The 56,959-nt window shown below is 60.8% G+C and carries 52 protein-coding genes (2 of these 52 only partly in view); 28 read left to right on the top strand and 24 right to left on the bottom strand.

The window, feature by feature from the left end; all coding sequences use genetic code 11:
- Nucleotides 1–1,656, top strand: partial view of a molybdopterin biosynthesis protein gene (locus tag DESU86_RS02680; RefSeq protein ID WP_179979638.1) — the 3' portion only. 363 nt of this gene lie to the left of the window's left edge; the window shows 1,656 of its 2,019 coding nt (coding positions 364–2,019); its start codon lies beyond the left edge, outside the window; it ends in the stop codon at nt 1,654–1,656.
- A 139-nt stretch (nt 1,657–1,795) separates the two neighbouring features.
- Here the strand turns inward: DESU86_RS02680 and DESU86_RS02685 are convergent, their stop codons facing one another.
- The 4 genes from DESU86_RS02685 to DESU86_RS02700 form a co-directional block, all read right to left on the bottom strand.
- Nucleotides 1,796–2,779, bottom strand: coding sequence for a HesA/MoeB/ThiF family protein (locus DESU86_RS02685; RefSeq protein ID WP_179979639.1), 984 nt, complete (start codon nt 2,777–2,779; stop codon nt 1,796–1,798).
- 12 nt (nt 2,780–2,791) lie between these two features.
- On the bottom strand, nt 2,792–3,031 hold the full coding sequence (locus tag DESU86_RS02690) for a MoaD/ThiS family protein (RefSeq protein WP_179979640.1): 240 nt from the start codon (nt 3,029–3,031) through the stop codon (nt 2,792–2,794).
- A 185-nt stretch (nt 3,032–3,216) separates the two neighbouring features.
- On the bottom strand, nt 3,217–4,959 hold the full coding sequence (locus DESU86_RS02695; protein ID WP_179979641.1) for an aldehyde ferredoxin oxidoreductase C-terminal domain-containing protein: 1,743 nt from the start codon (nt 4,957–4,959) through the stop codon (nt 3,217–3,219).
- A gap of 263 nt (nt 4,960–5,222) precedes the next feature.
- Nucleotides 5,223–6,245: an AraC family transcriptional regulator gene (locus DESU86_RS02700; RefSeq protein WP_232088398.1), complete on the bottom strand. Its 1,023-nt coding sequence runs from the start codon at nt 6,243–6,245 to the stop codon at nt 5,223–5,225.
- 169 nt (nt 6,246–6,414) lie between these two features.
- Between DESU86_RS02700 and DESU86_RS02705 the strand changes: the two genes are divergently transcribed.
- The gene (locus DESU86_RS02705; RefSeq protein WP_179979643.1) at nt 6,415–7,581 is read left to right on the top strand and encodes an iron-containing alcohol dehydrogenase; all 1,167 of its coding nucleotides are present in this window, start codon (nt 6,415–6,417) and stop codon (nt 7,579–7,581) included.
- A gap of 451 nt (nt 7,582–8,032) precedes the next feature.
- Here the strand turns inward: DESU86_RS02705 and DESU86_RS02710 are convergent, their stop codons facing one another.
- The 4 genes from DESU86_RS02710 to DESU86_RS02725 form a co-directional block, all read right to left on the bottom strand.
- On the bottom strand, nt 8,033–8,671 hold the full coding sequence (locus DESU86_RS02710) for an ABC transporter ATP-binding protein (protein WP_179979644.1): 639 nt from the start codon (nt 8,669–8,671) through the stop codon (nt 8,033–8,035).
- Complete coding sequence (locus DESU86_RS02715) at nt 8,668–9,363, bottom strand: ABC transporter permease (protein ID WP_179979645.1); 696 nt, start codon at nt 9,361–9,363, stop codon at nt 8,668–8,670. The genes DESU86_RS02710 and DESU86_RS02715 overlap by 4 nt, the downstream gene beginning before the upstream one ends.
- A gap of 95 nt (nt 9,364–9,458) precedes the next feature.
- Nucleotides 9,459–10,286: a substrate-binding domain-containing protein gene (locus tag DESU86_RS02720; protein WP_442873487.1), complete on the bottom strand. Its 828-nt coding sequence runs from the start codon at nt 10,284–10,286 to the stop codon at nt 9,459–9,461.
- A 488-nt stretch (nt 10,287–10,774) separates the two neighbouring features.
- Nucleotides 10,775–11,776: a TOBE domain-containing protein gene (locus DESU86_RS02725; RefSeq protein ID WP_179979647.1), complete on the bottom strand. Its 1,002-nt coding sequence runs from the start codon at nt 11,774–11,776 to the stop codon at nt 10,775–10,777.
- Between the two features lie 390 nt (nt 11,777–12,166).
- On the opposite strand from DESU86_RS02725, the gene DESU86_RS02730 reads away from it, so the two are divergent.
- Nucleotides 12,167–12,739, top strand: coding sequence for a GNAT family N-acetyltransferase (locus DESU86_RS02730; protein ID WP_179979648.1), 573 nt, complete (start codon nt 12,167–12,169; stop codon nt 12,737–12,739).
- A gap of 283 nt (nt 12,740–13,022) precedes the next feature.
- Here DESU86_RS02730 and DESU86_RS02735 read toward each other — a convergent pair whose 3' ends face one another.
- Nucleotides 13,023–13,712 (bottom strand): translation initiation factor IF-2, encoded by a 690-nt coding sequence (locus tag DESU86_RS02735; RefSeq protein ID WP_179979649.1) that lies wholly within the window; start codon nt 13,710–13,712, stop codon nt 13,023–13,025.
- Between the two features lie 397 nt (nt 13,713–14,109).
- On the opposite strand from DESU86_RS02735, the gene DESU86_RS02740 reads away from it, so the two are divergent.
- Both DESU86_RS02740 and DESU86_RS02745 read left to right on the top strand, forming a co-directional pair.
- Nucleotides 14,110–16,173, top strand: coding sequence for an elongation factor G (locus DESU86_RS02740; protein WP_179979650.1), 2,064 nt, complete (start codon nt 14,110–14,112; stop codon nt 16,171–16,173).
- A 498-nt stretch (nt 16,174–16,671) separates the two neighbouring features.
- Entirely contained in the window at nt 16,672–16,920 is a 249-nt protein-coding gene (locus tag DESU86_RS02745) for a helix-turn-helix domain-containing protein (RefSeq protein WP_179979651.1), read from the top strand.
- A gap of 95 nt (nt 16,921–17,015) precedes the next feature.
- Here DESU86_RS02745 and DESU86_RS02750 read toward each other — a convergent pair whose 3' ends face one another.
- Nucleotides 17,016–17,201 (bottom strand): hypothetical protein, encoded by a 186-nt coding sequence (locus DESU86_RS02750; RefSeq protein ID WP_179979652.1) that lies wholly within the window; start codon nt 17,199–17,201, stop codon nt 17,016–17,018.
- Between the two features lie 177 nt (nt 17,202–17,378).
- Here DESU86_RS02750 and DESU86_RS02755 point away from each other — a divergent pair, with 177 nt between their 5' ends.
- From DESU86_RS02755 to DESU86_RS02810, 12 genes are all read left to right on the top strand, one after another.
- A complete protein-coding gene (locus tag DESU86_RS02755) occupies nt 17,379–20,006 on the top strand; it encodes an ABC transporter permease (RefSeq protein WP_232088236.1) in 2,628 nt (875 codons plus the stop codon).
- A gap of 7 nt (nt 20,007–20,013) precedes the next feature.
- Nucleotides 20,014–21,108: a 4'-phosphopantetheinyl transferase superfamily protein gene (locus tag DESU86_RS02760; protein WP_179979653.1), complete on the top strand. Its 1,095-nt coding sequence runs from the start codon at nt 20,014–20,016 to the stop codon at nt 21,106–21,108.
- Nucleotides 21,109–21,367: 259 nt separating this feature from the next.
- Complete coding sequence (gene trmD / locus DESU86_RS02765) at nt 21,368–22,675, top strand: tRNA (guanosine(37)-N1)-methyltransferase TrmD (protein WP_179979654.1); 1,308 nt, start codon at nt 21,368–21,370, stop codon at nt 22,673–22,675.
- Nucleotides 22,676–22,752: 77 nt separating this feature from the next.
- Nucleotides 22,753–23,100 carry a 50S ribosomal protein L19 gene (gene rplS / locus DESU86_RS02770; RefSeq protein ID WP_179979655.1) on the top strand — a complete coding sequence of 116 codons (348 nt, stop codon included), beginning with the start codon at nt 22,753–22,755 and terminating at the stop codon, nt 23,098–23,100.
- A 159-nt stretch (nt 23,101–23,259) separates the two neighbouring features.
- Nucleotides 23,260–23,934 (top strand): ribonuclease HII, encoded by a 675-nt coding sequence (locus DESU86_RS02775; protein WP_179981692.1) that lies wholly within the window; start codon nt 23,260–23,262, stop codon nt 23,932–23,934.
- On the top strand, nt 23,931–24,437 hold the full coding sequence (locus tag DESU86_RS02780) for a YraN family protein (protein WP_332068184.1): 507 nt from the start codon (nt 23,931–23,933) through the stop codon (nt 24,435–24,437). The genes DESU86_RS02775 and DESU86_RS02780 overlap by 4 nt, the downstream gene beginning before the upstream one ends.
- On the top strand, nt 24,379–25,239 hold the full coding sequence (gene rsmI, locus DESU86_RS02785; RefSeq protein WP_179979656.1) for a 16S rRNA (cytidine(1402)-2'-O)-methyltransferase: 861 nt from the start codon (nt 24,379–24,381) through the stop codon (nt 25,237–25,239). The genes DESU86_RS02780 and rsmI overlap by 59 nt, the downstream gene beginning before the upstream one ends.
- A gap of 120 nt (nt 25,240–25,359) precedes the next feature.
- Nucleotides 25,360–26,109, top strand: a complete 750-nt coding sequence (locus DESU86_RS02790) for a PTS system mannose/fructose/sorbose family transporter subunit IID (RefSeq protein WP_179979657.1) — start codon at nt 25,360–25,362, stop codon at nt 26,107–26,109.
- A gap of 115 nt (nt 26,110–26,224) precedes the next feature.
- Nucleotides 26,225–26,515, top strand: a complete 291-nt coding sequence (locus DESU86_RS02795) for an HPr family phosphocarrier protein (RefSeq protein WP_179979658.1) — start codon at nt 26,225–26,227, stop codon at nt 26,513–26,515.
- Nucleotide 26,516: 1 nt separating this feature from the next.
- Nucleotides 26,517–28,289: a phosphoenolpyruvate--protein phosphotransferase gene (gene ptsP / locus DESU86_RS02800; protein ID WP_179979659.1), complete on the top strand. Its 1,773-nt coding sequence runs from the start codon at nt 26,517–26,519 to the stop codon at nt 28,287–28,289.
- The gene (gene smpB, locus DESU86_RS02805) at nt 28,286–28,741 is read left to right on the top strand and encodes an SsrA-binding protein SmpB (protein WP_179979660.1); all 456 of its coding nucleotides are present in this window, start codon (nt 28,286–28,288) and stop codon (nt 28,739–28,741) included. Before ptsP ends, smpB begins: the two co-directional genes overlap by 4 nt.
- Before the next feature lie 403 nt (nt 28,742–29,144).
- Nucleotides 29,145–31,901, top strand: coding sequence for a ComEC/Rec2 family competence protein (locus DESU86_RS02810; protein ID WP_179979661.1), 2,757 nt, complete (start codon nt 29,145–29,147; stop codon nt 31,899–31,901).
- Nucleotides 31,902–32,178: 277 nt separating this feature from the next.
- On the opposite strand, the gene DESU86_RS02815 is transcribed toward DESU86_RS02810, so the two are convergent.
- Nucleotides 32,179–32,565, bottom strand: coding sequence for a winged helix-turn-helix transcriptional regulator (locus DESU86_RS02815; RefSeq protein WP_179979662.1), 387 nt, complete (start codon nt 32,563–32,565; stop codon nt 32,179–32,181).
- A 198-nt stretch (nt 32,566–32,763) separates the two neighbouring features.
- Between DESU86_RS02815 and DESU86_RS02820 the strand changes: the two genes are divergently transcribed.
- Nucleotides 32,764–33,414 carry a flavodoxin family protein gene (locus DESU86_RS02820; RefSeq protein WP_179979663.1) on the top strand — a complete coding sequence of 217 codons (651 nt, stop codon included), beginning with the start codon at nt 32,764–32,766 and terminating at the stop codon, nt 33,412–33,414.
- A 146-nt stretch (nt 33,415–33,560) separates the two neighbouring features.
- On the opposite strand, the gene DESU86_RS02825 is transcribed toward DESU86_RS02820, so the two are convergent.
- The 5 genes from DESU86_RS02825 to ffh all read right to left on the bottom strand — a co-directional run bounded on the left by DESU86_RS02825 (nt 33,561) and on the right by ffh (nt 38,075).
- Nucleotides 33,561–34,532 (bottom strand): Fpg/Nei family DNA glycosylase, encoded by a 972-nt coding sequence (locus DESU86_RS02825; RefSeq protein ID WP_179979664.1) that lies wholly within the window; start codon nt 34,530–34,532, stop codon nt 33,561–33,563.
- A gap of 699 nt (nt 34,533–35,231) precedes the next feature.
- Entirely contained in the window at nt 35,232–35,780 is a 549-nt protein-coding gene (gene rimM / locus DESU86_RS02830; RefSeq protein ID WP_232088237.1) for a ribosome maturation factor RimM, read from the bottom strand.
- A gap of 11 nt (nt 35,781–35,791) precedes the next feature.
- Entirely contained in the window at nt 35,792–36,022 is a 231-nt protein-coding gene (locus DESU86_RS02835; RefSeq protein WP_012625423.1) for a KH domain-containing protein, read from the bottom strand.
- Between the two features lie 157 nt (nt 36,023–36,179).
- On the bottom strand, nt 36,180–36,419 hold the full coding sequence (rpsP, locus tag DESU86_RS02840) for a 30S ribosomal protein S16 (protein ID WP_179979665.1): 240 nt from the start codon (nt 36,417–36,419) through the stop codon (nt 36,180–36,182).
- A gap of 117 nt (nt 36,420–36,536) precedes the next feature.
- The gene (gene ffh / locus DESU86_RS02845) at nt 36,537–38,075 is read right to left on the bottom strand and encodes a signal recognition particle protein (protein ID WP_179979666.1); all 1,539 of its coding nucleotides are present in this window, start codon (nt 38,073–38,075) and stop codon (nt 36,537–36,539) included.
- Between the two features lie 386 nt (nt 38,076–38,461).
- Here ffh and guaB point away from each other — a divergent pair, with 386 nt between their 5' ends.
- The 10 genes from guaB to DESU86_RS02895 all read left to right on the top strand — a co-directional run bounded on the left by guaB (nt 38,462) and on the right by DESU86_RS02895 (nt 48,010).
- A complete protein-coding gene (guaB, locus tag DESU86_RS02850; RefSeq protein WP_179979667.1) occupies nt 38,462–39,919 on the top strand; it encodes an IMP dehydrogenase in 1,458 nt (485 codons plus the stop codon).
- A 261-nt stretch (nt 39,920–40,180) separates the two neighbouring features.
- Complete coding sequence (guaA, locus tag DESU86_RS02855) at nt 40,181–41,716, top strand: glutamine-hydrolyzing GMP synthase (RefSeq protein WP_179979668.1); 1,536 nt, start codon at nt 40,181–40,183, stop codon at nt 41,714–41,716.
- 9 nt (nt 41,717–41,725) lie between these two features.
- Entirely contained in the window at nt 41,726–42,385 is a 660-nt protein-coding gene (gene tatB, locus DESU86_RS02860) for a Sec-independent protein translocase protein TatB (RefSeq protein ID WP_179979669.1), read from the top strand.
- Nucleotides 42,386–43,056: 671 nt separating this feature from the next.
- Entirely contained in the window at nt 43,057–43,869 is an 813-nt protein-coding gene (gene tatC, locus DESU86_RS14695) for a twin-arginine translocase subunit TatC (protein WP_179981695.1), read from the top strand.
- A complete protein-coding gene (locus DESU86_RS02870) occupies nt 43,866–44,462 on the top strand; it encodes an imidazoleglycerol-phosphate dehydratase (protein ID WP_179979670.1) in 597 nt (198 codons plus the stop codon). The genes tatC and DESU86_RS02870 overlap by 4 nt, the downstream gene beginning before the upstream one ends.
- On the top strand, nt 44,462–45,121 hold the full coding sequence (locus tag DESU86_RS02875) for a hypothetical protein (RefSeq protein WP_179979671.1): 660 nt from the start codon (nt 44,462–44,464) through the stop codon (nt 45,119–45,121). The genes DESU86_RS02870 and DESU86_RS02875 overlap by 1 nt, the downstream gene beginning before the upstream one ends.
- Nucleotides 45,118–45,864 (top strand): 1-(5-phosphoribosyl)-5-[(5-phosphoribosylamino)methylideneamino]imidazole-4-carboxamide isomerase, encoded by a 747-nt coding sequence (hisA, locus tag DESU86_RS02880; RefSeq protein WP_179979672.1) that lies wholly within the window; start codon nt 45,118–45,120, stop codon nt 45,862–45,864. The genes DESU86_RS02875 and hisA overlap by 4 nt, the downstream gene beginning before the upstream one ends.
- A gap of 747 nt (nt 45,865–46,611) precedes the next feature.
- A complete protein-coding gene (locus DESU86_RS02885) occupies nt 46,612–47,094 on the top strand; it encodes a DMT family transporter (protein WP_179979673.1) in 483 nt (160 codons plus the stop codon).
- The gene (locus tag DESU86_RS02890) at nt 47,094–47,432 is read left to right on the top strand and encodes an SMR family transporter (RefSeq protein ID WP_179981696.1); all 339 of its coding nucleotides are present in this window, start codon (nt 47,094–47,096) and stop codon (nt 47,430–47,432) included. Before DESU86_RS02885 ends, DESU86_RS02890 begins: the two co-directional genes overlap by 1 nt.
- Nucleotides 47,433–47,458: 26 nt before the next feature.
- Complete coding sequence (locus DESU86_RS02895; RefSeq protein WP_179979674.1) at nt 47,459–48,010, top strand: hypothetical protein; 552 nt, start codon at nt 47,459–47,461, stop codon at nt 48,008–48,010.
- Between the two features lie 510 nt (nt 48,011–48,520).
- On the opposite strand, the gene DESU86_RS02900 is transcribed toward DESU86_RS02895, so the two are convergent.
- The 8 genes from DESU86_RS02900 to DESU86_RS02935 all read right to left on the bottom strand — a co-directional run.
- Nucleotides 48,521–49,102 (bottom strand): histidine phosphatase family protein, encoded by a 582-nt coding sequence (locus tag DESU86_RS02900; RefSeq protein WP_179979675.1) that lies wholly within the window; start codon nt 49,100–49,102, stop codon nt 48,521–48,523.
- An 88-nt stretch (nt 49,103–49,190) separates the two neighbouring features.
- The gene (locus DESU86_RS14460; protein ID WP_232088239.1) at nt 49,191–50,834 is read right to left on the bottom strand and encodes an NTP transferase domain-containing protein; all 1,644 of its coding nucleotides are present in this window, start codon (nt 50,832–50,834) and stop codon (nt 49,191–49,193) included.
- Complete coding sequence (locus tag DESU86_RS14465; protein ID WP_232088240.1) at nt 50,831–52,234, bottom strand: DVU_1553 family AMP-dependent CoA ligase; 1,404 nt, start codon at nt 52,232–52,234, stop codon at nt 50,831–50,833. Before DESU86_RS14465 ends, DESU86_RS14460 begins: the two co-directional genes overlap by 4 nt.
- Nucleotides 52,231–53,808: a radical SAM protein gene (locus DESU86_RS02915; RefSeq protein WP_179979676.1), complete on the bottom strand. Its 1,578-nt coding sequence runs from the start codon at nt 53,806–53,808 to the stop codon at nt 52,231–52,233. Before DESU86_RS02915 ends, DESU86_RS14465 begins: the two co-directional genes overlap by 4 nt.
- Nucleotides 53,805–54,269 (bottom strand): DVU_1555 family C-GCAxxG-C-C protein, encoded by a 465-nt coding sequence (locus DESU86_RS02920; RefSeq protein ID WP_179979677.1) that lies wholly within the window; start codon nt 54,267–54,269, stop codon nt 53,805–53,807. Before DESU86_RS02920 ends, DESU86_RS02915 begins: the two co-directional genes overlap by 4 nt.
- The gene (gene trsM, locus DESU86_RS02925; protein ID WP_179979678.1) at nt 54,266–55,060 is read right to left on the bottom strand and encodes a DVU_1556 family methyltransferase; all 795 of its coding nucleotides are present in this window, start codon (nt 55,058–55,060) and stop codon (nt 54,266–54,268) included. Before trsM ends, DESU86_RS02920 begins: the two co-directional genes overlap by 4 nt.
- Nucleotides 55,057–55,272, bottom strand: a complete 216-nt coding sequence (locus tag DESU86_RS02930) for a DVU_1557 family redox protein (protein WP_179979679.1) — start codon at nt 55,270–55,272, stop codon at nt 55,057–55,059. Before DESU86_RS02930 ends, trsM begins: the two co-directional genes overlap by 4 nt.
- A protein-coding gene (locus DESU86_RS02935) for a pyridine nucleotide-disulfide oxidoreductase/dicluster-binding protein (RefSeq protein ID WP_232088241.1) crosses the window boundary here: on the bottom strand, nt 55,269–56,959 show its 3' portion. It continues 781 nt past the right edge of the window; 1,691 of the gene's 2,472 nt are visible here — the last part of the coding sequence; the start codon falls outside the window, past its right edge; it ends in the stop codon at nt 55,269–55,271. Before DESU86_RS02935 ends, DESU86_RS02930 begins: the two co-directional genes overlap by 4 nt.

The raw sequence follows: 56,959 nt of genomic DNA on the forward strand, positions 1-56,959 counted from the left end.
TGGGCCGTCATAGAAAAAGCCGCCTTTCCCTGGCAGCATGTGCGCAAGATGGGCGAGGACATGGTGGCCACGGAGATCATCCTGCCGCCCGGAGTGTGCATTGGCCCGTACGATCTGGGCGCTCTGGCTGCGGGCGGCGTGCTTGAAGTGCCGGTGTTCGCGCGCCCGCGCGTCGCCATTGTTCCCAGCGGCTCGGAAATTGTGCCCTTGAGCGAAGCTCGGGAGGAAGACCTGCGCGCCGGACGGGTGCTGCCGGAATTCAATTCGCTGATTTTTTCGGCCATGATTACTGAGGCCGGGGGCCATCCCGTCACCCTGCCCGTGGTTCCCGACGAACCAAAGGCCATTGCCGCCGCCGTCATGGCCGCCCTTGGTGGGACGGGGCCAGAAGCAGGTACGGGGACGGAGTCTGGAGCGTGGTCGGGAGCGGACGCAAGTGCGGGAGCGGGAGCCGACCTTGTCATCCTTAATGCCGGGTCTTCGGCTGGCAGCCACGACTACACGGCCCATGTGCTGGAATCATTGGGCGAGGTGCTGGTGCACGGCGTTTCGGTCATGCCCGGCAAGCCCACGGTGCTGGCCGTGGTGCGCGGCAAGCCCGTTATCGGCGTGCCCGGCTATCCGGTTTCGGCCGGTATCGCCATGGAAGAATTTGTGCTGCCCCTGCTGGCCCTGTGGCAGAAGCGTGTCGCCCCGGAGCGCGAAAAGGCCACGGCCATTCCCTGCAACCCGCTGCCCTCGCGCCCCGGTATGGAAGAACGCCTGCGCGTGAAGCTGGGCCGGGTGGATGGAACCATAATCGCCGTGCCCCTGCCGCGCGGCGCGGGAACCATCACCAGCCTGAGCCGGGCCGACGGCATCATCCGCATCCCCCGCGACAGCGAGGGTTGCGACGCCGGGGAACCCGTGACAGTGGACTTGCTGCGGCCGCAGGCCGCGCTTGATAACGCCCTGCTGGCCATAGGCAGCCACGACAACACGTTGGACCTGCTGGACAGCCTGCTGCGCAAAACCCACCCCCGCTATCGCCTCACCTCGGCCCACGTTGGCTCTCTGGGCGGGCTCATGGCCCTTGGGCGCGGCCAGTGCCATCTGGCGGGCAGCCATTTGCTGGATGCCGCCAGCGGCGTATACAACCGCAAGGCCATTGAAGAAAACCTTGAAGAACCCGTTGTTCTGCTGCGCCTTGTGGACAGGGAACAGGGCATTTTGACAGCGCCGGGCAATCCCCTTGGCATCAGCGGCATTGAGGATCTGGCGCGGCAAGGGCTGCGCTTCGTGAACCGGCAGCGCGGCAGCGGCACCCGTGTGCTGCTGGACTACAGGCTTGCCTGTCTTGGCATTGCGCCCACGCGCATCACCGGCTACCGGGATGAGGAATACACCCATATGAATGTGGCCGCAGCCGTGCTTTCAGGCCGCGCGGACGCGGGCCTTGCCGTGCGCTCCGCCGCCAACGCGCTGGGCCTGCCCTTTGTGCCCGTGGGTGTGGAAGAATACGACCTCGTCATCCCCCGGCGCTTTTATGAAACTCCGGCCATGCAGGCCCTGCTGGACGTCATACGCGGCGCTGACTTCAAGCAGGAAGTAACGGCCCTCGGGGGCTACGGCACGGAAAAGACGGGGCAGATCATCTGGGAATACCCGGGCAGATAGGCCCGGCGGATTGTCAGATCACGACAGACAGCGGAAAGAAGAAAAAAATTGCCCTACCCCGTGGGGGTTGCTACGCCGTACCCCCGCGTCAGTGTGGCTCGGCAGCCACTGATAGCCGCCGCCTGCCCGCGCTGGCGGGTTACTCCCAGAAAAAGCGTTCCAGTTCCGGCACGGACATGTCCAGATGGTAGAGGGGCGAGAGCACCCCAGGGCCATGACCGGCCGGCATATTACCGGCTGGCGAATGCCCGGTTGCCGGGTTTCCCCCGGCCCCGACGGTTTCAGCTCCCGCCTCAGAAGACGGGGCAAGCACCACGCGCAGGCACAGCCTGACCATAAGGCAGGCCACAGCTGCCGGAGCCAGCGTGCCCACGCCTTCACGGCGGGCTTGCGTCAGTTCTTCAACGCTTTGCCCCTGCGGATACAGTTCCGGCAGACGGGGCGTCGGCCCCCCGTTCATGTAGGCAAAGCCCTCGTCCCGCAGGACGGAGCCGTGCACAAAGGGCACCCCCGCCGCAAGACTGGCCTTTTCCAGTGCGGTCTTGGCCGCGATAGTGTCGAGGCAGTCCAGGGCCACGTCCACACCCCGCACAAGATCCGGCAGATTGTGCTCGTCCGCCTCAACCTGCACTGCCTCGGCGTCAAGGTGCGAGGCCACATCGGCAAGGGCCTGCCGCAGCACAAGGGCCTTGGGACGGCCCAGAGCGCTTTCGGTGCAGAAGCGCTGGCGGTTGAGATTGCTCTCGTCAAAAACGTCATTGTCCACAAGGCGCAGAAAGCCCACGCCCATACGCGCCAGCAATTCCGCCGCGTGCCCTCCAAGCCCGCCGCAACCAAGAACAAGAATACGGCTGCGCAACAGACGGGCCATGTCCTCTGAGGAGAACAGGCCATAGTTACGGCGAAAACGCTCGGGCCAAATGTTGAAGGACAGCAGGCGCGCCATGGCCTCACCCTCGGACAGGCCATGCAGTTTAGCCCAGGCCCGCAGGCCCGCGAGACTCACAAAAAGCGTGCTGTCAGGCGTGCCCTGCCCGCAGGAGGCCGTGGCGCTGGCAGAATGTGGGGGGTATTCGGCGCGCAGGTAGGGGATAAAAAAGGCGCGCGTTTCTGGTTTTGTCATGGCCAACGGACGCTAGCCTCCACCGACAGCCGGGAAGAAGGCAATGCGATCTCCGTCGCGCAGGAGATCGTCCACCTTACGCTGGCGTCCGTTGACCATAACAATTTTGATGTCTTGCAGCGGCAGATTCAGATGCCGGGCCAACTGTTCCGCGCTGCTGCCTTCCGGCATGGCAAGGTGCAGGCCCGCTTCCGGATTATAGCCGGACACGTGGTCGCGCAGCGTGGTGCTCAGCTTCACGGTCAGGTGCATGACAAACTCCTTGGCCGCAACGTGGCCAGATCATATATGCCCACGCCGCCGGGCCGCCGTCAAGCTATACGCAAAGCCCATGTCAGCCCTTGCGCAGGTACAGACCTATCTACCGCAACAGCAAGACAAAATTTTCCGCCGCCCCGGTCTTGCCCGACCGGGGCGGCCATGTTTCGTAATGCGAACTAGCCCTTTTCCTCTATCCAGTTGAACACGGTCTTGAGTTCGTCGTGGGTGATGTCAAAAGTGGTGTTGTGCGGGGGAAGCTTTTCATCCGTAAAGAAATCGGGCAGCACGTCCGCGGCCTGGGTGATGCCCGCGCGGCGGTTGAAGTCGATTTCCGTGGACAGGATGCGCTGGCCCAGAGTCACCACGTCATCACCCGTAAGCTGCCAGCCGAACTTGGCGTTGAGCATGTCCACAATGGCGGGCAAAGCGTCCGGCACGTCAAGAATGGCAAAAGCCGTGAACAGGCACAGCCCCACGGAGTCCACCGAGGCCGTAGCCACCTGCAGATTGCGCGAAAGCTCGATCTGGCCTTCCTTTTTCAGCGGATCAACCGTGCCGCCGCTGCTCAGGATGTTGGCGGTAACGGCATACCCGGCCGTGTGGTCAGCGCCCATGGGCGACGTGGCGTAGGTAACGCCCTGGCCCTTGACGGCACGCGGGTCATAGGCGGGCAGGCTCTGCCCCTTGACCGTGGGCACCCGGCGCACGCCGAAAACCCGGCCAGTGGTGGCCGTGCCGCAACCGATGACGCGCCCAAGGGGCGTGCCTTCGCTGATGGCGTGCATGGCGGCCAGCACGGCCTTGGCGTCGCCGTAAGGAATGCCCCCGCCAGCCATGGCAACGCCCATGGCGACACCCACGTCAATGGTGTCCACGCCGATGTCGTCGCACAGATAGTCATACTGCGAGATGGCGTCCAGATCCCCGATGCCGGAGTGGGGGCCAAAGGCCCACAGGGTTTCATATTCCGGCCACTTGCTCTGGAACTTGCCTTTCTTGTCGGGCAAAATGCCGCTGCAACGGATCATGCAGCCGCTCATGCAGCCATGCGCCACCGTGCCGCCGCGTTCCTTGGTAATCTGGTTCAGCAGCTCGCCGGACACGGCCTCATGCTTGTCAAACCGGCCCACGGTAAAGTTGGCCGTGGGCAGGCCGCCCGCTTCATGCAGAATGTTCACAAGCACGGCGGTGCCGTACTCCGCAAGGCCCTTGCTCGTGATGGGATGCTCGGCCAGTGCCTTGGCAAAACGCTTGGATGCGTCGCGGAAAGCCGCTTCGTCCACAAGGGGCTGATTCTTGCCGCCCTCGGGATTCACGATGATGGCCTTGAGTCCTTTAGAGCCCATAACCGCGCCCACGCCGCCGCGACCGGCATGGCGCATGGGGCGCAACTCGCGGTCGGTAAAGGCGATGGAGGCGGCGGTGAGCTTGAACTCGCCCGCGCGACCGATGGTCACATAGCTGCAATCACTGCCGTACTTTTCAATAAGCCTGGCCACGGTATCAAAGTTGTTCAAGCCCGCCGTTTCAGAAGGCACAAGCTTTGCGTGGTCCTTGCTTACTTCAAGCTGCCACCACTGGCCTTCTTCGGCCATGTCTTCAACAATAACGGCAAGAATGGCCAAGCGGGCCAGATGGCCGCCGGGCTGACCGCCCGCGTTGGATTCCTTGATGCCTTCGGTAAGCGGGCTTTTACAGCCCACGGAAATACGGTTGGCGTTGGGGCTGTTGGTGGCGCCCAACAGGCCAGGCGCGAAAACCAGCTTGTTGTGCGGGCCGATGGGCGTGCAGGTGGGCGGAACTTCACGCGCCACAATGGCCGAGGTCAGGGCGCGACCGCCAAGGCCCGCATATTCCTGAGGAATTTCTTCAAACACACAGGTTTTTGTCGCCATATTAACGCGCAAAAAACGAAACATGGGGCCTCCTTACAGCGCTGCCGCGCAGTATATGTTTTCGCAATATCTTTTTACACAGCAAGTCTTTAATCGCTTTCTACGGCAGGATCAGAAAAAACGGCAACTCCCCAAAAAAAACGACACGCTTTCATGCCCAAGCGGCACGAAAGCGGACAAAAGAAGGACAATACGGCAAATGCGCGCCGCGTGCGCCGTGTGCAGGGGCTAGCACGAGTTCATCTCAAGGGCTTTGTGGGGGGGGGAAATGGCCGGAATGGACGCAATCAATCTGCTTGATCACTCCTTCCCTGGGTAAATTTGTGCATGGTTTTGGGGTATTTTTCTGCATCCCGGCCGGGGGGATTGCCAAACATCCTGGAGTACTCACGACTGAATTGCGAAGGACTTTCATACCCTACATGATACGCGGCCTCAGCAGCGCCTTTCTGTTCCGCCGTTATGAAGCGCCTGGCTTCGATCAGGCGAAGCTGCTTTTGGAACTGCATGGGCGTCAGCGTGGTTATCTCTTTAAACCGCTGGTGAAGGCTGGAAATACTCATCTCCGCAATTCCCGCCAACTCGTCTATTCGTAGTGGCTCTCTGAATTTCTGATTGATATGCGCAATGACTCTGCCCACTTTCTGCAAATTGCCTTCGTGCATGGCCAGGTGTGCAATATGACGCCCATGCACGGATTTCAAAAGACGGTAGCATACCTCCCTGATGTACATGGGAGCCAGAAACCCGGCATCCCCGGGAGCGTCAAGAAGTCGGGCCAACCGCAGCAGCGGCTCTCCCAAGTCATCATCCATGGCGTCCACGAACAGTGAACGGGCGGCCAGCTTGGAGCCGCATGGCAGTATGTTCCCAGCCAGAAAAATCTCCCCGGCCATAGCAAGATCAATTTCCACTTGCAGGCATAAGTATGGTTTTTCGGGAGATGCCTTGGTGATCATGCCAATGATGGGCATGGTCACGGGGATGGTCATGTAGTCGCCCACATTGCAGTCGTAAATTTCCTGCCCGTAGGTTATCGCCTTGGCTCCCTGAATCACCAGGCAGATGCAAGGATTGTATATTTCGGGGAGATGCTCGTTGGGGTTGTCAATCCGGATGCAAGTCAAGCCCCCTATCCTGGTCTGATTGAACTCTTCCCCGGGGGCATGGCGCGCGACAATGTCCGCCAGTTCCTTGAGCGCCGCATTCTTCATGTGCAACCTTCTTCTTATTTCATAAAAAATTATTTTTTGTATTATCAGGCAATGATCGCGGAAGATCGTGTATTCACCATAAGCCCGTAAATCCATAATGTCCACCTCAAGCCACACCGAAAGTGCATGAAATATGTCTGGTAATGTAGCGACAGATCGCCAGGAACCCCCTCGCCAGGGAAAAATGCTTCAGATCGTAGCTGCTGCGCAATAAATATAAAATTGCATTTTTCGGCAATATCAAAAACTACTCAAGGAGAAAAACATGGTACGGTTCACTATTCCACGTGAAGTTTATTTCGGTGAAAACGCACTTGACAGACTGGCTTCGGTCAGCGGGACGAAGGCCATGCTGGTGGTCGGTTCAGAGAGATTGAAAAAAGACGGGACGACCGCAAAGATTCAGTCTCGTTTGAAAAAGGCCGGTATTGAATCTGACATTTTTGCTGGAATCGAGGCGGATCCTTCAATTACAACCGTGATGAAGGGCGTTGCCGCCATGAACAGCTATGGCCCTGACTGGATTATCGGCATCGGCGGCGGCTCTCCCATTGACGCCGCCAAAGCCATGTGGATTTTCTATGAACATCCCGACTTCACTTTTGAGGAGGCGGCAAAGCCGTTCAACCTTCCCGAACTTCGCCGCAAGGCGCGGTTCATCGCCATCCCTACCACCAGCGGCACCGGTACGGAGGTCACATCGTTTTCCGTTATTACCGATTATGAAACCGGCATGAAATACCCCATTGCGGATTACAATATCACCCCGGATATTGCCATTCTCGACACGAGCCTCGTGGCCGACATGCCCCTCGCCCTGATTGCGGATACCGGCATGGATGCTCTGACCCATGCCATTGAGGCGTACACATCCACTATGGCAAATCCCATTACTGACGGTCTGGCCATCAAAGCGATTCAGATGATTGTCCGCGATTTGCCAGCTTCTTATGAAGGGGATGTAACTGCCCGCAACAGCGTCCACCTCGCCCAGTGCATGGCGGGAATGGCATTCTCCAACGCCATTCTTGGCGTCGTGCATTCCATGGCCCATAAGACCGGAAGAGTGCTTGACATTGCGCATGGCAGGGCAAACGCCATCTACCTCACATACGCCACGCAGTATAACGCCAGAACTGCTCCTGAAAAATACGCCGAGATCGCCCGCTATCTTGGTTTGGAGGGAAAAACCGATGCTGCATTGGTGACGGCCCTGGTGGATTGCATCAAGAAACTGCGCTCCGACCTGAATATGCCATCCTCTCTCAAGGAGCATGGCACGGACGAAAAGTTTTTTATGAGCCAGGTCAAAGAGATAGCCAAGGAGGCAGTCGGAGATCCGTGCACGGGAACAAATCCGCGTCCTGTTTCGGAAGAAGAAATGACTGGGCTGTTTGAAGCGGTATATTACGGTAAGGACGTCACGTTTTAAGCGTCCCACTCCCTTTTCCCCTGTTTATATAACCGGGGAACAACGTTCAACACCTTACGGAACAGCAAGGCGCATCCAGATGTTCTTGTGGCGATTTCCGGCATTGGCGGTCTCGGCCATGATTGAGGTTTCCCCCTTGAAACGCGCCAGGGAAGCATTTGAAGAAATGATGGCCGCAAAGACGCATTTCCGCGCGGTTTTGAGCATGTCCCAATAAATAACTACGCCACTGAACACTTTGTATGTGTTTAGTGGCGTAGTTAATTTATGTTATGCGGAATCCCTACGAGGGGCGGATTATACCAGCATGGATGGCACTGCCGTCAGCGTGCCGCGCTCAAGCCGGAACTGCGCGCTGGCATGGCTCAGGATGTCCTGATGATGGTGCGCAACCTGAACCACGGCCATGGCTTTTCACAATGCCACTGCCAGAGCACTTCTGGCGCAAAAATCAGTTCACTTCATTCCAGTGTCTGCCCAGGCGGATTTCGCGCGCCCCCAGCGTACGGATCAAGGCCGGATCATGCGTGGCGCAGACCACGGTCGCGCCCTCACTGCGGCAGTTCTCAATGGCGCGCACCATGGCGCGGGCGCTGGATGCGTCCACATTGGCGGTGGGTTCGTCCAGCAGAAGCACCTTGGGCCGCAGCGCCAGCCGCGAGGCAAGGGCGATCCGCTGCCGCTCGCCGCCCGAAAGTTCGCCGGGGCCGCGCTCCGCGAAATCCCAGGGATTGTCAAAACCAGTCGCGCGCATGCACTGCTCGTACACAAGCTTGAGCGACGCCGCGTCATGCCGCAGCCGCAGGCCCAGCACCACATTGCTGAAAACGCTCATGCGCAGCAAATAGGGGTCCTGAAGCAGCAGGGTTGCCTCCCGCCTGCCAGTGCCCGCCCCGGCATAGCGCAGTTCGCCCGACACCGGGCGCTCAAGAAAAGCCAGCAGCCGCAGCAGGGTGGATTTACCGCAGCCATTGGGCCCGGTCAGGGCCACGGCTTCACCCTTGCGCACCTCAAACAGGGGCATGTCCAAAACCTTGCGGCCCCCGTAAATCTGCACAAGGTCGCGCCCTTCATACAGCAGTTTGCTCATGCCCGTTCCCTGTGGCGAAAAAAGGCCAACACAAGATTGATGACAAAGGCCATGAGCAGCAAGATGAGGCCGAGCGCTATGCCCTGGGCAAAATCGCCCTTGCTGGTCTCAAGCGCTATGGCCGTAGTCATGGTGCGGGTGGCATACCGGATGTTGCCCCCAAGCATCATGGCGACGCCCACCTCGGTGATGACGCGCCCGAAGGCGGTTATGCAGACCATGCCTATGGAATACCGGCACTCCCACAACGAAAGCGCCGTGACCTGCCGGGCATTGGCCCCCAGCGTCAACAGGGTTTCGCGGCAGCGCGGATCAAGACTTTCCACTGCCTGCGCCGTCCAGGACACCACAATGGGCAGGGCGAGCACCGCCTGCCCCACGGCCATGCCCGGCAGCGTGAACAGCAGCCCATACTGCCCCAGTGGGCCGCGCGCCGTTATGAAGGCATAGACCAGCAGACCGATGAGCACTGTGGGAAAAGCCAGAAGCGTGTCTGAAACAAGGCGCAGGGCCCGCCTGCCGGGAAAGGAGCAGTAGCCGAGGGCGAAGCCCATGGGCAGCCCCAGCAGCAGAGCCGCCGTCATGGCATAGCATGTGGACAGCAGCGTCGCGTAGATGGCGGACAGGGTGGCCGCGTCCATATGCGCAAGAAGAGCCAGCGCGCTGGAAAAACCATTGACCAGATAGTCCATACAAATGCCCGAAAGTTCCTGAAATGACGGCGCGGCGCACTGGCGGCGCAAGCGCGGGAAAAGACTCCCCGCGCCCGCGCCGCAATATACGTCAGTTATTTACCGGCGTTGGGGAAGAAGAGCTGTTTGCCCTTGAGCTTGTAGTCCGCAATTTTCTGCTGCGTGGCAGGGGCCACCCACCAGTCCTCGAACTTCTGCGCCAGCTCCTTTTTGACCTTGGGGCACTGGGCGGGATTGACCGCAATGACGCTGTACTGGTTGAAAAGCGCCTTGTCCCCCTCAACAATGATGACCAGAGGGTTCTTGTCGCCCATCTTGTCGGCAAAGGTAATCCAGGTTCCACGGTCGGTCAGGGAGTAGGCCTGCTTTTCAGCGGCCATGTTCAGCGTGGCGATCATGCCCTGACCAGCGGAAAAATATTTGGGATCCTTGTCGGGCGTGATCTGGGCCTGCTTCCAAAGTTTTTCTTCGGCCTTGTGGGTGCCGGACTGGTCGCCACGGCTCACAAAACCCGCCTTGGCGGAAAAAATGCCGCCAAGCGCCTCGGCAGTGCTCTTTCCCTTTACCTTGGCCGGGTCAGAGGCGGGGCCCACAATGACAAAGTCATTGTACATGACCTGACGACGGTCAATGCCGTGACCGGCTTTGACAAATTCCATCTCGCTCGCCGGGGCATGCACCAGCAGCACGTCAGCGTCGCAGTTTTTGGCGATCTCAAGCGCCTTGCCCGTTCCAACGGCCACCCATTTGAGTTCAATGCCCGTTTCCTTTTTGAACATGGGCTCAAGATATTCCAGCAGGCCGGAGTCCTGAGTGCTGGTGGTGGTTGCCATCATGAGCGTATCCGCAGCCTGGGCGGCTGGGGCCAATGCCAGCGAGCCCAGCAGGCAGGCGGCCAGAGCGAAACGGGACGCGCAGAACATTTCAGAAATACGGAACATGAGAAACTCCTGTTAAAGATATTTCGTTGCCCGAAGGCAGCGTCATGCCACTACATGTGATCATCACGGTATCATCAAAAACCGTGATATAAAAGATGGGGCCGAGTGGAAAGTCCCGGCTCTACAGCTGTGGGCATGTCGGCGGCGGTCAGTATGGCCGGAAGTGTTCAGAAATTATTGCGGAAAAGACCGAGGGGACGTTTAAGGAGGTTCGGGGAAAACCCTGTACGGCACTCAACATCTGGAGCAGACAGCCTTGCTATGGCGTGACGTCTGGAAAACGTTATGCCTGGGAGACGTTGTGCCTGAAAGACGCTGTCTGTACCCTGCTCCGGATCAGAAAATTCATTGTGCCATACTAAAACACAATAAAAGTTTTAGGGGGTGGGGGCGTGGGGGAGGGACCCTTTTGCAAAAGGGTCCCTCCCCCACAACGCGTTCCACCATAAGATTACATCCAGAAATTACACCTAGTCCGCCAGCAGGGTCACGGCGCTGGTGGGAAAGTACGCGAAGATTTTTTTGCCTTCGGCAAGGTGCAGTTTTGTGACCGCCGGTGTTTCCACCGTGGCGCGCAGAATCGTGCCATCCGGCAGGCTCAGGCATACGAAGGTTTCCACCGCGTCGGCGTGCAGGCTTTCCACCACGCAACGCGCGCAGTTGCCCAGGCTTGTCTGGATGCGCTCGGCAGAAAGCGCCACGCGCTCAGGATCAACACGGGCGCTGAGTACCTGGTTTTCATGCACTTCCAGCAGCCCTGCCTGCTCATGAGTACAGGAGGCCGTCAGGCGCACATCTGAGAACGTCGTTATTTCCACGTGGATTTTTCTCATGCCCGTGTGGATGCCGGTGACAATGCCCCAGAACAGGTTTGTGGCATCATCGTCAACGGCCTGCACCTGTCGTGAGGCCCTGCGGTCACGGGCCTGCGCGCTGAGCATTTTTCGGGCCTGACCATCGGAAAAATTCAGAAAGGCGGCCAACTGAACAGTATCCTGCTGCCCAAGAAACTTTTGCACCAGCGACATGGGCACGTGCAGATCAAGAAGCTCCAGCCCTCTGGAATACCGTATGGCGCGCGGCCCAAGCACGGCCGGAGGCAGGCCCATTGTCTTGCCGACGGCATAGAATTTTTTGCGCACAAAGGCCTGGTCAAGACGCAGAAAATCGGGATCGCCGGCCTGCGGCAGACTGAGAATCCGGCGGATATGCCGCATGGCGCTCAAAGGCAGCAGCAGCTCGCGGGCGTTGGGGCCGGGCACGCGCATCATGCCCGTGATAATGTCTATGGCGGCGCGGGGCTCAAAAGTCAGGGCCTCGCCAAGACGCAGCCCGCCATACCGGAACAGCAAAAACAGCAGGTGCAGCCGCGCCCGCGCAATTTTTTGCGCTGTCGTGGCCGCTTCTGCCTCCCAGTGCTCCCAGCGCAGGGTAAGGGCTTCCAGTTGCTGACGGGTTATATGACTGTGCATGGCTGTACTTTAAAGCAAGTTAACAAATCGGCGAAAAACTGTCATCAGGGGGCAGCGCGGCCTTCGCCCTGATGTGAGGCGGTGGCATGTTGAAAGGCTTTGTGGGGGAGGGACCCTTTTGCAAAAGGGTCTCCTCCCCCACGCCCCCACCCCCAAAAACTCTTTTTAGAACAGTTTACGGATGAAATGAGGTAATCGCTCTGCAAGGACAAAGTGTGTTGCGATCTGAAGTGGGGCTTGCAGAAGCGGCGTCTTCCAGGCATCACAGCGTCGCAACATGAATCAGCCACAGCACAGGCAGATGCCAGAGAAATTTCAACGTGGGGTTCCCGGCCTTCGCCTTGCCGGGCAGCACGGCCAACCGCGTCATTTTCAGTCAGGGAGAACAGCATGACGGCCATACGATTTGCCGCGCCAGCAGACAGCCGCGCGCTTTTAGCCATTTATGCCCAATACATAACAACGCCCATCACCTTTGAATGCGTTCTGCCTTCAGAGCGGGAGTTCGCGGGGCGCATCGCCAGCATTTCCAGCTGCTATCCCTACATTGTCTGTGAAGAGGGCGGCAATATTGTCGGCTACGCCTACGCCCACAGGCATATGGAACGCCAGGCCTATCAGTGGAACGCCGAACTTTCTGTGTATCTTGACATGGCGGCGACTTCCAAAGGGCTGGGCAAACGCCTGTACGGCGTCCTCATCCGAATGCTGGCCTTGCAGGAAGTCAGAAATGTCTACGGCTGCGTCACCCTGCCCAATGCCAGAAGCGAGGCCCTGCACAAATCATTGGGCTTCCGCACTGTGGGCGTATACACCAATGCCGGGCACAAAAACGGCAAGTGGCACCATGTGGGCTGGTTTGAAAAAACCATTGCCGCCTATGACTCTCCCCCAAACCCTCTTGTTTCCATCAACAATCTGCCGCAGGACGCTCTGCAAGAAATCATGGCGAACACTTTATAGCATTCTTGAAAGGGCTTCGGCCTTTTGGGCCGCGCGGCAGCACACGCAGCCGAGGCATTCACACAGCCTTAACATTCACGACAGCCGCGATATTCGGCGGCGTGGCATATTTGCGGCGCGGTTGCGTCCAGGCTGTCGTCACAGGACCGGACGGACTGCTATAAAAAGAGTTTTAGGGGGTGGGGGCGTGGGGGAGGAGACCCTTTTGCAAAAGGGTCCCTCCCCCACAAAGCATTTCATCTCCGCAAAGCCTCCCCCACAAAATATTTCAAAGTGTTCTCTGTCAGCGGCTGCCGAGCTTGAGCGGAGGCGGCGGGGGGCTTTTTTTGCGGGCTGGGGCTTTTGGGTCTGGCCGTCCGGAAAACCTGCGAAAAAGATGCGGCTTTTCAGGCGGCACGGCCTGCAGTTTATTGGCGGCGTTTGCCTGTCCGGTGGCGGCGGCCACGGGCAGATCCAGAACTCCGGGCGTTTTCAGACCCGTGCTGGCGGAGCTTGCGGCCATTCGCAAATGGTTGTGCAAGGCGCACATGAGCCGGGGCAAATCCGCATATTCTTCATGCACGCCTGCTCCATACAGGTGCCAGCGGCTCTGCCCGTGGGCCACCTTGTGCACGGCCCGCAGCTGCCGCTCGCGCATGATCAGGCTTACGCGCCAGTCGCCGTCAGGCGTGTGCAGCACCAGAGCCTTTTCATTGGCCGTGCCGCGAGCATGATCCTGTACCTCAAGCCAGAATCCCGACGGATAATCGGCCAGACGCAGCATGTCGCGCAGTCCAGCCAGGGCAATATGCAAATGTTCGCTGGAGGCCATATTTTTCTGGTCCTGGCGTATCTGCTCTTCCATGGTGCGGATACGTTCGTCGCACAGGGCGCGCTCGTCCTCCAGCGTGGTGAGCCCGCGCTTCATGAGGCGCACGCAAAATACCACGACTATCAACAGCACGACGCCAGCTGCGCCCCATTCCCAGGCCATATATCCTCCACGCGGGCAAAGCCCGGTTTATCCTATAAATTTTCACAGCAGCGGCGGCGTCTGTCAAGCAGGGCTTTTACAGCTTTTATAAACAGGCAGATCTCTAAGCCCGTCTGGCTCTTTCCTTTTTTTTGGCAAGTATGTATCGTGGATAATAATAGCATATGGAACGCACGTTTTTCCCATGGACCGTCAAGGGTCTCGCAAGCGGAAAATGCCCGCAGGCCGCCGCAGCCCGGTGGCCCGTTCCGGAAAATTCCGCCCGATACAGCCGGGCGCACCATGCCTCAGGGCATGCGCCCCGCCCCTTCCGTGGGATCTCACGTTCCTTCCCTGGTTTCGTTCACCCGGCCAGCGCCGCACGCGCCCGCCACATCGCTTACTAAGGGAGAAAACCATGCCTACCCCACTGGAAATGCAACGCACCTTTGCACTCGTCGGCACCGGCGGTTGCGGCAAAACATCTCTGGCCGAGATGCTGCTGCTCAACGCCGGAGCCGTCACCCGTCTGGGCGCCGTTGAAGACGGCACCACGAATCTTGATTACGAGCCCGAAGAGATCCGCCGCCGCGGGTCGGTGCAGCCCGCGTGCGCCACCTATATGTGGAATAAAAACCGTCATTTTCTGCTGGATATTCCCGGTGACGGCAATTTTACCGGTGATATGGAATGCCTGCTCAAGGGTGTGGACAGTGTGGTTTTTGTGCTGGACGCCGTGGACGGTGTGCGCCCCCTCGCCAAAAAATTTTGGAATATAGTGCGGCAGGCCGGTCTGCCAGCCATCATCGTGATCAACAAGCTTGACCGCGATCGCGCCGATTTTCAGATGACCTTCGACGGTCTCTCCTCCCTTGGCATCAAGCCGGTGGCCCTGCAACTGCCCATCCGCCAGGGCGAGAGTTTTCTTGGCGTGGCAGACGTGCTTTCGGGCAAGGCCCGCATGTTTAAAGCTGACGGCGACTCTGCCGAAGCGGAAATCCCCGCTGGCCTGGCCGACGACGTCAGCCTTTTGCGCGACATTACCGTGGAAAACATCGCCGAAAGCGATGAAGTACTCATGGAAAAGTACCTTGAAGAAGGCAGCCTGACGCTGGAAGACCTGCACGCGGGCTTGCGCTCCGGCGTGGTAAAGGGCGAACTGACCCCGGTACTGACCTGCTCCGCCCTCGAAAACAAGGGCGGTCAGGCCCTGCTGGCCGCTATTGAGGCCCTCTTGCCCTCGCCCCTGGATCGCGCCCCCTTTGAGGGCCAAAACGGCGAAACGCGTTCCCCCGACCCGGACGCTCCGGTGGCCTGCTTCGCGTTCAAGACCCTGGCTGATCCCTTTGCCGGTCAGCTGACCCTGCTGCGGGTTCTTTCGGGCACCATCAACGGCGATGTGAACCTCAAAAACATGCGCACCGAGGATAATGAACGCCTGGGCAACATGCTATACCTGACCGGGAAAAACCAGACGCCCTGCAAGGAACCCGTGGGCCCCGGCGCCATTGTGGCCGTGGCCAAGCTCAAAAACACCCGCACCGGCGACACCCTGTGCGATGAAAAATCTCCCTTTGCGCTGCCCATGCCGCAGTTGCCGCCCCAACTCATCACCTATGCCCTGGCTCCCAAGGAAAAAGGCGAGGAAGACAAGGTGTACGCGGCCATGCAGCGCCTGCTGGACGAAGACATTACCCTGAAGCTCGGCCGTGATGGAGAAAACGGCGACATTCTGCTTTCGGGCATGGGGCAGCTGCACATCGAACTTTCGGTCGAAAAGGCCAAACGCCGCTTCAAGGTGGATATCATCCTCAAGACCCCCAAGGTTCCGTACCGTGAAACCGTGCGCGGCAAATGCCAGGTGCAGGGCCGCCATAAAAAGCAGTCTGGCGGACGTGGCCAGTTTGGCGACTGCTGGATTGAGATGGAAGGGCTGCCGCGCGGCTCCGGGTATCAGTTTGAAGACGCCATTGTGGGCGGCGTTGTGCCCCGCCAGTATATTCCCGCCATTGACAAGGGCGTGCAGGAAGCGGCGGCGCGCGGCTTTTTGGCCGGTTGTCAGGTGGTGGACTTCCGCGCCAAGGTTTATGACGGCAGCTACCACACCGTGGACTCCTCCGAAATGGCGTTCAAGGTGGCGGGTTCCCTGGCCTTTAAAAAAGCCATGGAGACCCTCAAGGCCGTGCTGCTGGAACCCATTGTGCTGCTGACGGTGTCCGTGCCGGATGAAAGCATGGGAGATGTCATTGGCGACCTGTCATCGCGCAGGGGCAAGGTGCTCGGCTCTGATTCACAGGGCGGCAGCACCGAAATAAAAGCCCATGTGCCCATGAGTGAAGTGCTGCGCTACGCGCCCGATTTGCGTTCAATGACGGGGGGCCAGGGCTTTTTCACCATGGAATTTGCCCACTATGAAGAAGCGCCGCAACCTGTGGTGGAAAAAGTGGTCGCTGAATATCAGGCAGCCAGGGCAGGCGAATAGCAAAACAGACGCAAACATCAGCATGCCATGCACTTCAGCCGGAACCTGAAAGGGTTCCGGCTGTTTTTATGAATGCTTCCACGAGAACAAGATATCTTTGCGCATATGTCTTCTTGGAGCATTTTACCCTTGAAAAAGTGTAAATGCTCTAACTGTCGGAGAGTACGCTCCCCCCCCACAGATCGGGTAACCCGCGCTTGCGCCTCCGCAATTTTCCGCATGCTCCCGCAGCCAGCAGTGCGCTTTCAGCGAAAAACGCGCTGGCATCCCTCTGGCGGGTTATATTTTTTTGCTTATCATATTCTATAGTTATCATATATTCTTATTCGTTTATTTTTTGCCTGTCTCCATATATTCTGCCCAACTGACCCAAAGCTTCCGCTTCTGCCGGGCCACTTTATTTCATATTAACAAACAATGTTATCAGCAATAACTGACAGGCTAATTTTGTATGCAATCGCATACTTGGTTTCAGCGTAAAAGCTTTACACATACTCTATGCAAATTTTACCGGGGCTGAACACAGCCATTGCCAAAACTGTGCGCATTATCCGCGTCCGCAGCGGCCTGTCACAAGAGCAGTTTGCCGACTTTGCCGGACTGTCGCGGGTCTATATTGCGCAGCTTGAAACCGGGGAGCGTGGCGCATCGCTCAACGCCCTCATTCTTATTGCGCGTTCCGTGCGCATGACTGGCGCGGAACTTGTTGCCCTGATTGAAGAAGAAATACAAAAACTGCCTCATTAGAGCAATTTCACTAGCGGTGCTGTCGCCATCCGTAAGGCTCGTAGACTCGCCAACAACTGCCGCAAAGACAGCAATTGGTTAATAGAGCGACCAGCCTACTGATGGCTGGCGCAAACCACGTTTTTCGCCAGAATGATGCGCTGAAGCAAGGAGTGTTTCAAAAGCAAAATGCTCCAGAGTGTTTCGCCTTGAAAAATGGCACATGCTCTACCGCTGTGACGACCCGATCCGACCGCTCCCTTGCGCTGCCTCAGGCTTTTTTTGCCGAAATATTTTTTCATGCATATCCAAAACGTAAAACACTCGACCTCACTACGGTTTTTTGATAACCATTATGAGTAACACTGTCACACTCAACCGTGCGGCAGGACGCCTTTTTGTGGCCAAAACCGTTCTTTATATTTTTATTCCATATATTACAGAGTGATAACCATTCTGTTTTACATACGGATACTGTCATGCCCACGGACGCTGCCTGCCCTCCCCCCAATACAGAACAACAGAATCCTGCGGGCCATTGCGGCCCTGTCTTCACGTTTCGCCGTATGGCCGGGCTTGATCAGGCCCTGCTGTCCACCGATGCGGAGTGGCAAGACCTGCGGCAACTCGATCCCAAGCTCTGGATGGCCATGAGCTGCCCCACCTATGGACTTGAGTTTGACGCGCAGACCCTGACCCTTCTGGACGCGGACAGCGACGGGCGCATCCGCGCCAGGGAAATTCTGGATGCCGTGGACTGGCTGTGCCAGCGCGTCAGCCATCCATCACGCCTCAGGGAGCGCCGCACAAAACTCCCCCTGGATATCTTGCGGCAGGACACCCCCGAAGGCGTCAGCATGCTGGCTGCCGCCCGCCTGGTGCTGGACAAGACCGGGGCCGAGGACAAAACCAGTGTTGACCGCAGCCAGGCGGCCGCAGCCCTGAGCGCCGCCGCTGGCTACGCCTTCAACGGGGACGGCGTTGTTCCCTCCTCTTCGGTGGACGCTCGGGATGCGACGGGAGACGCCGTCAGGCACTTTATCGTCACCGGCCTCACGGTTGTGGGCGGCATGCGCGACGATTCCGGCATGCCCGGCCTTGACGCCGCCCTTGCCGGACACTTTCGCGAAGCCCTGCACGCCGTGCGTGAATGGCGGCAAAAGACGCGTGACGCAGACCTGCCCCTGGGCCGCGACACGGCCGAAGCCTGGAGCCTCATGCAAAGGCTCGGCCCCAAACTGGACGACTACTTCGCCCGCTGCCGCATGGCCGCCTTCGCGCCCCAGACCTTGTCCGCGCTTAATGAAGAAAACGAACTGGCCTCGCCGGAAAACACGGCCACAGAACTTTTTTCACTGGACCATCTGAGCCGACGCCCCCTGGCCAGAATAGCCGCCGGGCAGCCGCTTGACCTGCAAACGGGCGTCAATCCCGCATGGGAAAAAGACGTACGCGCCTTCCGCCGCCTGTTCGGATCCCTGCTGCCCCCGCCCAAAAACGGGCACACCGGCGCAGACGCCGCCCTTGCCCTTGATGAAGATGCCTGGCACGCCATCCAGAGCCGTTTTGCGCCCTATGCCGTGCTGCTGGCGCAAAAGCCGAAGTTTTCCCGCGCTCCGGAAGACGCCGACCCCTTCAGCGCTCACGACCAGCCCCCTCTGGCGCTTGCCCCCGACAACGACTCCCTTGGCAGAAAATTTCTGCCCCTGGGTCCTGAAGAAGCTGTGGACAGGCTTTCGGACGAAGAACTGGACGCGCTGCTTTCTCCCGCCACGGAAGAGGCTTTTGCCGCGTATGTGGATCGCGACCTGGCCGCCCCCCGCATGGACGCTTTGCGTGACCTTGAAAAGCTTGTTCTGCTGCACGCCAATCTCTACACCCTGCTCATGAACTTTGTTTCCTTTGCGGATTTTTACGAACCCGGCAACAGGGCCATATTCCTGGCTGGCACTTTGTATATCGACAGCCGCTCCTGCTCGCTGTGCGTGCATGTGGACGATGTGAACGCCCATGTGCGCCTGGCCACCCAAAGCCATCTGTGCCTGCTCTACTGCCTTTGCGTCCGTAAAGACGCCAGCGGCAAGGAGCATACGGCCACCATCGCCGCCGCCCTTACCGCAGGCAAGGCCGATGACCTTATTGAAGGCCGCCACGGCGTTTTTGTGGACAATGCCGGTCAGGCATGGGACAGTACGCTGCTGCGTGTAGTACGCAATCCCATCAGCCTGCGCGAAGCCATGTGGGCTCCCTACATCCGCTTTGCCAATCTTGTGGGCGGGCAGTTGCAAAAACTGGTAGCCGCCAAGGATGCGGTCATTTCCAATGCCTCATCCAAGCTGGCCAGTTCCACAACTGCCGGACAGGCAGAGGCAGCGGCCAAGGCCGCGCCGCCAAAACAGCCTTTTGACATTGCGAAAAGCGCAGGCATTTTTGCCGCCGTCAGCGTGGGCATAAGCATGGTCAGCGCCTCGTTCACCTACATCGCCAGATCCATTTTTTCTCTGGGCTGGTGGTGGCCCATGGCGCTGCTGGTCATTTTCGCCGTGATCTCCGGCCCATCCGTGGTCATGGCATGGTTCAAGCTGCGCCGCCGCAGCCTCGGCCCCTTGCTGGACGCTTCCGGCTGGGCCGTCAACACGGGCGCGCCCATAAACTTTACCATGGGCGGCGCGCTCACGGCCGTGGGCCAGATACCCCCCGGCGCGCAGCGCTCGCTTGACGACCCTTACGGCTTGCCCGCCCGCCTCGGGCGCTCGCGCGTGCGCCACGCCTTCATGACCGTTCTGGCCCTGCTCCTTCTCGCTGCCGCGAGCCTTGGAGCCTACTGGGCATGGCACGGTGAAGCGCCTTCAGGGCTCAGGTTCTGGCAACATGAAGCGCCCGCAGCCAGCGCGACTGACGGAAAAAACGCAGGTTCGCACGGCCAAACTGTTCCCGGCCAGCCCGTTTCGGACAAATCTGGCCAGCCCGCTTCGGGCAAATCTGACCAGTCAGGCAAAGCGGACGCTACGCCGCAGCGCAACGAGGGCGGCAAGGCCGCGACATCCGGCCCAGACTCATTGGACCCGGCCGCCTCAGAGGCCCAACCGCAAGCAAAAGGCAAGTAGGGGCATCATGGGTAAAGCAGGTACTGACCAAAATTCTCAGGAGCAGTCTTCCTTCTTCTCCCCGCCGGGGCAGACATCCGCAGTGCTGGCAGATTTTCCGGGCGCCGCGCAGCTTCAAGGCGCGTGGGCGCAGGCGTCCGCCGCCGACCTGCGCTGGATATGGGCGGCACAGGCCGCCAAGCACGGCGTTATCATTCTGTATTCTCCCCTGCCCCGCCTGGAAGGGCTGGCCCTGCACCATTGGTGCGCCCACCTGGAAGAGGTTCTGGTGCCCTGGCTCAGCCCGGCGCAGCTGAGCCACCTGCAATGCTTCGGCTCAAGCGATGCCGCCCTCAAGGCCCGTTGCAGCCGCCTGCTTGCACGGGCGCTGCTCATACGGCTGGTCATGGCCGCCACGCACGCCTCCATAATCACGCGCGGCGCAGCTGACGCCGCCAAAAGCCCGCGGCAACATGCCGACATGTATTCGCACATGGCCTGGCTGAGCCTTGAAGGGCTTGATAGGGACTACCTGGGAAGGCCCGTGATGCCAGGCTGGCGGGCCGCGTTCAGCCACAGCGGCCATGCGGCGTTCTGCGCCGCGTTCCGTCTAGGGCACGAGAGCAAAAATCCGCCCTGCCATCAAAACGCCGACCAGCTGGACGCTGAGACACTACAGGATTTTCGCCCCTGTCTGGCTGTTGACGCGGAATCCTTGCTCAATCCGCCGCCAGACCCCCGCGCCTATTCCGGCAGGGAACTGACCGCCCCCCTTGCCAAGGAGTCCTGCGTCCGTGATGCGTTGCGGCGCTGGACCATCAAGGAGGCCCTTCTCAAGTCCGCCGGGCTTGGGCTCTCCCGTGACCCCGCCCTGGTCAACAGCGGATTTTTCGGGCAAAGGCGCGGCCGCGCGCAATTCTGCCACGAAGGCAGCAAAGGTTTTGCCCTTGGCCCAGGCAGCGCCAGACAGACTATCCCATGCAGGCACATTGGCTGGCAGCTTGTTCCCTGTGCCGAACACTGGCTGTGCGTGGCAGCCCCCGTGTCGCCGGATCGCCCCCTTCTTGTGACAGGCCGCCCCCTGCGCGCGCACTGGAGCGGCGTCCTCAACAGCCTCGGTTAGATGAGATGGTATGGTGATATGAAATATTTTGTGGGGGTGACGTGGTTGTCCACGCGGCGGCAATTTGAAATGCTTTGTGGGGGAGGGACCCTTTTGCAAAAGGGTCGCCTCCCCCACGCCCCCACCCCCTAAAACTCTTCACGCCACCACCACCTCAAGCCGCACGGCCTTATACAGGGAAGCACTGATTAAAGAGCCTCCCCTGCTCACAGGCAAAGCTCTTCTTGCAAGACAAGGCGTTTTACGGCACTCTCCGCCCATGCCGCGCTTTCACCTGGTTTCCCTCTTTCCCGAATTTTTCCAGTCGCCTCTGTCCACAGCCCTTATGGGGCGTGCGCGGGAAGCTGGGCTTGTGGATGTTTCCTTTCACGATCCCCGCGAGTTCAGCACCAGCAAACACCGGCATGTGGACGACCGCCCCTACGGCGGCGGGCCCGGCATGGTCATGCAGGGCGAACCCCTGGCAGCGGCGCTGCGCTCCATCGGGCAGCCGGGACGCATCCTGCTCATGACGCCCGGCGGCCGCCCGCTGACGCAAAGCATGGCTGCCGAACTGGCGCGTGAAGAAGACCTGACCATTGTCTGCGGCCGGTATGAGGGCATTGACGCCCGCCTGCTGGATATTTTTTCCATCGAACCCGTGAGCGTGGGGGATGTGGTGCTCAACGGCGGCGAAACGGCGGCCTTGGCTGTCATTGAGGCTGTTTCGCGCCTTATGCCCGGCTTTATGGGCAAGGAAGAATCCGGCGAGGACGAAAGCTTTTCACACGGCCTTCTGGAATATCCGCACTACACCCGTCCAGAAGTTCTGGAAGGCCTGCCCGTGCCCGAAGTGCTGCGCGGCGGCGATCACGCGCGTATCGAGCAGTGGCGGCGGCGGCAGTCCGTGCTGGCCACATTGCGCATGCGGCCCGACCTGCTGGACTCTGCCCCACTGACAAAAGAAGATGTGCTGACACTGGCCGAAGCCCCTCGCGAAAGGCCGGGCCGCAACCTTTCGTTCTGTCTTGTGCACTATCCGGTGCAGCTTGACGCGAAAAAATCCGGCGCTTCCTCTTTGACAAATCTCGACATACACGATATAGCCCGAATTTCCCGCAGCTATGCAATGGGTTTTTTCCATGTGGTGACCCCCTTGCAAGACCAACTACGGGTGCTGGATGAAATTTTGCGCCACTGGACGCGGGGTCCTGGAGGTTCAGGCAACGCCGACCGGGCACAGGCTCTTGGTCTGGTTTGTCCCGCAACCTCTCTGGACGAGGCCGTGGCGCATATGACCGCACGGCACGGCGTCCGGCCCAGACTGGTGGCAAGTTCTGCCGTTTGGCCCGGCAAAAATACAGGGCAGGCTCACAAGGGCCCGCTCATGACGCCGCAGGAAGTGCGACACTGGTGCAGCCAGGGGCCGGTCATGCTTTGTCTCGGCACAGCCAAGGGGCTTGCCCCCGAAGTGCTGGAACAATGTGACGGTCTGATTCGCCCTGTGCGGTTTTTAGGGTATAACCACCTTTCGGTGCGCAGCGCCGCCGCTATTCTGGCAGACAGAATTTTAGGCGATTACAGCTGACAAAACAGGCGGCCTGAACGCATCGGCGCCGCTACGCAACGACGCAACAATCCGCCCGGATTTGCAAGGAGTTCACGATGGATATCATCAAAAAAATCGAACGGGAAAACATGCGCATGGATGTACCCGCGTTTCGCTCCGGCGACACGGTGAAAGTGCATCTGCGTATCGTGGAAGGCGAAAAACAGCGCATCCAGGTTTTCCAGGGCAACGTCATCCGCATCAAACGCGGCACCACCAATGCCACCTTCACGGTGCGCAAGGTTTCTGACGGCGTGGGTGTGGAACGTATCTTCCCCATGAACTCGCCCTTCATCGACCGCGTGGAACTGGTCACCCAGGGCCGCGTGCGCCGCAGTCGTCTGTACTACCTGCGCGCCCTCAAGGGCAAAGCTGCGCGCATCAAGCCGCGTGGCCGCTTCTGATAGCCTGCTGAGGCCTCAGAACACACAACGCGCCTTTTTGACGGCGCGCCGTGAGATGGCGGGCAACCGCACTCATGGCGCGCCTCTTGCGCGTTTATTGCCCGAGTCAGGAGAACGTGCGTGAAAAAGTCCTCCTCCCGCCCAGCGCGTTCGCCCGATCTGCAAGGCAGTCTGCTTTTTACAGCGGGCCGCCCCAATGATCCCGGCATCACGGCAGGAGTGGACGAAGCCGGACGCGGCTGCCTTGCGGGGCCGGTGGTGGCCGGAGCCGTCATCCTGCCCGCAAGCTTTGACCTGCCCGGCCTTACGGACTCCAAAGCCTGCACAGCCAAACAGCGCGACACGCTGGCTCCGCGCATCAGGGCATGCGCCGTAAGCTGGGGGCTCGGCATCGTCTGGCCGCGCCGCATTGACGCCATCAACATTCTTCAGGCCACCTTTGAGGCCATGGGCCTGGCAATACGCCACCTGCGCACAACGCCGGCCCTTCTGCTCATTGACGGCGACAAGACCGTGCCCGAGGCCGTTCTGGCGCGCCTGTGGAGCCAGGGCCACGCGGGCTCGCCGCCGCACCAGCGCGCCATTATACAGGGCGACGCCACAGAACCCGCCATTTCCGCCGCGTCCATTCTGGCCAAAACCTGCCGCGACAGGCTCATGACCAGCCTTGACAAACGCTGGCCCGGCTACGGCTTCGCCGTCCACAAGGGCTATGGCACCAGAGAGCATTACGAGGCGCTGCGCCGTCTTGGCCCCTGCCCGCAGCACCGGCTGACGTTCCGGGGCGTGCGCGAGGAAAAACCCGCCGCCGCGCGTCAGGGCAGTTTGCTGTGAACCTGCGCCGCTTGCTGCCCGGCCTTTTTGACAAAATGGCCCGCAAGAAGCACTCTGCCCCTGAAGACGGCCAGTCCAAAGACGCTGGCAAAAAAACCGGCACAGCCGCGCATCTGCTTTTGGGCAAAGAGGGCGAGGAGGCCGCGACGGCCCTGCTGGCCCGCAAGGGATATGCCATACTTGACCGTAACTGGCGTAAGGCCCGCCTGGAACTGGACATCGTCTGCCGTGACGGCGACACCATTGTTTTTGTTGAAGTGAAAACGCGCGGCAGCGACAGCCACGGCGGCCCTGTCCATGCCCTGGACATCGCAAAGCAGCGCACCCTCTGCCGCGCGGCCCGCGCGTGGTTGGCGGCCCACAAGGCATGGGAACAGCCCTGCCGATTTGATGTCATCTGCGCCCTGCGCAATGGCTCTACCCTGCACCTGGAGCATTTTTGCCATGCCTTCGACTGCCCCCCGGCTCTGGATAGTAGCCACACCTCTTGGCAACCCTGGTGACCTCTCGCCCAGGGCACGAGCCGTGTTGACCGAGGCCGACCTCGTGCTTGCGGAAGACACGCGCCGCACGGCCCGCCTTTTTCGCGACTGCGGCATTGAAGCGCGCCGCCTTTTGAGCTTCCACGACCACAACGAGGCCGATCGGCAGGAACACGTGCTGCGGGCTCTGCGCGAAGGCCAGAATGTGGCCCTTGTTTCCGACGCGGGCACGCCGCTCCTGGCTGACCCCGGCTACCGCCTTGTGCGCGCCTGCCGCAAGGAAGGCCTGAAGGTCTCCCCCCTGCCCGGCCCCTCCGCGCCTGTAACGGCCCTTTCCGCAGCGGGGCTGCCGCCCCTGCCGCACAGCTTTCTGGGATTTCTGCCACGTGACGCTTCGGGACGCGACGCCCTGTTTGCCGCTTTCGCCCATGTGCCCGGTTCCCTCATTTTTTTTGAACGCAAGGATCGCCTCAAGGAAAGCCTGGCACGGGCGGCCAAACTGCTGGGCCCGCGCGAGGCGGCGGTCTGCCGCGAATTGACCAAGGAGCATGAGGAATTTATACTGATTCGGCTGGAAAACAGCGAAGATTTGCCCGACGATTTGCTTGGCGAAATTACCGTCATCATCGGCCCGCCGGAGCAGGTGAGCCGCAGCCCTGAAAACGAGGTTCTGGCCCTGCTGCGGCAGGAGCTGGAAGCGGGCGGCCCGGAGAGCAAGCCCCGGCAGGTGGCCCGAAGGGTTCAGGATATGGTGCGCGGCTGGAGCGGCAAAGAAATATACGCCCTGATCACGGCCGATGCAGACTCCCAACGCAACCTCTAACCACCGCAACGCCGCCGTGCGTCCGTTCATCTGCCGCAGGCGGCAGACGCCGACGCCACCCCCCACGGCTTTGGGCGAAGTCCCGGTGAAAGCCGGATTTCATGCGGGCAGGACGCACTGATGTATCCCACACTCGTCGCACTCAACTGCCTTGGCCGCACATGCTGCATCAATGCGGCCACCACAGCCCGGGGCATGCAGCAGGTGGGGCTGCTCTTTGTGCTGAGTCCCGCCCTGTGCTGGCTGTATCCCGAAGGCGCGGCCCGCGCCAGGGCCTTTGCCCGCTATGGCGGGCACAGCAACACCCATCCCTTCATGATTCCGCTTTTTGTGGGCATTCTGCTGTCGCTGGAAGAAGAAATAGCCAAGGGCACGCTTCCTGAATCCGCCGTAAGCTCTGTGCGCGAAACCCTGGCCACCACGCTTTCGGCCCTGGGTGACTCCTTTTTCAGCGGCACCTTGCTGCCCCTGTGGGCGCTTGTGAGCGTGGCCCTGCTGCTTTCGGGCCATATCCCTCTGGCGGGATGTCTGGCTGTGGCATTTTTTTTCGCCCTGCTGGTTTTCAGGGCTGGCAGCTTTTTTTCAGGTCTGCGCCACGGCATGCCGGTGCTGGTGCGTCTGAAACGCCTCAACCTCATCAACTGGGTGGACAGGCTCAAAATGGTCAATGCGGTGCTGGTGGCCCTGGTCATCTGGCATCTGCCCATGAGCCGCCTCAAACCCTTTCCGTGGGACGTTTACCTTTTGGGCGCACTGGCGGTACTGGGGGCATCCTGGCTTGTGGCGCGGCTCCGCCTGCCGCGCATTCTGCTGTGGGCCATGACGCTGGGGGCGTTGATTCTCATGGACGTTGACCTCATAGGTATGTAGTATGTCCCCGACTGCCAGCAGGCACAGCCGGGCTGGCGCAAGGTCGAGGCAGACATTCGGCGCGGCCGTGCCACATTCGGCCCCAACCGCCCTGACATTGTTAAAAGGTGAGGAAATGGAAGAAACCATTGAAGAAACGTCACGCGGGCTGGAAATGCGGCTTTGCCTCAATCTGCGTAATGGACTTCACGCCAGGCCCGCGGCACGACTGGCCCAGGAAGCCCAGCGCTATTCGTCGGCCATTCAGCTTATCAGCGAGACCGGCGAGGTTGACGCCAAAAGCATGCTTGACGTTCTTTCACTTGCCCCGCCCTTCAACGCGGAACTGACGCTTCTGGCTCAGGGGCATGACGCCCGCGAGGCCCTTTGCGGCCTTGCCCGCCTTCTCAGCACCATGCAGGATTGATATGGCCCGCGCGGTACTTTTTGGCACTCCAGTTTCTCCCGGCATAGCCATTGGCCGGGTGCGCTTCATGCACAAGCTGCGGCAGGATGAAGAGCGGCGCATCACGCCCGCTGAAGTGGCGGCCGAGCAGGCCGCCCTGCGCCTTGCGGCTGAAAACGTGCGCGTTTCCCTGCAAAACACCATGGACAACGTGCCCGAAGACCTTGCCGAATACCGTGAGGTTATCGCCGCGCAGATGGAAATGGCCCGCGACGCCAAGCTGCTCAACACAGCCTCCGCGCGCATCGAACAAAAGCTCATTGCCGCGCCCTGGGCCCTGCGCCTGACTGTTGACGAGCTGTGCGCCCTGTTCCGGGGCATGGACGACCCCTATCTGCGTGATCGTGCGCAGGATATCCGCGCGGTGGGTTTACGCCTGCGCGAGAGCCTTTCTGCTGGCCCTTCCGAAACGCGGGGCGCTGCTGAACCGGGCGTGCTGGTGGCCGAAGATCTTTCTCCCGCCGATGTTATGGAACTGAACCTGGACTGCGTGCTGGGCATCCTGACCACCGAGGGCGGCCCCACCTCGCACACGGCCATCCTTTCGCGCAGCCTGCGTATTCCCTGCCTTTCCAGTGTTACCGGTCTTGTGACCGTGGCCAGGGAAAACGAGCAGGTCATCATTGACGGCCTTGGCGGCTGCGTGCTGCTGGACCCGGATGAGGCGGACATGGCCCGCTATGAGGCCCGCCGCCTTGAATACACTGGATGGGAAGAATTCACGCTCAAGACGGCCCGCTGGCCCGCTGAAATGTGCGATGGCGTGCGTGTGGTGGTTCAGGCCAATCTGGAGAGCAGCGACGAGCTTGCGGCAGTGCCGTGCAGCGGCGCCGACGGCGTGGGCCTGTACCGCACGGAGTTTGCCTATCTCAAGGGCCGTCTGCCCGACGAAGAAGAACTGCTGGCCGAATACGCCCTTGTGGCCCAAAAAATTTCACCGGAGCGCGTTGTTTTTCGCACCCTCGACGTGGGCGCGGACAAGATGCTGCATGCCCAGGCGGCCCTCAAGGAACCCAACCCCGCCCTGGGCCTGCGCGGCATACGCTTTTGCCTGCGCCATCAGGGACTTTTTCGCACGCAGTTGCGGGCGCTCATGCGCGCGGGGGTGCACGGCAACGTGGCCATCATGCTGCCGATGGTTTCAGCCATGGACGAAGTGCAGCAGGTGCGCCGCATCATACAGGAAATGCATCAGGAACTCAGCGCCCAAAACCTGCAGCACGCGGGCGAACTGCCCCTTGGCGTCATGATAGAAACCCCTGCGGCGGCCCTCATCTGCGACGCCCTTGCCAGGGAATGCGACTTTTTCAGTATTGGCACAAACGATCTCATACATTATATTATGGGCATAGACCGCAACAACCGCCATGTGGCGTATCTCAATGAACCCCTGCACCCCGCCGTCGTGCGCTCGCTCAAACACATTGTTGACGCCGCGCACCGCGAAGGCATAGGAGTTTCCGTCTGCGGCGAACTGGCGTCCGATCCGCTGGGCATGGCACTGCTGCTGGGCATGGGGGTAGACACCATATCCGCGGCGCCGCGTTTTGTGCCTGGCCTGAAACACCTCATCCGCCAGCTCAGCGCCGAAACCTGCATGGAACTGGCCCACAGCGTGCTCATGAGCACGGATGTGGCCGCTTCCCGGCGCATGGTTCGTGAACAGTTGCATCAATCCCTTGGGCCTGAACTGGCCTTTCACACCACCAGCCTTTTGATCCATAGCCAGCCATGAGCCAAAAAACATCGCCTTCCACCATCGCCGTCAATAAAAAGGCCCGCCACCTCTACGAACTTTCCGAGTTCACCGAGGCGGGCATTGTGCTTACCGGCCCCGAAGTCAAAAGCATCCGCGCGGGCAAGGTCAACTTCATCGACAGTTATGTTGACTTTCGCAAGGGCGAAGCCTGGCTTGTCTCGCTGCACGTGGCCCCATACTCCAATGCGGGCTACGCGCCGCAGGAGCCCGATCGCGCCCGAAAACTCCTGCTGCACCAGCGCGAAACCGCCAAATTGGCTGGCCTTGTGGCCCAAAAGGGCCTTACGGTCGTGCCTGTGCGCGTGTATCTCAAGCGGGGCAAGATCAAGGTGGAGCTGGCCGTTGGCCGGGGCAAAAAGCTGCACGACCACCGAGAAAGCCTCAAAAAACGCGCTGAAGAAAGAGACATGGCCCGCGAGATGGCCTAGCTTTTCAGGGGCAGTACCCCCCTGCGCGCAGACATTTTGACGTTTGAAGCCGCTGGCTTTGGCGCGTAACCACGCGGCCAGCCAGCGCTCACGTTCCCAGGGCGGGGGCTTGCCTTTGCCCCGCCGGAGCAATGGCGCAACACCATTGCCCGCAAAAAGATAGTTCAGCCCCATTGATACGTGATGCGCCACGCCGCCGCTTTGGCAGGACAGGCACGCCCCAGGAACTCCCGCCATCGGCGGGGTCATTGGCGTGTTTGTTGCGGCATGGCACAGGCCTGACATGACGAAGGCTGGCGTTTTGCAGGACAGAGGCGCGTATACCGCTGGCGCAAACAGTTCAGCACACGTCTGACCCGCCGCCCGGCTGCCGGACGGAGGTTTTTTACGGGCACGGAAAAGCATGCGTTATCCGCCACTGCAAGCCCCGCTGTTCTGGCAGACCTGCCTGTGCTTCTGGATAGGCGGCATTGCCGCCGCCGTATGGCCGCACCAGACCCTTCTTTGTTTTTTCCTTTTACTTCTGGCGGATAAACGCCTGTGGCAGGCAGCCCCACTGGCTTTCTGCGCTCTGCTGGCGCTGGCGGGTCTGCTGACGGCGCAGTGGCAGTTGTACGGCAGCCCGTGGCGGCACGGCTTTTCCGACCCGGAACGGCCCCCCTGGTTGGCGCAGGCAGGCAAAAAAGTGCGGGTTTGCGGCACTGTCACCGACAGCCAGGGATTGCCCGACCAGCGTTTGCGGCTTTTGCTCGCTGATCTGGCCCCAGAGGGGGACGGACATCCGGAACAGGCCAGAGGCGGGAACACGGCTACGCCAGCCCCCGCGCAGACTGTGCCAAAATCCGGCCTGGCCGCGCCTTTATCCAGCCAGAACATGCCATTGTCAGGCCAGACGGCGCTCACCTGGGAACATCCCCCTTCGCACCCATTGCCGGGGCAAATCCTTTGCCTCAGTCTCCGGCCCATGCCCATGCAGGGTTTTGCCAACAAGGGACAGGCCGCGTGGGAACTCTGGTGGGCCGCGCAGGGCGTCTACTGGCGCATGTGGACTCAGGACAGGCGCGCAGACCCCCAACTGCACGGCGAACCAGGGCGTTCCAGCCGCTGGCGCGAGGCCCTGCGCGCAGATTTTCTCGCAGCTCTGGTTGCTCCCCGGTCGTTGCCCCTTGCAGACCATGCCGCGTCCTCCGCGCTTTCTGACGCCGCCCCAAAGCCTTCAGCCCACTCTCCTCCTCCCGGCGCGGAAGACATGCCTCAGGGCAAGGCCATCCTGCTGGCCCTGCTCTTTGGCGACAGGCAGTATCTCGATCAGGCCACGCTGAACAATTTTATCGCAGCCACCCTGGTACACAGCCTGGCCCTTTCGGGGCAACACCTTGTTATCGCGGGTATGCTCGGGCTGGCCTGCGTGCTGACTTTGGCGCGCTTGCGGCCTGGCATCTATCTTCACCGGCCACACACGCTCTGGGTCATACTGGCCTCACTGCCTCCGGCCCTTGCCTATTTATGGCTGGGCAACGCCCCCGCGTCGCTTTTGCGGGCCACGGTCATGCTCTTTGTGGTGGCTCTGTGGTTGACCATAGGCCGCCCGCGCACCACCCTGGATGCCCTGTGCGCGGCGCTGCTGTGCATCACAGTGGCCGCGCCGCTCAATGTGTTTGATACAGGGCTGCAACTCTCGGCCCTGTGCGTGGGGGCCATCGGTCTGAGCCTGCCCTGGCTGCGGGAACTCATGCCGGGATTTGACGGTGCGCCCACGTCAGGGTGGCGCGCGCGCCTGGCCCAATGGGGACGCGCCCTGCTGCGGATTTTTCTTGTTTCGCTCTGCATCCAGGTGGTTCTGCTGCCGCTGAACATGCTGCTTTTCGGCAATGCGGGGTTCTGGTTTCCGCTCAATGTGGCGTGGCTTCCTGTGGCCGATCTTTTTGTGCTGCCCGCCTCTGTGCTGGGCCTGGCATGCGCGGCCCTTGGCCTGGAAACATTGGCCCGCCTGGTTCTGGATCTGGCGACCCTGCCCTGCCAATGGCTGGTGGACCTGCTGGCCTGGCTGGCCGCAAACGATCTTTTGCTGGCGCCCTCCATGCTGCGCCCCCACTGGACGGCCCTGCCGGCTTTTGCCGCCCTGCTCACGGCTCTGGCCTTCAAGGCAGGACGCCCCACCCTGCCGGCAGCGGCGCAACGTCTGTTGCTGGCAGGGGGACTTCTGCTGCTGGTCGGCCCCATGCTGCGGCTGGCGGAACGCCTTTCGCCCGAAATCCGCCTGGAGGTGCTGGACGTGGGCCAGAGCCAGGCCGTTGCGCTGCGACTGCCGGGGCACATGCGCCTGCTGCTGGACGGCGGCGGCAGCGCTTCGCCGCGCTTTGACCCCGGCCAGAACATCGTGGCCCCGGTGCTGCTCTACAACGACGGTCCCCGCCTGAAGGCCGTGCTCAACAGCCACCCGGATCTGGATCACATGGGGGGGCTTGTGCATATCCTGCGGCAGTTCTCTGTAAGCGCCTTTTTTGACAACGGGCGCGACAGCGGCGACGCCAGAGGCGGCTGGGCCGCCATATGGGCGCAAACACGCCGACAATACGGGGCCCAGCCCCTTGCCCAAGGGGATGTGCTGCAACTGGGCGACCCGGCCTATGGTCTGCAACTGGAGATACTGCACCCGCCGCGCACCGACAGGAGCGCACGCGGCGCGGGCACTGCCGCCCGCGAAACCTGGGACGGCAACAACGCCTCGCTGGTGGCACGGCTGACCCGCTATGGACAGGGGCTGGCGCTCATTCCGGGCGACGCCGAACGCCGCTCGCTACGCCACATGATTGATCAGGGGCTGGACCTGCGGGCCCAGGTGCTGGTGCTGCCCCATCACGGGTCGGACAGCAGCTATCTGCCCGATCTGTATGAGGCCGTACAGCCCGAAGTTGCGGTGGCGGCCTGCGGCTTTGAAAACCGATACGGATATCCGGGAAAAAAGGTACGGGAGTGGCTGGACAGCGCGGGGATTCCCCTGCTGTTCACAGGTCGGGACGGGCAGATAAGCATGAGCTGGACAAGCGCGCCGGGCCGCGCAAAACGGAAAAATGAAGCCGCACATACAACCCTGCGCGTGCAGACGCAAAGGCCACTGCACGAAAATCCTGCCCACGACGAGCAGGCAGAGGAATAGATATCTTTTGTGGGGGAGGGACCCTTTTGCAAAAGGGTCCCTCCCCCACACCCCCTCCCCCTAAAACCTTTATTATGTTTTAGGAGTGGGAGCTCCAGAGACCGTACTTTCTTGATATCACGCGCTGTAATGTTGTCATTCTGCCGAAAAATGCGATTTTCGCCTGGGTACTCGCTACATTGCGGAGCGCAGCATTCTTGAGCAGCATTAGATCAGGCAATCATTTTCAAAGTCATACCGCTCTAAATGTAGGAAACTATGTCCTGTCGGGATGCGCCTAGGCCTGCTGGCAAACGGACTCCACACCCAGATGCTCCTTCCCCCACTGGTAGAGTTCTTTCAGGGTTGGCAGCAAACGCCAGCCTTGCGGGGTCAGGGCATATTTCACGCGGCGTACCTTGCCCGAAGCAAGTTCCGTTTTGCTGACCAGACCGTCGCGTTCCAGCTCTTTCAGGCATTTGCCAAGCATCATGTTGGTTATGCCCCTCACTTCGCGGCCAAGGGCATTGAATCCGCAGCCGCCCGTGTCGGCCAGATGCCAGAGAATGGGCAATTTCCATTTGCCGCCTATGAGGTTAAGGGCGTGGATGAGGGGACAAGGAATATCATATACACTTTCACGCGGCAGTGCCGTACTGTAGCCCACCGTCATCTTTGCCTTCATGCCTGACGCTCCTTGAAAAGCCTTGTGCGACGGGATGTTGACCGCATTTTGCGGCACAGGTGAAAACCCGTATTCCAGGTTAGAAAAAACTGCGTACTTGTTTTCTAACCCGCCCTTCTTTTAAAGTATATCTGTCGATACAACGCGCCGAACGCAGGCGCAAGAATGAAACCCCGTACTGTTCATAAGGAGAAAACCATGAAATATTACGCCATTAACGGAAGTGCCAGAAAAAAGCACAATACGGCCACTGTGCTGGCCAAGGCTCTTGAAGGCGTGGCCGCAGTGCAGCCTGACGCACAGACCGAAATGCTGCACCTCTATGACTACACGTATAAAGGCTGTATCAGCTGTTTTGAATGCAAAAAGCTTGGCGGAAAGTCCTATGGAAAATGCGCCGTAAAGGACGATCTGGCCCCAATACTGGAAAAAATTTCTCTCGCTGACGGCATTATCTTTGGCTCGCCCATCTATTTCAAGGGCATTACGGGCGAAATGCGTTCATTTTTTGAACGCTTTCTTTTCCCTTACCTGGTATATGACGCCACCTATTCTTCCATTGCCCCCAAGAAGATGAAAACAGCCTTCATCTACACAATGAACGTCACTGAAGCCTTCATGCGGAGCATGGACTATCCCGAACATCTCTCCGGAATGGAGTATTTTACGGGCAGGATGCTGACGCCGCCCTCGGTGCTGTATGTGAACGACACCTGTCAGTTTACGGACTACAGCAAGTACAAGGTGGAGTGCTTCTCCGAAGAAGCCAAGCTCAAACACAAAAATGAAGAGTTCCCCAAGGACTGCCAGAAGGCCTTTGAACTGGGCATGGCCATGGCCCGACCCTGAGGTAGTTAAGTTCATGAGCGGCGGGCGGCCGCCCGCCGCTCATGACGCCGGACTGCCAGCATCTTTGGCTGCGACGTTGACTGCCGCAGCGCAGCACAACACCTTCAACGCCAACATCCTTTACAATCCTGTCTGCTTATATGGCCTTACCGTTGGCACTGCGAACAGTACACGGTGCCACGCCCTGCGACTCTGGCTTTTTCAAGGGGGTGGCCGCATTTTTTGCAGGGTTGGCCGCCACGTCCATAGACCGCAAAGGTATTCTGAAATGCGCCTGCATTGCCGTCGGCGTCCTTGTAATCACGAATGGAACTGCCGCACTGTGAAATGGACAGCAACAGCACGTCCTGCAACGCTTTCAAGAGGCTATCCATTTGATCACGGGTGAGATCTGCCGCTTTGCGACGCGGGTCAATGCCTGCCGCAAACAGGCTTTCATCCGCATAGATGTTGCCCACGCCAGCCAGGATTTTCTGATCCAGCAGCACAGCCTTGATGGCCGATTTTCTGCCAGAGAGGCTTTTGGCGAAATTTTTGGGCGTCAGGGTCAGGGGTTCCGGGCCAAGTTCGCTCCAGAAGGGCCAGCGATCAAATATCTCGGGCGTGCCCGCCAGCACGAGGCCGAATGCGCGCACGTCGTCGAAAAACAGACGGCGCGGCCCTTCGTCCATGTCAGAGGCCGTGTCCTTCAGCTGATCCTGTGCGTCTTTCACCTGAACGAAAGGCGTATGCCCGTCACGCGCCGCAGCAGTATCTTTCTGAGTCTCTACCTGCGAAGCGGGAATATCCAGATCAAAAACGCAACGGGTGTGCGGGCCTGGGGCTGTTTGGGGCGCATAGGTCATAAGCCGCCCGGTCATGCGCAGATGCACGGCAAGCCGCAGGTCTTTGCACCCACGCACAGCGGCATTTTCTGCGTTTGAGGCGTCAAGCTGCAACAGGAGCAGCTTGCCGCGCCGCCCGACTTCCGCAATGCGGCAGCCGCGCAGATTTTCCAGCGGAAGGCTGAGAGGGTGCTGGCTGGTGGCGCGCAGCACTTGGGCGTTGGTGATAACGCAGCCCTGCACATGCGGCCGCAAGGTTCGGGCGATGGTTTCTACTTCTGGCAGTTCGGGCATGATGTTCCTCTGTTTGCCGGAAAGATAAGACATTCTGCCCGCATGGCAAGACATTGCAAACGGCTTGCTCGCAGACACAAAGGGCGACACGGCCCAAGCCCATTGTGGCGCATGCCAACGCAGACCACCACATTTACTTTTCTACAACTGACGCCTGTTCCCATACAAGCAAGAGCCGTCTTTCTGTCAAATAGCATCCATCATACACAGCGAAGCCATAATACCCTGACATAACGAACCAAAGCGAGACTCACGGATGGCATTGCGCGGCGCGGAGGGAGATCGCGAGCGCAGCGAGGAAGCTCCCGCAGCAGGGGCCGCGCAGCCCTCGCGGAATTATGGCGTTTGGAAAGCCCTTGGCGGCCAGCCCGTGGGAGTGGAGGTATACGACAAGCCCAGCGGGGTCGTCCGGGGGGAGTGCAGAGGGGGCCTCGCCAAAAGGATTGTGTCTGGCAGCCCCCCGAGGCCCCCATCTGCCGCCCGCCGCGCAGGCGGCCCAAACTAAATAAAAGAAAAGCCGCCGTGCCCGCAGGGCACACAAACCATCTCTCGAAGGACAAGCCCTGCTTTGCTTTCTCTTGAAGCCTTGCAGCGGAAGTTTCGCCATCCCGCCGCGCAGGCCCCCCCAACAACACAAAAAAGCCGCCATGCCCACAGACACAGCAGCCCCAAAAATCAACCTCAGACGACAACTCCGCCCTACAGGTCCTGTTTTTTCTCCGAACTATCCGAAAGATAAACATCCAGCAGCCCATCCGGCGGATCAATAACCACAGCCGGGGCCTCCACGTCAAAGCCCACGATAAACTCTGGCCTGGCGGGAAAAAGCACTTCCCGGTCGTCGTCCGTCATGATGACCCACAGTTCCAGATCAGCGGGGTACTCGAAGTGGTCGAGCCTGCCGATGCGCTGCCCGTTGGGCAGCAGGACATCCCCGCCGAGCAGGTCTTCCAGATAGACCTCATCGTCATCAGGTTCGGGCAGGGTTTCGCGCTTTGCGAGCAGCTTGTAGCCCCGGAAGTTTTCGGCGGCGGTGCGGTCTGCCACGCCTTCCAGCAAGAGCAGCGGGCGGCCTTTATGGCTGCGCACTGCAAGGGGCCGGATAGGACGTGGGGCGGCATCGCCCGCCTGAATCCAGAGGGGGGTGGTCAAAAGCAAGGGGGAGTCCGCATACCAATCGATGCAGATCTCCCCTTTGATACCGTGGGGCCGCGCAAGCGTGCCCATATGAATCCATGAATCCGCCATAGTATCCGGCGCTATTCCAGAATTTCCAGCACAGTGCGTTTTTTGCACTTGATGGACGCGGCGCTCAGTATGGTTCGCATGGCTCGCGCCGTGCGCCCCTGTTTACCAATGACCTTGCCCAGGTCTTCTTTGGCGACCTTGAGTTCCAGAACGGTAGTCTGCTCGCCTTCCACTTCGCTGACCTGCACTTCGTCGGGATGATCTACAAGAGACCGGGCAATATATTCGATCAGGGCCTTCATTGAGTACCTCCAAAGGGGTCTGCGCCGGAGAAGACCGGAGCAGTAAAGGCCGCGCGCAGTGCCGATATTGCCCTAAACGGCCTTACCCAACATGCTTTCGCATAGTTCGGGAGGCCGCAGGGCGTCTGCCGCCGTGGCGGAAGCTTAGCGGAATGCGCTAGGCCATGTGTTTCTTGATCAGGGAACGCACGGTATCCGTGGGTTCAGCGCCACGAGCCAGCCATTCCTTGATTTTATCCGCATCAAGTTTGACCTCGATGGGATCCTTCATGGGGTTATAATAGCCCAGGAATTCCAGCGGACGGCCATCACGACGGGTTTCGTCAGTGGCGGCCACAACCCGGTAGAAGGGGTGCTTTTTGCTTCCGAGGCGGGTCAGTTTCAACTTTACAGCCATGAGTCCAACTCCCTTTGAGGTGGTATGTTATCGTTGCGCCCGGGAAAGGGCAAGGGCGGAAAAGCCCTGGCGCAAAGAGGTGTTGCCGTTACGACGGCGCTCCTTGCCGCGAAATATCTATTTTTTCTTACGCTTTTGGCGCTCTTTTTTCTTGCGCTTTTTTGCGGCCGCCGATTTTCCGGTACCCGTGCGCCCGCCGGGCGCGCCGTCCATACCGGGCAAACCGCCCATTCCGGGCATGCCGCCCATGCCTGGCAGACCGCCAAGGCCGGGCATCCCACCCATACCGCCGGGCGGGGTCATGCCGGGAGGCATGCCGCGCATGCGGGGCATGGCAGGCATCTTGGCGCCCTTGCCGCCCATCATGCCCTTCATCATCTGGCGCATCTGCTCAAACTGGCGCACCAGCTGATTGACCTGAGCGACGGTCACGCCCGCGCCCTTGGCTATGCGCGCCCTGCGGCTTCCATTGAGGATGTCGGGGTTGCGCCTCTCGGCCATGGTCATCGAACTGATGATGGCTTCGGTACGGGCCATTTCCTTTTCGGGCATGGCGCCGCTTGCTTCGGCCAGCTTGTCGCGCAAACCGCCAAGTCCCGGAATCATCTTGAGGATGCTGTCCAGGGAGCCGAGCTTTTTGATGCGGCGCATCTGGGTGCGAAAATCTTCAAGGTCAAAACTGGCCTTTTTCATCTTGCGGGCCAGTTCTTCGGCCTCCTCGGCATTGATGGCGCTCTGTGCTTTTTCCACAAGGGTCAGCACGTCGCCCATGCCCAGGATACGCCCGGCGATGCGGTCGGGGTGGAAGACTTCCATCTCCGACAGTTTTTCGCCCATGCCCACAAATTTTACCGGAGCGCCTGTGACCGCGCGGATGGAAAGGGCCGCGCCGCCGCGCGCATCACCGTCCATCTTGGTGAGCACAACGCCAGTGATGCCAAGGCGCTGGTTGAAGCTTTCAGCCACGGTCACGGCGTCCTGGCCGGTCATGGCGTCAGCCACAAACAAAATTTCCTGCGGCCGCACGGCCGCCTTGATGGCCTCAAGCTCCTGCATGAGGGGCTCGTCCACATGCAGACGGCCCGCCGTATCCAGCAGCAGCACAGTGGCCTGCTCGCGCCGCGCCTCTTCCAGGGCGGCCTTGGCTATGTCCACGGGCTTCATGTCCACGGTGGAGGGATAGCAAGGCATGTCCAGCTGTTTGGCGAGCACGGTCAGTTGATCAATGGCCGCAGGGCGGTACACGTCGGCAGGTACAAGATAGGGGCGCATCTTTTGCTTGCGCAAAATATTTGCTATCTTGCCCGCAGAGGTGGTCTTGCCCGAGCCCTGCAGACCCACAAGCATGATGACCGCAGGCTCGCGCCCCTGAAGGTCAAGCCCGGCGGTTTCACCGCCAAGCAGGCTTACCAGTTCGTCATTGACGATCTTGACCACCTGCTGGGAAGGGTTCACGCCCTTGAGCACTTCCTGGCCAAGACACTTTTCGCGCACGCTTTCAACAAAGTCTTTGACGACCTTGAAGTTAACGTCCGCTTCCAGCAGGGCCAGCCGCACTTCGCGCAGACCGGCCTGCACGTTTTCTTCGGTAAGCTGGCCGCGTCCGCCAAAAGAGCGGAATACGCCGGAAAGTCTGTCTGAAAGGCTTTCGAACATGCATTCTCCACAGGGGCCGCAGGGCGGCAAAAATCGGTGCGGTTCTTACCTCGCGCAGATACCCTGCTCGTGGCCGCCGCACGGCGCAAAAGCCCCTACAGGGGCGAAGTGGTGATTCATAGGATGTTTGCCGCCTCACGTCAAGTCTTGTAAGAAAAAGGCGCACCGGGGCTTGCAAAGTACGGCCAAAAACTGTACGCGCAGGCACCCGTCACGAACTGGCCCCTCCGGCTCCCGGAAACGTTGCCGGACAATGGCGGGACCCTGCCCGTGCCCGGTGTGGGGGCAGCCCGCAAAGGCGCAGCCCGCATTGACATACGGGCCACAAGGGGATACTCTGTCAGACTATAATTTGAACAATTATTCCAGCATATTACGAGGAAGTCATGTTCACCAATCGCGGCAAGGCACTGACCTTTGACGATATTTTGCTCATCCCCGGCTATTCGGGCATCACTCCTGACGCCGTGGACATTGCCACCTGGCTCACCCCTTCCATTCCGCTTCGCATCCCCCTGCTCTCCGCCGCCATGGACACCGTGACGGAATCGGCCATGGCCATATCCATGGCGCGCATGGGCGGCATCGGCATCATCCATAAGAACATGCCCGTTGCCCGGCAACGCCTTGAGGTCGAGAGGGTCAAAAAGAGCGAGAGCGGCATGATTCTCGACCCTGTGACCATTTCACCCAACAATACCGTGCAGGACGCCCTTGACCTCATGTCGGACTTCCGCGTTTCCGGTCTGCCCGTTGTTGAAGATGGCCGTCTGGTGGGCATTCTCACCAACCGTGACGTGCGCTTTATCGAAGACGGACACGCCGTGCGCGTGTCCGACGTCATGACCAGTAAAAATCTTGTCACCGTGCCCATGGGCACCTCCCTTGAAGAAGCCAAGCAGCACCTGCACGAACACCGCATTGAAAAGCTGCTTGTGGTTGATGAAGACGGCCTTTTGCGCGGCCTCATCACCATGAAGGATATCGACAAGGTGCAAAAGTACCCCAATGCCTGCAAGGATGCCGCCGGACGCCTGCGCGTTGGCGCGGCCATCGGCATTGGCAAGGATTGCGAATCCCGCGCCGAGCAGCTGCTTGAAGCCGGGGTCGACGTGCTGGTGCTTGATTCTGCCCACGGGCATTCTGTCAACGTCCTCAATGCCATACGCATGGTCAAAACGTCCTTCCCCAACTGCCAGCTTGTGGCTGGCAACGTGGCCACCTATGAGGGGGCCAAGGCCATTCTTGAGGCTGGCGCCGACACCGTCAAGGTGGGCATTGGCCCCGGCTCCATCTGCACGACCCGTATTGTGGCCGGCGTTGGCGTGCCCCAGGTAACGGCTGTTATGGACGGTGGACGCGCCGCGCGTGAACTGAACCGCTGCTGCATCGCTGACGGCGGCGTCAAGTTTTCGGGCGACATCGTCAAGGCCCTGGTCGTGGGCGCGCATTCGGTCATGATCGGCTCGCTGTTCGCGGGCACCGAGGAAAGCCCCGGTGAAACCATTCTGTATCAGGGCCGCACGTATAAAATCTATCGCGGCATGGGCTCCATCGACGCCATGAAGGAAGGCAGCTCCGACCGCTACTTCCAGGAAAAGAGCAAAAAGCTCGTGCCCGAGGGCATCGTGGGCCGCGTGCCCTACCGTGGACAAGTGATGGAGGCGGTATACCAGCTCATGGGCGGCCTGCGTTCCGGCATGGGCTATGTGGGCGCGCACAACCTCAAACAATTGTTCGAGAACACCACGTTCTGCGAGATTTCCTCGGCGGGCCTGCGCGAAAGCCATGTACACGACGTGGTCATCACCAAGGAAGCCCCCAACTACCGCATTGAGAATTAGGCCGTGTGCCTTTGAAAAATTGAACACCAGGGCAATTTCGTCTTGAAATTGCCCTGGCCTCTGCGCGAGCAGGCATCCGCCATACGGGGCCGGGCGCACAGTGTTTGCGCTGCCGACGCCCAGACGGACGCCATATACATATTGAGAACACGCATCTCACAGTGAGCATGCTCAGGCTGGCGGCGCAGCAATGCCGCATGCCCCCTGCACATAGGGAACCGGTGCGCCCCCGGCTGGGCGCGCACAGATCATGAGGAAGTTATGCCCAGCAAGGTCATTATCATAGATTACGGCTCGCAAGTTACCCAGCTTATCGCGCGGCGCGTGCGCGAAGCCGGGGTGTATTCTGAAATCCACTCCTGTGTGACCACCGCCGAACAGGTGGCCGCCATGAAGCCCCAGGCCGTCATCCTGTCCGGCGGCCCGGCCAGCGTGGGTGAAGCCGACGCTCCGGCACTGGATCCTGGTTTTCTGGAACTGGGCGTGCCCGTGCTCGGCATCTGCTACGGCATGCAGCTGCTGGCCCAGAACCTTGGCGGGCAACTGGCCCAGTCCCTCACGCGGGAATACGGCCCGGCCGACCTCAACCTCATCGCGCCCTGCATCTTGATGGACGGCGTCACCTCGCCCACCCGCGTATGGATGAGCCACGGCGACAAGGTTCTGGCGCCGCCGCCCGGCTTTACCATCACGGCCAGCACCAGCACGCTTGAAGTCGCTGCCATGGCCGATGAAAAGCGCAAAATCTACGCTGTGCAGTTCCACCCCGAAGTGCACCACAGCGTGGACGGCGAACGCATGCTCCAGAACTTCCTTTTCAAGATTGTCGGCATCAAGCCCGACTGGACCATGTCGTCCTTTGTGGAGCGCGTGATCAAGGAAATGGCCGAGCAGGCTGGCGACAAGCATGTGGTCTGCGCCCTTTCCGGCGGCATTGACTCCACGGTTGTGGCAGTGCTGCTGCACCGCGCCATAGGCAAGCGCCTGCACTGCATTTTTGTGGATAACGGCCTGCTGCGTCTTGGCGAAGGCGATGAGGTGGTCGGCTTTTTGCGCGAGCATTTTGACCTCAACCTCAATTTTGTGCAGGCGCAGGAGCGCTTTCTCTCCAAGCTCAAGGGCGTGGAAGATCCTGAAAAGAAGCGCAAAATCATCGGTCATACCTTTATTGAAATTTTCGACGAAGAAGCCAAAAAACTCCCTGAAGTGGATTTTCTGGCCCAGGGCACGCTGTATCCCGATGTCATCGAATCCGTTTCCCACAAGGGCCCCAGCGCGGTCATCAAGAGCCACCACAATGTGGGCGGCCTGCCCGATACCATGAAGCTCAAGCTCATCGAGCCTTTGCGCGAACTCTTCAAGGACGAAGTGCGCAAGGTTGCTGCCGAACTGGGCATGCCTGACTCCATCGTGTGGCGGCATCCCTTCCCCGGCCCCGGCCTCGCCATCCGTGTGCTTGGCGAAGTGACGGAAGAGCGCCTCAGCATTCTGCGTCAGGCGGACAAGATCGTGCAGCAGGAATTGCGCGAATCCGGCTGGTACCGCAAGGTCTGGCAGGGCTTTGCCGTGCTGCTGCCTCTCAAGACCGTGGGCGTCATGGGCGACGGACGCACCTATGAGCATGTCATTGCCCTGCGCGTGGTCGATAGCGTGGACGCCATGACCGCAGACTGGGCCCGCCTGCCCGCCGAGCTTATCGAGCGCATGTCCGGCCGTATCATTAATGAGGTCAAGGGCGTCAACCGTGTGGTCTACGACGTGTCCTCCAAGCCGCCCAGCACCATTGAATGGGAATAGGAGAGCCTTATGTTCGGTATAGGCAGCACTGAGCTTCTGGTCATCCTTGTGGTGGCCCTGATTGTGCTTGGCCCCAAGAGCATGGCCAACATTTCGCGCACACTGGGCAAGGCTTTGGGCGAATTCCGCCGGGTTTCCACCGACTTCCAGCGCACCCTCAATGCCGAGGTTGAAGAGGAAGAACAGAAAAAACGTAAAAAAGAGGCTGCCCAGGCTGCCAGAGAGGCCGCCAGAGCTGAAGCCGAAGCCGCGCAGGCCGCCGCCCAGGCGGCTGGTCAGGTAGCTGGTCAGGCCACGGAACAGCCCGCCGGCCAGGCTGAAGGCCAGACGCCCCAGGCTGACGCGCAGACGACGGAACCGCAAGACACCCCGGCGGCTGAGGCCGTGCTGGACACCACTGCGGTACATCCCGAACAGTCTGCCGATCAAGCCCAGGCGGCTGCCGAAGCCCAGACTGCCAGCCAGCATGCGCCGGAAGCCGCAACCGAGGCAGATCAGCCGCAGGCGTCTCCTGCCAGCGGGGCTGAAAATGACGACACTGGCGTGCCTGTTCCGCCCGAGGGCAGCCCTCTGGCCGAAGCCCTTGCACGAACTGAAGCTGAAGCCCGTGCGGCGGAAGCCCGTCTGGCGCAGACCGCAACAGCCTCTGAAAACGGCGGCAAGGCATGATTGACGAAAAAAAAGCCCCTCTTGAGCAGGCTGCGATTGATGCCAAGGCGGCCGACTCCCCGGAGTCCGGTCAGGAATCGGATGCATCCGCCGCTCTGTCCGTTATAGGCCAGATTGATCTTGAGGCCGTCAGCAAGCTGGCGGCCTCTGCCACGCCATCAGCGCCACCAACGCCATCAGGCGATGCGGGCAACGCCGCTGCGCCAAGCGTCACGGCAGGCGCTGCGGCGGGCGAAGTCACTGACGCTGCGGCAAGCGCCGCAGCTGGAGCAACGGCAGGCGAAGTAACAGCCGTTGCCGCAAGCGCTGTGACAGACGCTGCCGCAAACGCCACGGCAATCCCCACGCCCGACGCCGCAAACGCTGCTGCTGACGACGCCCCGGAAAAAACTTTCGCTGCAACGCAGCAGGATGCGGCCGCCCCGGAAGCCGCCGCTGATTCCCTTGCAGAGCACAATGCTTCGGAGCCAGCGGCCGCTGCACCTGAAGCAACCCCGCCGACTGAAGCCACTCCGGCCACAGCGGCGTCGGGCGGTCAGCCCCCATTGCCCCCGGCAAGCCCCTTTCCGCCTGCGGGCACGTCGGGCGACGCGCCTCTTCCCGTTGCTTCGGGCGGCAACCTTCCCGCCACCCCCGATGACGATGACGACGATGACGAGCCGGACAAGGCCATGGGCCTTATGGACCACCTTGGTGAACTGCGCATGCGCATCGTGCGCTGCTGCATTGCCATTATTCTGGGATTTTTTGCCTGCTGGGCGGTGGTGGACCCCATTTTCAACGCGCTGGTGAACCCGCTGCTGGCCGTGCTGCCCAAGGGCTCGCACGCCATTTACACCACCCTGCCCGAAGGTTTTTTCACGCGCATGTACATTGCCCTGGTGGCGGGCATCTTTGCGTCCAGCCCGGTGATTTTTTATCAGATATGGTCCTTCATCGCGCCGGGATTATATGAAGAGGAAAAAAAATACATCATTCCCATTGCGGTGATGTCCGCCCTGTTCTTCGCTTCCGGCGGGGCATTCTGCTACTTTGTGGTCTTTCCCTACGCTTTCAGCTTCTTTGTGAGCTTTGCCACGGAAGATATCGTGGCCATGCCCAAGGTCAGCGATTATCTGAGCTTTGTGCTCAAGCTTATTCTGGCCTTTGGCATCATCTTTGAAATGCCGCTTTTCGCCTTCTTTTTAGCCCGCATGGGCGTCATCACCGGCGCCATGATGCGCAAGGCACGGCGCTACGCCATCCTTGGCATCTTCGTCGTGGCCGCCATTCTTACGCCGCCGGATGTGGTTTCGCAGCTTCTCATGGCTTGCCCCATGCTCGTGTTGTATGAAATAAGTATCTTAGTGGCCGCCGCTTTTGGCCGCAAACCCAAAAAGAGCGAAGACGAAGAAAGCGAAGGCCAGGAAAAGCAGACCGCCGCAGGCGGAACTACTGACGCATCCAAAGACGCCAAGGCCGCCCGTACCTCGGAGGAATCATGAGTACCGCCCCGCGCACGTCCACACAGGCGCGCACCAGCGCCGAAACCGACATACGCCTTGAACTGACGCTGGACGGCCAGGGCAAAACGGATATCAGAACGGGCTTTGGCCTGCTGGATCACATGCTGACTCTGACGGCATTCTGGGCAGGCATGGATCTCACCCTCATCAGTGAGGGCGATATGGAAGTGGACGCCCACCACACCGCTGAAGACGTGGGCCTTACCCTGGGCAAAAGCCTGCTTGAAGCGCTGGGCGACAGGGCGGGCATTGCCCGCGTCGGCTACGGCCGCGTGCCTATGGACGAAGCCCTTACCGAAGTTACCGTAGACCTTTCAGGCCGCCCCTGGCTTGAGTGGCGCGGCGACGAGCTGTTGCCGCCCGTACTCGCCGGGGAGGAAAAAGACCTCTGGCGTGAATATTACAAGGCTCTTGCAAGCGGCGCACGCTGCAATCTGCATGTGGAGATGCGCTACGGCAAGAATGGCCACCACCTGCTGGAATCCGCCGCCAAGGGTCTTGGGCTTGCACTGGCTCAGGCGGTGCGGCGGCACGGCACAACCATCCGCAGCACCAAGGGAGGTCTTGATTAATGCATAACCGCCTGAATATATTTCTACTCATCGTTCTGAGCCTCGTTCTTGCTCTGGGCGCCTGCTCCAAGCGTCCGCGCAGCACAGCCGATGTGCCGCGCAACCTCTCCGGCACCTACTCCATAACCGTGGCTCCCTTTACCCAACCCGTCAATGCAAGCCAGCTCATCATGGGACGCATCCCCGAAGACCAGGGACGCGTTCCCGAAGACATGCTGACCTCCCTGGATATGCAACTGCGCCGCGTACTGACCACCGACACCAACCGGCAGTACAAGTTTATCAGTGTGCGCACCCTGCCCAAGGATCTGACGACCTTTCACAGTTCCGAACAACCGCAGGCTTTGCCCCGCTGGATAGAATACGGCAAAAAGCAGGGCGCGCAGGTGCTGCTTATTCCCCAGGTGCTGGACTGGCACGAACGTGAAGGCTCCACGGCCGGGGTCACCCAGTCGGCTCACGTGCGCGTCGAATTCTTTTTGCTGCGCGTTGACACGGGCAGCATTATGGACCGCTCTGTTTTTGAAGAAAAACAGCTGGGCTTGTCGGAAAACCTGCTGAATATGGGCTCGTTCCTCAAGCGCAAGGGCCAGTGGGTCACTGCCGAGGATCTCACCGTGGAAGCCATACGCAAGGCTGTGAAGGATTTGGGATTATGATTCTGTTTCCAGCGGTGGATATTCAGAATGGCAAGGCCGTTCGCCTCAAGCAGGGGCGTGCCCATGAAAGCACGACCTTTGCCGAAAGCCCTGTGGACGCGGCCAAAGCCTGGGAAGATGCCGGGGCACGCTGGCTGCACGTGGTTGACCTGGACGGCGCTTTTGACGGCGCTGCCCAAAGCCGACACATCGTGCGGGATATCTGCACGGCCCTTTCCATCCCCGTGCAATTGGGCGGGGGCATCCGCGACATGAAAACAGCCGAAGGCTACCTTGAAGCCGGGGTCAGCCGCCTTATCATCGGCACCCTGGCTCTGGAACAGCCAGAGCTTTTCGCCTCCATGTGCCGTGCGTTTCCCGGCCAGATCGGCGTTTCACTGGATGCTGAAGGCGGCCGCCTTAAAAGCCGCGGATGGGTTGAAGATACGGGCATGACCGTTGATTCGGCCCTGCCCCGCCTGCTTGAAGACGGCGCGGCCTTTGTCATCTACACGGATATCGAACGCGACGGCATGCAGTGCGGCGTCAATGTGGCGGCTCTGAAACATCTGGCGCAGCTTTCCACCGTGCCCGTCATTGCGGCGGGCGGCGTGGCCACGCTTGAAGACGTAAAAAATCTCTACCCCCTTACCCTCAATACCAGCCTCATCGGCGCCGTGAGCGGGCGCGCCCTCTACGAGGGAACGCTCAACCTTGAAGAAGCCAATGCCTGGATCGACGCCCAGGCTGGTGTGCAGGTTTAGGGCAGAATTCGTTGGGATGCTTTGTGGGGGAGGGACCCTTTTGCAAAAGGGTCCCTCCCCCACACCCCCACCCCCCAAAATCTTTGGAAACGCTGATTTATTCCATTTGGCGGCGTTGCTTCACTTTTTTTGAAACAATCGAGGATGGAAGAGTCCACTCCTGCTTCAAAAAAAGTTCGCGCCTTGCCAAACGAAACAACTGCGCGTTTCCAAGAGGCCCTTTAATCAGTGCTTCCTTAGGATAGTTCAAAGTGTGTTGTGATTTTGAGGGGGCCAAAGGCCGCGTCTTCCAGACAGCACACCATCTCAAAGTTCATCTGTTCTGGCTGATAAAAAACCCCAGGCCCGTTCGGACGCACGACGTCCACATGGGCCTGTTGTGCTGGGCACGTGTATGTCGGGCGCTGCCCACGTTCTGACCTGCCTGGCCTGCTGGGCCTGTCTTGCTCTGTCCTGGCCTGTTGCCCCGGGCTGAACCGCCCTTGCCAAGCCGTCGGGCAGTACCTATACTCTCCGCATGAAGTCAGCTTTTTACAACCAGCAACATCCTGGCCGCCCTTTTTGCGGCTACCCTGAAGAGCGCTACTGGCGTTCCTTCCTTTAATTCCTCGCACGCAGATGTCCTTTGGCGCGGCGGCCCCGTCAGGCGGCCGACGCTCTGGTTGTTTCAAATCCCGGACAAACTACGGCTGGGCACGCCCCTGAAGCCTGCCCGGCATGGTTGGCCGGACTGCACGCGAGGATAGAATGCTTGTGACCAAACCCCGCCACTGGTTCTGCCTTATGGGAGCCATTGTTTTTGAAGTGGCCGGAACCACGGTAATGAAGATGGCGCAAGGCTGGGATTTTTCCCATGCCGCCCTCTTGGGACTGACGCTCATGTGGCTGGCCATTGCCCTTTCCTACTATCTGCTGGCAAAAGCCACCACCGGCCTGCCCGTGGGCGTGGCCTTCGCTTTTTGGGAGGGGCTGGGGCTGACGCTCATAACCCTGTGCAGCGTTGCTCTGCTGGGTGAAAGCATGACCGTAAAGCGCGCCCTTGGCCTTGTGTGCGTACTGGCGGGCGCGCTGCTTGTCCATCACGGGACTGGACACGGGACTGGGCGCGAGACTGGGCACGGGTCTGGACATGGCAAGGAAGGCGCCACTGCCGCCATCCACCCCGCAGCGCGTCCCACGTCTGCCGCAGGCGGCACGCCGACGCAGTTTCGGGCAGGGGAAGGGGCATGATGCAAGCCTTCACGTCCTTTTTCAGCCTTTCACTGCTGCTGGTTGTGTTGGCCGCCACGCTGGACGTGCTGGCAAACCTTTTACTGGCGAAATCCGGCGGCTTTCGCCGCCGCTGGCTGGGCTTCTTTTCACTGGCGCTTGTGGGTCTGGCTTTTTACTGTCTTTCGCTGGCCGTGCGCCATATGGATCTGGCCGTGGCCTATGCCATGTGGGGCAGCTTTGGCATCCTGGGCACATCCCTTGGCGGCTGGCTGTTTTTCAGCCAGAACCTGCGGCCCTGCGCCTTTGCTGGCATGGCCTTGCTCATGACAGGCATGGCGCTTTTGCATATGAGTTGACGCCCGGGCGTCTGCCGGAGGCAATTGTGGGAAAAAAATTCTGGGATTATCTTGAAAAGTGGCGCGGTCTTTTTCCGCGCCGCCGGACGCTGCGCTGGCGTGACGGCTGGATAGAGAACGGATACTGCTGTGACTGCCGCTACTGCTGCGGCCCGCAGGACTCCAACGAACCCTATCCTATGGCCTTGTTGCCCCGGCAGATACACGCTGGCATTGAAAAAGACTTTTACATGCTCAACGCCGACACCGCCTATATGGATGGCCGAGGCTGCAAGTCGTGTTCGCCCGAGGGCTGCGGCCTGCCACGCGAAGGGCGGCCCGTGGCATGCGGCCTCTTTCCCTTTGCGCTCATCAACGGCAGCCTGTACGCCTACAAGACCTGCCCGGCCATCCTGTTTACCCCGCTGGCGCAACTGGCTCCGCTGGGGCGTGAAGCCGCCCGCTGGCTCACCGGTTTCAGCCATGAAGAACTGCGCCACCTCTCGCTCAACCTGGAGCCTGCCGTTCTGGCGGAAAAATACATTTCTCTGGGCATTCAGGTTTTTGACGCCAAAGGCGTGAACCTGCAGTTGCGCTGACCCCGGCGCAATTCCACCCTGAACATACTTGACCACCGCGTAAACTGACGCTTGCCATGAAGGCGCAATCGCCTTTTTTCGCTGCAGCCCCATGCCGTAACGAACGCGAACCCCCATTGAAAACAGACATTTTCAATGGGGGTTCGCCTTACCTACAGACACGCGGTTGCAGATACTGTGGAGAATGGGGATACCTGCGCGGACGCACGCAGCAGAACTGGTGAACAGCCACTGTTAGAGCATTTAACTCATTTCATTCGTAAACTGCTCTAGAGCAGAATAATTTTGAAATAGCATGCTGCCCGGTCGAGGCTGTCGCTGCCCCTCCCTGAGATCAAAAAAACTTGGTGCTCTAGTAACTACACCAAGAGTTTTAGGGGGTGGGGGCGTGGGGGAGGAGACCCTTTTGCAAAAGGGTCCCTCCCCCACAAAGTATTTCAAATGGGCACGGTGTGGCCAAAAGCCCGCCTCCCCCACAAAGCATTTCATCGCTACGGCGCGGGCCTGCTCCTACCATTCCGGCACAAAGGTGCGGCAGGCGTATTCCTGGGGGATACGAAGGGCATCGTCAAGCGGCAGGGCCATGTAGTGGGCCAGCAAGCTGCGGATAACGCCAGCGTGGGCCACCAGCAACAGCGTGCCTTCAGGGTAGCGCCCCCGCCAGCGTCGCACGGCTTCAAGGGCGCGGCTTTGCAATTGCGCGAAGCTCTCGCCGCCCTCTGGCCGAAAATGGGCAAAATCCCGGCCTCGCGCATCATATTGACCGGGAAAGCGCGCTTCAATCTCGGCCTTTGTCAGGCCCTGCCACTGGCCCATGTCCAGCTCGCGCAGTCCTGGTTCAAAATGTACCGGGGGCGGGCTGGCGGTCCATTCATTTCCGGTCAGAAGAATGGACGTGGTCTCACGGCAACGCCCCAGATCCGAGGACACCACTGCCGCCAGTCTTCCCGCCAATATGGGCATGAAGTCATGAGCCAGAGCGTATATCTGCTGCCGCCCGGCAGAGCTGAGCGGGATATCGCGGTTTCCCACGATGCGCCGCTCAGGATTGGGCGGCAAAGCGCCGTGACGCACAAGCCACATGCCGTTCATCTGAAATCTCCAGTTTTTTCTGTAGCACGCTCCCCGAATTTCGGGCAAGACTTGACAGATTTTTTCCATTTCCCGCAAAACCGGCCTTTTATCGCCCCCCCTGACCGGGGCAAGAGGGCACGCGAAGTACTGCCCCGCCGCCCGCCTTATCGGGGCAGGGGGCAAACGGCGTGCCGTCGCCCTGCGTTTGATTGTCCTGAACGGCCAGTGCCGCCAAAGCGTCGTGGGCTATGTCCTCGGGATATGGGGGATATGGGGGATATGGGGGATATGGAGGGCGCGAAAGGTGCGGAGACTGCCCAGCCTGCAGCGATTGCGGGGACTGCGGTAGCTGCGGGGATTGCGCAGGCTGCGGTGGCTGAGGGGCTTCACCCCGCGCGCAGTCCTGGTCATGGCCCCGAACACCCTGCCCGCCTGCGGGGCAGCCAAGTTCGCGGGCAAGCCGGGCTTCCATGGCCAGAGCCCGCTCCATGCGTCCTCTGATGGCTTGCGCCGCTTCAGCGCCGAAGGTTTCCAGCTTTTGTTCAAAACGCTGACGCACAGGCACAAAGCATCCGCCGTAACAATATTTGTCAGCCAGAAAAACCAGTTCCCTTTCGGTGATGGGATGGTCGTCGGACAAAGTCAGGTCCCGGTGGTCTTCCACAAGGTGCGCCATGAGAGGCAGGCGCAGATGGCGAAATAATCGTCCCGCCGCAGCCTCATGCCCTTTTTCGCCCTTGCAGATATCGTGCACCAGCCCCCCGGCCAGGGCAAGATCAGGGTCAAGGTCAGCGTAAAAAACAGAGCCAAAACCAGAATCTGGGCCAACGCCAGAGTCAGAGCCAGGACCAGAGCCAGGACCAGAATCACGGCACGTGCCACGGCCAGCCCCAAGGTTAGAGGCGATCTCAGACCCAAGGTCGGGGGCAAGCTCAGGGGCACGCTCAGGATTGGGGACAGTGACGCCTTTAGCGCCAAGGTTTTTTGTGCGCCGCACCTGAACCAGGGCCTTTGTCAGGGCTGCGGCCACCGTGCCCACGGCGCGGGCATGGCGCAGCCCCTTTTCGGGCACTTCATGCAGGCGCAGCAGCTCCAGGGCCTCGTCCGGCCGCAGGACATCCCTGCGCAAAGCCAGAAGCTTCATGCGTTCATAGTCTTCAGGCCTGTCCATATCCGGCAGCATAAGCCTGTCCGCCACAGGGATGTGCCACACGGGCAGACCTTCCAGAGCGCCCCGCAGGCCATTTTCGCCCCCAGTGCGCGCATGGCGCAGCACATGCGCCAGATGGCGGGCGGGCAGGAGCGGCGGGTGTCCCTCCTGGCCTACGAAGGTCGGAACAAGAACATTTTCCGGGTCAGCCGCATGGGCCTCGAGCAGGGCCTGTATGGTCATGGACCGCACCAGCGGCACGTCCACGGGCTGCACCAGTACGGGCGTTTCCGCCAATGCCGGATCGCCTCCGGCCAGTGCCGACAGCCCGGCGCAGACTGAGGAGAACATGCCGTCTTCCGGCCTGGGATTACGCACCACGGCAAGGCCGAGCGCCTGCGCCGCCGGTTCAATGCTTGCCGCGTGCCAACCTGTGACGACCGAGATGTGCTCGATGCCCAGTTGCCGAAAAAGGCGCGCCAGACCCTCCAGGGCCGAGCAACATTCCCCGGCCGCTCCCAGCGGAAGCGGCAGAAGAGCCTTGACCCTGCCCATGCGGGACGCCTGCCCTGCGGCCAGTATCAGTACGCGGGCGGTCACATCAAGCCTTCCCAGTCGCCCACAGTGCAATACGGCCCGTCGTGGCCCGAGCGATCCTGGCGGACGGACGCCCCCGCCTGAGTGCCGCCCTTGGGCATCTGCACCACACGCACGCGGTTGCCGCAGCGCTCAAGCCTGCCCTGCACCGGGCCAAGGCGTGACAAGGGGCTGCCGCAGGCGCACGGCCCGGGCAAAAGGCAGGCCACGTCCCCTGTGCGGTAACGGATAAGAGGCATGGCCTCGCGCTCCAGTGTGGTAATGACAACTTCACCTGTCTCGCCAGGCGGCAGCGGTTCATCGCCGCAAAAATCCACAATTTCCACAACAAGATCCAGCAGGCGCAAGTGATACCCGTCATGGGCCGGGCACTCCACCGCGCCGCCATAGGCCGTTTCCGTAAGCCCGTAGTGGTCAAGCACGGTGCAGTTCCATACGGTGGACAGCACGTGCCCAAGCACGGGATCAAGCCTGTCCGCGCTGCTGAGCAGGCCGCAAAGCCCCGGAGGACCGCTCTTGGGAAAATGACGCAACAGTCCTTCCAGTTGCCCTGGCGCGGCCACGAGACAATGGGGCCGCACCTCGTCGAGCCACTGCACAATATCCGGGTGGATGCCTGCCAGCGCCGCCTGCGGCGTCGCCACCCGCGCTGACGGGCATGAACCCAGGGCGCAGTGCGCCACGCCCTCCTGCACCATTTTCTGTATGGGCAGCACTGGCGGCGTCCTTTTCACAAAGCCTTGCTGCAGGCTTTTGGCAGGGACCAGCAGATCCTGCGGCGGGGTGCACACCTCCACGCCGCACGGGCTCAAGGACTGGCGCAGCAGGTCTGCCACGCCATCGGGGCGGGCCGCCCCCGGCAACAATACCGCCAGTTTTTGCCCGGGCCGCACCAGTTGCGACATGCCCACGCGAAAAAAATCAACGGTTCTGGCAAGGTCCGTTTCTGTGAAAGCCAGGCGCTTGGGGCTGCCCGTGGTGCCGGACGTGCGCAAGGTCACCATGCGCTGCACCTCGCCGCGCGACACGCAAAGAAAATCCTCCCAACGGGCCAGATCGTCAGCCGTGGTGAAAGGCAGACCGCGCATATCTTCGGGAGTGAAGCGCTCAAGGTCGTATCCGGCCAGACTGCGGGCATAAAAGGCGCTGCGGGCTGCCGCGTGGTTCAGGCAACGGGTCAGGGCGCGGGCGCGGGCTTCACGCAGGGCGCGCGCCAGGGTGTTGGCGTCCGTGTCCTGCACGCCGCATTGACGCGCCAGCCAGGCATCAAGGGGATTGCGAAAACCACGGCCCGGAGCCGCAGCAGCGGAAGAGGCTCGCGCGGAAGAATCACGGAAAGAAGGATCACGCGAAGAAGCCTTGCGCGAAGAAGCCCCGGCACCAGACGAGGAAGATGAACTCATGAGACGTCCTCCGCATACAGCCGCGTGCCGTCCTGTGCTGTCAGATTGTGCAGGCAAAAGGGTATCATGCGTCCGTCTCGCCGCAAAACGTGGATGCAGCACCCGCGCACGCGCTCAATATCCAGACTCAATGCGTCCTGAAAAGCCATGGCGGACAGGGTGAATCGCCGTTCGGCCCCTGCCTGGGCCAAAAACCGGCTGAACCCGTCCAGACCAGCGCCAGCAGCGCCCAGACCTGATGCCTGCTCGTCAGTCTTTTCCGCTGCAATGCTGTCGCCGCGCCAGTGCAGGGCCACGAACTGCTTTGCCTTTCGCGCGCCCTCTTCCGCTGACGGCGGCACGCCAGCATCTGGCAAAGAAGCCCCAGGGGCAGACGCGTCCCTTGCGCCGGAGCCCGCAGCGTCCGCGCCTTGCGGGCGCGGGGAACAGCAGGACTGGCCCGCGTCCGGCAGCCATTGGAGCGTTGGCTGGGCGTCCCCTGCCCTCCCGTTTTCAGGGGCAGAGGGCGCGGCATCGTTACGCCGATAAACAGCGCTGAAGGAGCATAATTCGTTTTCGCACCCCGGCGGGTGCAGATGTTCCGGGCGCACAAGATCGGGAACCTGCCGGGTAAAACAGGCCATCACCTCCGGCAGGGTGAGCCTTGGGGCCTCATCCAGACGCCAGGGGTAGCGCCCGAAAAACGCGGCCGGCTGCACGTGCAGGCCCCGCACCGCTGGCCCCATACGCAAGGCCAGACGCAACAGGTCGCCCACTTCGCCGTCATTGACGCCGCGCACAAGGGTGGCCACCAGCACCACGCCAAGGCCAGCCCTGGCGCAGGCTTCCACGGCGCGGCGCTTGAAATCGAGACAGGGGCGGCCGCGCAAGGTCCTGAATGTCTCGTCGCTCACGCCGTCCCATTGCAGATAGACCGAATCCAGCCCGGCCTGACGCAACTTTGCGGCATAGCCCTCTTCTTCGGCCAGGCGCAGCCCGTTGGTATTGACCTGCACAAGACCAAAGGCCCTCTGGCGCGCAAGGCCGATGATCTGCGGCAGATCGTCACGCACCGTGGGTTCGCCGCCGGAAATCTGCACATTGCACGGGCCGGATGCGGTTTTGAGCGCGTCCAGCTGGCTGGCGACGCAGGCAAGGTCGGGATCAGCGCCGTTTTCCCGCCCAGAACCTCCCGCACCCGCGTAGCAGATGGGACAGGTCATATTGCAGCGCAGGGTCACTTCCACAAGGCCCGTACAGGTATGTTGCGCGTGCGCCGGGCACAGGCCGCAGTCAAAGGGGCAGCCCTCGGCTATGGCCGTGCGGGGATGCAGAGGATAGGAAGGACTTTTGGGACGCGTCCAGGATTCGAACGCGGGAACGGGCACGCCGCCCTGCTCCCCGCCTACGGGCTGGCCTGCGTGGTCTGACGGATCCTGGGCAGCCGTGCGCCATACGGGCACGCTGAACAGGCCGTGCTCGGGGCAGGTCTTGCGCAGTTCAACACAATGCGGATCGTCCTGCGCCAGGGCGTATACGGCGTCCAGCCGCCGCAGACAGACCGGGCACAGGCTTTGGGTTCGACGCAAAATCATGACGCGGGCATGATGTCCAGATCATAGCTCTGGACCAGTTCGATAATCTTTTCCCAGCATTCGGCCAGCAGGTCGCCGCAGGCCACAGGATTGGGCGCTTCGCCCGGCGCGCCCGACGTTGCGCCAAGCCCGGCGGCTATCTGACTGCAACTCTGGCCGCCGTAAGCGTTGGTGCGCTCATAAAACCATGTGGCGTAATCGTTGAGCAAAGGCGTAAGCATGGCGTGCGGCGTTTCACTGGCGGCCCCCTTGCCGGCCACCAGCGCCAGAGTGCAGGCTCCACCAGTGAGCAGGCCGCAAGGCCCGTCCGACTGGCCGATGCCATGACAAAGGCCATGAACCGCCCGCACAAGGTCGGGGTTTTCCTGATCGCGGGCCTGAAGCATAAGCAACATCAGCAACTGACTACAACAATAGCCCTCGTGCACCAGAGGCAGAAGCTCCATCATCATCGGATTCATGCTCTCTCCTTTTGTGCTATCCACAATCCATAGCCGTATTTGCGCCCCCCGCCAGAGGCGGAACAGGAACACCCGCCCGAAATACCCAAACCCCCGGAGCCGGGTTCCCCGTACCAGACCATGCGGGCGGCCAGTTCCACCAGCGCCCGACTGTGATCCTCATACGTCGCGATCTGAAAGCCCGCCTGCCGTAAATACCGCTCCCACAGCGCCGCAGGACGTGCGCCTTCCATACAGGATGCGCCCGTGCCCTGCGCAGCGGAAAAACCGGCATCAGCGCCTTCGGGCTGCGCCCCCGCGCTGGTTGCGGAATTTTGCCCAAGGCCGCGCCCGTGCGCCGATATGGCGGAAGCCTCTGCATCGCGCCGCGTAAGGTCACTGAAGAGCAGCACGCCGCCTGGACGCAGCGCGCGCAGACACTGCCGCAGCGCGTCCAGCGGGTCAGCCAGCAACGAAAGTACGCATTCGCACACAAGTCCGTCAATGCTGCCTGCCGCCAGGGGCAACCTGCCCATGTCCGCCCGGATGATCCGCCCACAGCCTTCACCCGCCGCGCTCACGGCTTGGGGCTGCACCTGCCTGTCCAGTCCCATCACGTCATATCCGGCCTGTCGCAGCAGCCCCAGAGTGGCCCCGCAGCCGCAGCCCATATCCAGCACAAGGCCGCCGGGCGCGAGACCGCAGAGGCTGCGGCACAGTTCAAGACCCCTGACGGTCAGGGCCGTGCCGCCGGGCCGCCAGACCGTGCCCGCGACGCGGCGGAAAGATTCACTCTCCCACAGGGCGCTCATTTGTCTTCCAGCAGAGCCTCCACCTCGACCATCTTGCCTTCAGCCAGGGATTTGGGCGTCTGGGTCAGGCCGCACTTGGGGCAGCGCGGTAAAATAACGTCAAAAGCGCTGTTGAGATAAAAAACCGGAACCTTGCCCTGCTCCAGGGGCACATTGCAGCGACAGCATACCCATTGGCCGCCGTCGGGAGCGTAGTTGGGGCCCATGCTCATGACTGTCCTCCTTGCCCGCCGCGCTGCCCGTCCGTGCAGCACTGGTGGCTGTTGATGACGTCCACGGCCTCGTGACCGCCGGAACCGGGCACCACCATACGGTGGCACCACGCATCGTGCAGTAGGAAACTTTCGCCCTCGGGCTCATACTCTACCCAGAATGTTACCTGACGGGGACGCCAGGAGCCGAGAATGTGACCATTATCAAGATTTTTAAAGCAGTGCCCGCTGGCTTCGGCCCCGGCCACGGCAGCTTCAATGTCTTCCAGCAGAATATGCCGCTCTTCCAGCCGGATCAACATTTCGGCGCTTATGAGAACCCGCCCCTTGCCTGGCTCCGGCGCGTCCTGTCCCAGCCAGTCCCGCATGAGGCGGCGGCGCAGGGCCGCGCGGTTGGCGCGGCGTGCGGACAGGCCGGGGCCTTTTTCCTTGCCTGCCTCAGGGGTGGCGCGACCGGGAAACAACAGATCCAGCAGATGCCAGCATTCCTTGCCGCTGGCCGCCATGCGATCGCGGCACATGATGCAGGAGGCAAGGCCGGCATGGGGCAGTTCCCCTGAGCGGTGTACGGCCATGGCATCCGCAAGTTCGGGCTGGGCGCACCACACAAGGCCGCCATAGCCGCAGCAGGCTGTGGACGCTCCTGTGAGACGCGGCTCTTCAATACGCGCTCCCGCCCTTTGGGCCAGGCTGCGCACCGCCGCGAGCCACGCGCCGTCATGCCGTGCCGTGCAGGGATCCTGAATGGAAAAAACTTCGGGCAGGCCAGCGCCACGGCCTCCGGCCAGGGCCGGATCGCCGGAAGACGCCGTCTGTCCGCCGGACGGCGGAGGCGGGGACGGCAACGGCCTGTCGGGCAGGTCCATCTGATCCATAACCTCCCAAAGCGACAGGGCTTGCGCCTCGGGCAGGGATTCGCGCAGGGCGGCAAGACAGGACGAGCAGGCCGCCATTATGCGCGGTTTGCCAAGGCTTTCCCACGTCTGCCGCAATTTTGCGGCATGTTCGGCAAAAAGGCCGGTTCGCCCGGCCCACCGGGCCGGAATACCGCAACAGGAGAGCATGAGGGCCACACCGGGCTCGGGGCTTGCTGCCATGCGTTCGCGCAGCAGGGCATATACCTGGGCCACCTGCTCCCCGCGCGAAGCCGCAAGCTGGCAGCCAGGAAAAAACAGCCACGACGGATCACGGCCAGAAGGCAGGGAAGTGTCGGGCAAAACAAGGGCGCATTCCGGGCCGGAGGCGCTTTCCATATCCTCCAGGGCAAATTCGTGGGCGGTGGGGGGCATATAGCCTCTCTCCACCATGTCCTCACGCGCGGAGAGGCAAAGCTCGGCCATGGAAAAATTTTCGGGGCACAGCTCTTCACACTGGCCGCACAGTGCGCAGCCGTTGATCAGGGCATTGGCCGTGTGCAGCCCCTTGACGATGGAGGCATTGTTGTGCACCTGCCGTGCGTACACACGCGGATAACCTTTGTATTTTTGCAGATACACGCATTCGCGCACGCAGATCATGCACTGGCACTGCAGGCAGCGGGCAGCTTCGGCCACGGCCTCGTCGGCGGCATACACGGTGGCGGCTGGCTCCACACGCGGTACCGGCGCAATGCCGCGCAGGTCCGTATGCAGGGCGCCCTGCTCCTTGTTGCGCGCGGCGGTAAGGGACACGCCGCTGGTCAGGCGTT

The sequence above is a fragment of the Desulfovibrio sp. 86 genome (genome assembly GCF_902702915.1).
Lineage (GTDB): Bacteria > Desulfobacterota > Desulfovibrionia > Desulfovibrionales > Desulfovibrionaceae > Desulfovibrio.

Excerpts from the sequence above, each read along its gene's own strand:
- DESU86_RS02685 (WP_179979639.1), bottom strand. The coding sequence starts at position 2,779 with ATGACAAAACCAGAAACGCGCGCCTTTTTTATCCCCTACCTGCGCGCC.
- DESU86_RS02690 (WP_179979640.1), bottom strand. The coding sequence starts at position 3,031 with ATGCACCTGACCGTGAAGCTGAGCACCACGCTGCGCGACCACGTGTCC.
- DESU86_RS02695 (WP_179979641.1), bottom strand. The coding sequence starts at position 4,959 with ATGTTTCGTTTTTTGCGCGTTAATATGGCGACAAAAACCTGTGTGTTT.
- DESU86_RS02700 (WP_232088398.1), bottom strand. The coding sequence starts at position 6,245 with ATGGATTTACGGGCTTATGGTGAATACACGATCTTCCGCGATCATTGC.
- DESU86_RS02705 (WP_179979643.1), top strand. The coding sequence starts at position 6,415 with ATGGTACGGTTCACTATTCCACGTGAAGTTTATTTCGGTGAAAACGCA.
- DESU86_RS02710 (WP_179979644.1), bottom strand. The coding sequence starts at position 8,671 with ATGAGCAAACTGCTGTATGAAGGGCGCGACCTTGTGCAGATTTACGGG.
- DESU86_RS02715 (WP_179979645.1), bottom strand. The coding sequence starts at position 9,363 with ATGGACTATCTGGTCAATGGTTTTTCCAGCGCGCTGGCTCTTCTTGCG.
- DESU86_RS02720 (WP_442873487.1), bottom strand. The coding sequence starts at position 10,286 with ATGTTCTGCGCGTCCCGTTTCGCTCTGGCCGCCTGCCTGCTGGGCTCG.
- DESU86_RS02725 (WP_179979647.1), bottom strand. The coding sequence starts at position 11,776 with ATGCACAGTCATATAACCCGTCAGCAACTGGAAGCCCTTACCCTGCGC.
- DESU86_RS02730 (WP_179979648.1), top strand. The coding sequence starts at position 12,167 with ATGACGGCCATACGATTTGCCGCGCCAGCAGACAGCCGCGCGCTTTTA.
- DESU86_RS02735 (WP_179979649.1), bottom strand. The coding sequence starts at position 13,712 with ATGGCCTGGGAATGGGGCGCAGCTGGCGTCGTGCTGTTGATAGTCGTG.
- DESU86_RS02740 (WP_179979650.1), top strand. The coding sequence starts at position 14,110 with ATGCCTACCCCACTGGAAATGCAACGCACCTTTGCACTCGTCGGCACC.
- DESU86_RS02745 (WP_179979651.1), top strand. The coding sequence starts at position 16,672 with ATGCAAATTTTACCGGGGCTGAACACAGCCATTGCCAAAACTGTGCGC.
- DESU86_RS02750 (WP_179979652.1), bottom strand. The coding sequence starts at position 17,201 with ATGAAAAAATATTTCGGCAAAAAAAGCCTGAGGCAGCGCAAGGGAGCG.
- DESU86_RS02755 (WP_232088236.1), top strand. The coding sequence starts at position 17,379 with ATGCCCACGGACGCTGCCTGCCCTCCCCCCAATACAGAACAACAGAAT.
- DESU86_RS02760 (WP_179979653.1), top strand. The coding sequence starts at position 20,014 with ATGGGTAAAGCAGGTACTGACCAAAATTCTCAGGAGCAGTCTTCCTTC.
- trmD (WP_179979654.1), top strand. The coding sequence starts at position 21,368 with ATGCCGCGCTTTCACCTGGTTTCCCTCTTTCCCGAATTTTTCCAGTCG.
- rplS (WP_179979655.1), top strand. The coding sequence starts at position 22,753 with ATGGATATCATCAAAAAAATCGAACGGGAAAACATGCGCATGGATGTA.
- rsmI (WP_179979656.1), top strand. The coding sequence starts at position 24,379 with ATGCCTTCGACTGCCCCCCGGCTCTGGATAGTAGCCACACCTCTTGGC.
- DESU86_RS02790 (WP_179979657.1), top strand. The coding sequence starts at position 25,360 with ATGTATCCCACACTCGTCGCACTCAACTGCCTTGGCCGCACATGCTGC.
- DESU86_RS02795 (WP_179979658.1), top strand. The coding sequence starts at position 26,225 with ATGGAAGAAACCATTGAAGAAACGTCACGCGGGCTGGAAATGCGGCTT.
- ptsP (WP_179979659.1), top strand. The coding sequence starts at position 26,517 with ATGGCCCGCGCGGTACTTTTTGGCACTCCAGTTTCTCCCGGCATAGCC.
- smpB (WP_179979660.1), top strand. The coding sequence starts at position 28,286 with ATGAGCCAAAAAACATCGCCTTCCACCATCGCCGTCAATAAAAAGGCC.
- DESU86_RS02810 (WP_179979661.1), top strand. The coding sequence starts at position 29,145 with ATGCGTTATCCGCCACTGCAAGCCCCGCTGTTCTGGCAGACCTGCCTG.
- DESU86_RS02815 (WP_179979662.1), bottom strand. The coding sequence starts at position 32,565 with ATGAAGGCAAAGATGACGGTGGGCTACAGTACGGCACTGCCGCGTGAA.
- DESU86_RS02820 (WP_179979663.1), top strand. The coding sequence starts at position 32,764 with ATGAAATATTACGCCATTAACGGAAGTGCCAGAAAAAAGCACAATACG.
- DESU86_RS02825 (WP_179979664.1), bottom strand. The coding sequence starts at position 34,532 with ATGCCCGAACTGCCAGAAGTAGAAACCATCGCCCGAACCTTGCGGCCG.
- rimM (WP_232088237.1), bottom strand. The coding sequence starts at position 35,780 with ATGGCGGATTCATGGATTCATATGGGCACGCTTGCGCGGCCCCACGGT.
- DESU86_RS02835 (WP_012625423.1), bottom strand. The coding sequence starts at position 36,022 with ATGAAGGCCCTGATCGAATATATTGCCCGGTCTCTTGTAGATCATCCC.
- rpsP (WP_179979665.1), bottom strand. The coding sequence starts at position 36,419 with ATGGCTGTAAAGTTGAAACTGACCCGCCTCGGAAGCAAAAAGCACCCC.
- ffh (WP_179979666.1), bottom strand. The coding sequence starts at position 38,075 with ATGTTCGAAAGCCTTTCAGACAGACTTTCCGGCGTATTCCGCTCTTTT.
- guaB (WP_179979667.1), top strand. The coding sequence starts at position 38,462 with ATGTTCACCAATCGCGGCAAGGCACTGACCTTTGACGATATTTTGCTC.
- guaA (WP_179979668.1), top strand. The coding sequence starts at position 40,181 with ATGCCCAGCAAGGTCATTATCATAGATTACGGCTCGCAAGTTACCCAG.
- tatB (WP_179979669.1), top strand. The coding sequence starts at position 41,726 with ATGTTCGGTATAGGCAGCACTGAGCTTCTGGTCATCCTTGTGGTGGCC.
- tatC (WP_179981695.1), top strand. The coding sequence starts at position 43,057 with ATGGGCCTTATGGACCACCTTGGTGAACTGCGCATGCGCATCGTGCGC.
- DESU86_RS02870 (WP_179979670.1), top strand. The coding sequence starts at position 43,866 with ATGAGTACCGCCCCGCGCACGTCCACACAGGCGCGCACCAGCGCCGAA.
- DESU86_RS02875 (WP_179979671.1), top strand. The coding sequence starts at position 44,462 with ATGCATAACCGCCTGAATATATTTCTACTCATCGTTCTGAGCCTCGTT.
- hisA (WP_179979672.1), top strand. The coding sequence starts at position 45,118 with ATGATTCTGTTTCCAGCGGTGGATATTCAGAATGGCAAGGCCGTTCGC.
- DESU86_RS02885 (WP_179979673.1), top strand. The coding sequence starts at position 46,612 with ATGCTTGTGACCAAACCCCGCCACTGGTTCTGCCTTATGGGAGCCATT.
- DESU86_RS02890 (WP_179981696.1), top strand. The coding sequence starts at position 47,094 with ATGCAAGCCTTCACGTCCTTTTTCAGCCTTTCACTGCTGCTGGTTGTG.
- DESU86_RS02900 (WP_179979675.1), bottom strand. The coding sequence starts at position 49,102 with ATGAACGGCATGTGGCTTGTGCGTCACGGCGCTTTGCCGCCCAATCCT.
- DESU86_RS14465 (WP_232088240.1), bottom strand. The coding sequence starts at position 52,234 with ATGAGTTCATCTTCCTCGTCTGGTGCCGGGGCTTCTTCGCGCAAGGCT.
- DESU86_RS02915 (WP_179979676.1), bottom strand. The coding sequence starts at position 53,808 with ATGATTTTGCGTCGAACCCAAAGCCTGTGCCCGGTCTGTCTGCGGCGG.
- DESU86_RS02920 (WP_179979677.1), bottom strand. The coding sequence starts at position 54,269 with ATGAATCCGATGATGATGGAGCTTCTGCCTCTGGTGCACGAGGGCTAT.
- trsM (WP_179979678.1), bottom strand. The coding sequence starts at position 55,060 with ATGAGCGCCCTGTGGGAGAGTGAATCTTTCCGCCGCGTCGCGGGCACG.
- DESU86_RS02930 (WP_179979679.1), bottom strand. The coding sequence starts at position 55,272 with ATGAGCATGGGCCCCAACTACGCTCCCGACGGCGGCCAATGGGTATGC.